Here is a 44,396-nt window from a genome sequence, read left to right as displayed (position 1 = left end):
CAACACGGTCCCTCCACCGGTACCGGGGGTCGCCCGGGCGGGGGACGGCTTCCCGGCCCGGCCCCGGTCCTCCCGGCTTCCGTGCCCGCTACTGCGCGGGTGTGATGAGACCGTAGTGGCCGTCGTAGCGGTGGTTTCAGACTGCCGGGTGCCGGGCGGCACCGTGGTCGGCCGGACGTCCCGCCGGCAGGGCTCCGGGGCCCTTCTCTCCGCTGCCGGGGGTGGCGCGGACGGTGGTCCCGGTGGTGCCCAGGACGGTGCCGAGGGCGTTGTCGAGCGGCCCGATGGCGGCCAGTCCTCCGGTCCGTTCGACGAATGCGGCGGCGGCCTCGGCCTTGGGCCGCATCGAGCCTTCGGGCAGGTCCAGTGCGCGCAGGCGCTCGGGGGTGGTGGTCACCAGCGGGCCGGGGTGGGCGGTGCCGTAGCGGGTGAACACGTGTGTGACGTCGGTGAGGATGACCAGGGCGTCGGCGTCGAGGTGCTCGGCGAGGAGGGCGGCGGTGAGGTCCTTGTCGACGACGGCCTCGACGCCCCGGAGCAGGCCGGTGTCGCGGTCGCGGGCGACCGGGACGCCCCCGCCGCCTCCGCAGATCACCACCGTTCCGCCTGCCAGCAGGCGGCGGACGACGGGTACTTCGAGCACCGCCCGTGGTTCGGGCGAGGGGACGACGCGGCGGCGGTGCGCACCGTCCTGCGCAGTGGTCCAGCCGCGCTCGCGCTCCAGGGTCCGGGCCTGCTGCACACCGAGTTGCCCGCCGATGAACTTGGTGGGGTGGGTGAACGCCGGGTCGCGCGGGTCGACCTCGGTGTGGGTGACGAGAGCGGCAACCTCCCGTCCGGGGAGCCGGTTCATCAGCTCCCGGGCGAGCAGGGTGCCGATCATGCCCTGGGTCTGGGCGCCGAGCACGTCCAGCGGGTACGGGGCGGTGAGCCCCGGGTCGGTCTCGCTCTCGACGGCGAGCAGGCCGATCTGCGGGCCGTTGCCGTGGGTGATCACCACCTCGTGCCCGGCGTCGACGAGCTCGGCGAGCGAGCGGGCCGCCTGGTGGACGTGGTGCAACTGGACTGCGGCGTCCGGGTGTTCGCCCCGCTGGAGCAGGGCGTTCCCGCCGAGGGCGGCGACGATGCGCACGGTCAGTCCCTCCCCAGGGTGGCGACCAGGATCGCCTTGATGGTGTGCATCCGGTTCTCGGCCTGGTCGAACACCAGCGAGGCCGGCGACTCGAAGACCTCGTCGGTGACTTCGAGCCCGTCCAGTCCGTGCCGGGCGGCGAGTTCGGCGCCGAGGTCGGTGCGGGTGTCGTGCAGGGCCGGCAGACAGTGCAGGAAGGCCGTGTCCGGGTTGCCGGTGGCGGCGAGGATCTTGGCGTTGACCTGGTACGGCAGCAGCTGCGCGATCCGGTCGGGCCAGTGGTCGTGGTCCTCGCCCATCGAGACCCACACGTCGGTGTAGAGGTAGTCGGCGCCGCGCACGGCCTCGGTCACGTCCTCGGTGACGGTCAGCCGGGCCCCGGTGTGCGGCGCGAGCGCCCGGCACGCGGCGACGCGCTCCGGCTCGGGCCACAGTGCGCGCGGCGCGGCGATCCGGACGTCCATGCCGAGCAGGCTTCCCATCGCCATCAGCGAGTTGGCGGTGTTGTTGCGGGCGTCGCCGAGGTAGCAGAAGGAGATCTCCTCCAGCGGCCGGCCGCTGTGCTCGCGCATCGTGAAGACGTCGCACAGGCTCTGGGTGGGGTGGCAGGCGTCGGTGAGGCCGTTGTAGACCGGCACTCCGGCGTGGCGGGCGAGTTCGGTGACGGTCCCCTGGTCGAAGCCGCGGTACTGGATGGCGTCGTACATCCGGCCGAGGACGCGGGCGGTGTCGGCGACACTCTCCTTGTGGCCGATGTGGGAGCTGTCCGGGCCGAGGTAGGTGGTGGTGGCGCCCTGGTCGGCGGCGGCGACCTCGAAGGCGCAGCGGGTGCGGGTGGAGTTCTTCTCGAAGATCAGGGCGAGGCGGCGGCCGGTGAGCCGGGGCGTCTCGGTGCCGGCCCGCTTCGCGGCCTTCAGCTCGGCGGCGAGGTCGAGCAGGTGGTGCATCTCGGCGGCGGTGAAGTCGAGCTCGTTCAGGTAGTGGCGGCCGTGCAGGTCCGTGGTCATGGCGGCTTCTCCTCGTGGGGGGGCGGTCAGTTGGCGGGGTCGCGCTGGACGGGGCAGCTCATGCAGCGCGGGCCGCCGCGGCCCCGGCCGAGCTCGGATCCGGCGATGGTGACGATCTCGATGCCCTGCTTGCGCAGGTGGGTGTTGGTGGTGGTGTTGCGCTCGTAGCCGACGACGACGCCGGGTTCGAGGGCGAGGAAGTTGCTGCCGTCGTCCCACTGTTCGCGCTCGGCGGCGCGCATGTCCTGCGCGGCCGAGAGGAAGCGCACCTTGTCCAGACCGAGGGCCTCGGCGAGCGAGGCGGCGAGATCGGTGTCGGGGCGGACGTCGAAGCCGGCCGGCTGTTCCGGGGCCGGCGTCAGGGTCCAGGAGCGCAGCCGGTCGGCGAGGCCCGGGTACACGGCGAAGGCGTCCCGGTCGATCATCGTCAGGACCGTGTCCAGGTGCATGAAGGCGCGGCTCTCGGGCAGCCGGACGGCGATCAGCCGGTGCGCGGTGCCGGTCAGGAACAGCTGCCGGGCGAGGGTCTCCACGGCCTGCGCGGTGGTGCGCTCACCCATCCCGACCATCACGACGCCCTCGGCGAGGACGTGGACGTCGCCGCCTTCCAGGGTGCTGCCCGGGGTCTGGACGGTGCCGTCGAGCAGCGGGGGCGCCGTCTCGGCGAACAGCGGGTGGAAGCGGTAGATCGCCGCGGTGTGCAGGGTCTCCCGGCGGCGGGCCGGGCGGGCCATCGGATTGAGGCTGTAACGCCCGCCGATCCAGGCGGAGTTGTCGCGCGGGAAGAGGTGGTTGGGAAGCGGCGGCAGGGCGAAGTCCTGCTCCCCCAGCGCGCTCCAGACCAGGCTGTGCGGGCTCTTCAGCGGCAGGTCGTCCTTGAGGACGCCGCCGATCAGGTACTCGGCGAGGGTCGGGCCGTCGAGGTCCTCGCACAGCGCCCGGACCGGGTCGACCAGGGCGGGCCCGACGGTGGCCTCGGTGACGATCTGTCCGAGCAGCCAGGCCCGGGCCGGTGGCAGGGCGAGGGTCTCGCCGAGCAGGTCGGCGTAGTGGTGGACGCGGACTCCGTGGTCGCGCAGCACCTGGGCGAAGGCGTCGTGCTCCTCGCGGGCGCGCTTGGCCCACAGGATGTCGTCGAACAGCAGATCGTCGACGTTGCGGGGGGTGAGCCGGGCGAGTTCCAGGCCGGGGCGGTGCAGGATGACCTGGCGCAGGCGGCCGGCTTCGGAGTCGACACGCAGGGTGTTCATCGATGGTGCTCCTTGTTCTCAGTGCTGGTGCCGCGGGCGCAGCGCGCGGAGGATGATCGTCGGCAGGCCGACGGGGTGGGACGTGCGGGCCGCCGGTGCGGGGTCGGCCGTGCCGGGGCCGCGGGGCGCTGCCGGGGCCGTGGCGTTCCCGCTGTGCTCCCGCTTGAGCCAGATGTAGACCGGAATGCCGAGCAGGACGGTGAACAGGCCGTAGTAGACGGTCTGGTAGCCGCTGCCCTGGATCGACCAGTAGGAGAACACCAGGGCGAGGACGGTGACGGTGGCGTCCCGGGCCAGCCGTCGCCGGTCGAGCTCGGCGCGGCCGCGCTGCGCCAGCCAGAGCAACTGGGCGGCCGCGGACACCAGGTAGGGGATGACGGCGGTGAGCACGCTCAGCAGCACGATCTCGGTGAAGACCTTGGTGAACTGCGTGTAGCTGACCACGGTGAGCAGCGACGCGAGCAGGGTGGCCGACACGATGCCGAAGACGGGCACCTGGCCGTGTCCCCGGACCTTGGCGAAGGCGGGCGGGAACAGTCCGTCCCGGGCTGCCGCGAGCGGCATCTCGGCGCAGATCAGCGTCCAGCCGTTGAGTGCCCCGAGGCCGGAGACGATCGCGGCGGCGGCGACCAGGTTCCCGGCCCAGGTGCCGCCGGCGATGGTGTTGAAGGCGTCGGTGAACGGTGCGGTGGAGCCGACGAGTCGGCCGTGCGGGACGGTGCCGAAGACGGCCAGGGTGCCGAGCAGGTAGATCGCGGCGCAGGCCAGGGTGCCGTAGACGGTCGCCCGGGGCACGTTGCGCTTCGGGTCCCGGACCCGGCCGGCGGCGACCGAGGCGGTCTCCAGGCCGATGTAGCTGAAGAGAGCGATGGCGCCCGCCGCCGAGATCGCGCCGATGGCCGAGCCCCCGCTCGCGTTGAAGGCCCCGAGGTTGCCGGACTTGACGAACAGCAGTCCGGCGGTCGCCATGAAGCCCAACGGCAGGAACTTGAGCACGGTGGTGACGACCTGGAACGCGCCGATGTTCCGTACGCCCGTCAGGTTGACGGCCGCGGGCAGCCAGAGCCCGGCCAGCGCGATCGTGATCGAGGCCCAGGTGTGGTGGCCCTTGTTCACGAACACTTCGACGTAGCCGACCCAGGCCACCACGATGGCCGCGTTGCCCGCCCAGGCGGTGATCCAGTAGGACCAGGCGGTCAGGAACCCGGCGAACTCGCCGAAGGCCTCCCGGGCGTAGACGTACGGACCGCCGCTGCCCGGCACCCGCTCGGACAGTCGCCCGAACACCACCGCCAGTGCGAGGGCGCCGACGGTCACGGCGACGAACGCCACCAGGGCGATCGGCCCGTAGGGAGCGAGCGCGGACGGCAGGGCGAACACCCCGGTCCCGATGATGCTGCCGACGACCAGCGCGGTCGCGGCGGGCAGCCCGAATCGTGTGTCGGTTCTCCGTTGCCCCGGGGCCGCGGCGGCGGCCGGTGGATCCGGGTGGTCGGGTGCGGACATGAGGGTGCTCCTCGATCGGGGTGGAAGGTGCGGGCGGCCTTGCCCACCGCTCGCCGAGGAAGATCCTGGGTCCGCCGGGAGGTTCCGTCCCAGGGGCCGACGGTCCCTGTCGCCCGTGCCCGCGGTCCCGGTCCGTCTCCCCGGTGGTCCCGGATCACCCCGGGACCACCGGGGTCCGGCGCCGGCCCGCCGCGGTCGACCCGTCGAGGTGGCGCACGCGGGCGCACGGCCCGCTCCCTGGGCCGGAACGAACACGATCGGAGCGAACAGGGCCGGAACGAACAGGGCCGGACGGCCCTGTCGAAACTGTCCCGGTCACGCCAGACTTCGCGTAGGTTTCACACAGCCTGCCACCGGGGCGGGCCCACGGGGTTGGAGCGGTGATGACGGAGAGTTCGGCGGCTGGGACGAACGGCTCGGTGAGGGTGTTCCTGCTGGACGACCACGAGGTGGTCCGCCGTGGCGTGCACGACCTGCTGGACGCCGAGCCGGACCTCCAGGTGATCGGCGAGGCCGCCACGGTCGAGCAGGCGCTCACCCGGGTCCCCGCGCTCCGGCCCGACGTCGCCGTCCTCGACATGCGGCTGCCGGACGGCGACGGCGTGACGGTCTGCCGCGAACTGCGCTCCCGCATGCCCGAACTGGCCTGTCTGATCCTCACCTCGTTCGACGACGAGGAGGCCCTCCTGGACGCCATCATGGCCGGGGCCGCCGGCTACGTCCTCAAGCAGATCAGCGGAACCGACCTGGTCTCCGCCGTGCGCACGGTCGCCTCCGGCCAGTCGATGCTCGACCCCGGCGCCGCCACCCGGCTGATGGCCCGCCTGCGCGGCGACGCCGTCACCGAGCAGCGCTCCGACCTGCCCCAGCTCACCGAACGGGAGCGGGAGGTCCTCGCCCTGGTCGGCGAGGGGCTCACCAACCGCCAGATCGGTCAGCGGCTCTATCTCGCCGAGAAGACCGTCAAGAACCACATCTCCCGCCTGCTGGCCAAACTCGGCGTGGAACGGCGCGTCCAGGCCGCCCTGATCGCCACCCAGACCCTGGGTCCCCACGGGCAGCCGACCGCCCGGCCCGGCCGCTGAACCGGCCGCCCCGGGGCACCGGTCGCCCCGGCCGGGTCCGGTCGGCATCCTCGCCGGGGACCAACGGCCCCTCCCCCGGTGCCCGATGCGGCGACACCATCGATGCCATGACACCTGACACCACGCCACTGGACGGGCGAGAGTGCCGACGGCTCCTCGCCGGCCTCTCGGTCGGCCGGGTCGTCTACACCGTCGGCGCCCTGCCCGCCGTCCGCCCCGCCCGCTACCGGCTCGGGGCCGACGGAAGCGTACTGCTGAGCACCGCCGCCGAGTCCGAGCTGGTCCGGGCGGTCTCCGGCGCGCTGGTGGCCTTCGAGGCCGGAGAACTCGACGCGGCGGACGGCGCCGGCTGGAGCGTGACGGTCCTCGGCCGCGCCGACGTCACACCCGACCGGACGCCGACCGGGCCGGCCGGGACGGTCACCGTCCGCATCCTTCCCGAACTGGTGAGCGGCCGCCTGTTCGCTCCGAACCAGGTGGTCCGACGCTGACCCGAGCACCGCCTCCGGCATGCGGCCGGCACGACGGGCGCGGTGCGCGAGGCCGGGTCAGTGTCCCAGGGGCGCCGACCAGGACAACCTGGTGCCGCCGGCCTCCGGAGAGGCCAGCTCGAAGGCGCCCCCCAGGGTCTCGGCCCGCTCCGCGAGATTGCGCAGCCCGCTGCGCCGCCCCTGTTCCGGGATGCCCACCCCGTCGTCCTGCACCGTGAGCACCACCCGCGACCCGGTCGCCTGCAGGACCACCTCGACCCGCCCGGCCCGCGCGTGCCGGGCCGCGTTGCTCAGCGCCTCCCCCAGGACCGCCACCACGTGGTCGGCCACCTCCGCGGGCACGTCCGTGTCGAGCAGGCCCTCCATGCTCAGCCTGGGCGGGAACCCGAGCGCCGCCTGCGCCTCCTCGGCCACCCGCACCACGCGCGACCGCAGGCCGTGGCCGCCCTTCTCCTCCCGCGCCCTCAGACCGAAGATCGTCGACCTGATGATCTTGATGGTCTCGTCCAGGTCCCCCACCGCGCGCAGCACCCGGTCGGAGGCGCCGGGATGGTCGATGACCCGGGCCGCGCTCTGCAGCGTCATCCCCGTCGCGAACAGTCGCTGGATGGCCAGGTCGTGCAGGTCTCGCGCGATCCGGTCCCGGTCCTCCAGCATCGCCAACTGCTCGACGTCGCGGCGGCGTTCCGCCAGCTCCAGGGCCAGCGCGGCCTGGTCGGCGAAGCCCAGCAGCGGGCCGATCTCCCGGTCGGTGAACTCGGGCCGGCCGGTCTCCCTGGCCAGCAGCAGCACACCGTCGATCTGTCCCTCCGCCCGGCCCAGGGGGACCGCGACCGCCGGTCCGAGCCCGGCGAACCGGCGCGGCTCGGCGGACAGCCGGGGGTCACCGGCCAGATCCGCGGTGGTCACCGACACCCCGGAGGCGCAGGCCGTCCCCGACAGCGACCCTTCCAGGGGAACCACCAGGCCCTCCCGGCCGTCCACGTCCCCGCCCAGTGCCAGCTCCACGCGGACCGTGTCGGTACCGGCCACCGGCACGGAGACGTCGGCCAGCTCGGCGCCGGTGATCTCCCTCGCCCGCTGCGCGATCAGCCCGATCACCTCGGACCGGGATCCGCCGGACAACAGGGCGCGGGTGATCTCGGCGCTCGCGCTCAGCCAGCGCTGCTGGCGCTGGGCCTCCTCGTACAGCCGGGCGTTGTCGATCGCCACCCCCGCGGCCACGGCCAGGGTGGAGATCACCGCCTCGTCCTCGGCGTCGAACTCCTCGCCGCCCCGTTTGTCGGTCAGGTAGAGGTTGCCGAAGACCTCCTCGCGCACGCGCACCGGCACGCCCAGGAAGGTCCGCATCACCGGGTGGTGCGCCGGGCAGCCCACCGACGACGGATGCTCGGAGAGATCGGCCAGCTGCAGCGGCGCCGGACGGTGGATCAGTTCCCCCAGCAGGCCCCGGCCGGTCGGGTAGGGGCCGATCCGGGCGATCTCCTCCTCCGACAGGCCCACCGTGAGGAACTGCGACAGCGTCTCCCCGTCCGGCCCGATCACGCCGAGCGCCGCGTACCGCGCGTCGACCAGGACGGCGGCGGCCTCCACGATCCGCCGCAGCACCTGTGTCAGGTCCAGCTCCCGGCCGACCGACAGCACCGCCTCCAGCAGGCTGTGCACCCGGTCCCGGGTGCCGCGGGCCGCGTCGATCCGCGACTGGAGCTCCTCCAACAGCTCGTCCAGCCGCAGTTGCGGCATCCGTGACCGCATCGTCTCGCCGCTCACGGGCCCCTCCTCATCGCCGAAGTCGCGGCCGATTCTCGCAGAGACCGCCGGATCCCGGGACCTTCGGCACCGAGGTGGGGCTGCTCGACCCCTGTGGCCGGCCACCGGCACAACGGGATTCTGGTCGCCGGACGGGACCGCGCCCACGGGTGTCGCGGTCCTCCATCGACCGGGGAGGTCAGAACGATGTCGCACAGCGTGGTGGTGGGGATCGACGGCTCGTCAGAAAGCGCGGCGGCGGCCGAGTGGGCCGCCCGGGAGGCCCACCGGAACGGGCTCGCGCTGCGGATGGTCCTCGTCGCCGGCGGCGAGGTGGACGCGCTCGACCGCGACCTCGGCGGCGGCAGTGCGCTGCCGGGCCCGGTGGTCGCGATCCGGGACCGGATCGCGGCCGAGCTGCCCGGCCTGGAGGTCTCCTGCGAGACCGTCCCCGGGAACCCGGCCTACGCGCTGGCCGCCACCGCCCGGCGGGCCGCGGTTCTGGTCCTGGGCTCGCGCGGGCTGGGCGGATTCGCCGACCTCCTGGTCGGTTCGGTCGGGTTGCGCGCCGCCGCCCACGCGCACGGCCCGGTGGTGCTGGTCCGCGCCGGATCGGACGCTGGGACCGGGACCGCCGGACCGGCTGCGGAGCCCGGGCCCGTCGTCGTGGGCGTCGAGGGCGACCGGCCGTGCGACGCGGTGCTCGCCTTCGCGTTCCGGCACGCGGCCGGCACCGGCGCCGCCCTGAAGGTGATGGAGAGCCGGGACACCTTCCGAGGCCCGTACACGACGGCGGCGCCGGTGGAGCAGCGGGAGATCGGGGAGTCCCTGGCGGTCGCCGAACAGGTGCGGCTGCAGGACGCCCTGACGCGCTGGCAGGACGAGTTCCCCGAGGTCCGCACCGAGGTCGAGGTGTGCGCCTGGAGCGCGAGCAGGATGCTCGTGGAGGCGTCCCGCACCGCCTCGCTGACCGTCCTCGGCCGGCGGGCCCCGAGGCATCCGGTGGTCGGACCGCGGCTGGGGCCGGTGGCCCAGTCGGTGCTCCACCACGCCCACGGCCCGGTCGCCGTCGTACCGCACGACTGAAGCGCTCACCGGGCCCCGGCCCCGGGACCGACCGCGCGCCGGGCCCGGGACCTTCGGCCGCAAGCGGGTCCCATTGGTCGGATCCCCCGGCGCGCCGCGCGAGGAAGTCTTGAGGAGAAGGCGCACGGCACCCGCCCGGCGCCCCGAGCACGGACGAGATCCGGAGAGGTGGTCCACCATGGCACGTCGCCCGCAACACGAGTCGAAGGCGGCTCCCGCGAGCAACAGCCTTCCCAGCCTCACGCCCCAGCCGCCCACCGCCGTCGACGCACTGGTCGCCTCCGCCCTGGAGGCCCTGCGGGAGTACGCCCCGTTCACCCAGGAACAGGTCGACCACATCGTCAGGAAGGCCTCGCTGGCGGCGCTGGCCGAGCACACCGGGCTCGCCGTGCTGGCCGTGGCGGAGACCGGGCGCGGGGTCTTCGAGGACAAGGCGGTGAAGAACGTCTTCGCGTGCGAGAACGTCACCCACGTGATGGCCCGGACCAGGACGGTCGGGGTGGTGCACCGCGACGAGATCGACGGCGTCGTGGAGATCGCCGAGCCGGTGGGGGTGGTCGCCGGCATCACCCCGGTGACCAATCCGACCTCCACCACGATCTTCAAGTGCCTGCTCGCCCTCAAGACCCGCAACCCGGTCGTGTTCGCCTTCCACCCGTCGGCTCAGCGCTGCTCGGCCGAGGCGGCCAGGATCGTCCGGGACGCGGCGGTGGCAGCCGGCGCCCCGGCGCACTGCATCCAGTGGATCGCGGAACCGTCGATGGATGCCACCCACGCCCTGATGAACCATCCGGACGTCGCCACCATCCTGGCCACCGGCGGCAACGCGATGGTGCGGGCCGCGTACTCCTGCGGCAAGCCGGCGCTGGGCGTCGGCGCGGGCAACGTCCCCGCGTACGTGGAGAGGAGCGCGGACCTGAAGCGGGCGGTGAACGACATCGTGCTGTCGAAGTCCTTCGACAACGGCATGATCTGCGCCTCCGAGCAGGCCGTCGTCCTGGACGCGGAGATCCGGGAGGCGGCACTCGCCGAGTTCCGGACGCTCAAGGCGCACCACGCGAGCGCCGACGAGAAGGTGCTGCTGGAGCGGTACCTGTTCGGGGCCGGGGAGGGGACGGCGTGCGCCGGCGACCGGTTGAACGCCGAGGTGGTGGGCCGCTCGGCGACGCAGGTCGCGGAGGCGGCGGGCTTCGAGGTGCCGGCCGACACCTCGGTGATCCTCGTCGACTGCGAGCGGGTCGGGCCCTCGGAGCCGCTGACCCGGGAGAAGCTCTGCCCGGTCCTGGCCGTCCTCACCGCCCGGTCCCGCGCGGAAGGCGTCGAACTGGCCTCCGCCATGGTGGAGTTCAACGGCCTCGGGCACTCGGCGGCGGTGCACACCGAGGACGCGGCGTTCGTCGAGGAGTTCGGGCACGCGGTCAAGGCCTGCCGGATCATCTGGAACGCGCCCAGCTCGCAGGGCGGCATCGGCGACGTCTACAACGCCTTCACGCCCTCGCTGACCCTGGGCTGCGGCAGCTACGGACACAACTCGGTCTCCGGGAACGTCTCGGCGCTGAACCTCGTCAACATCAAGCGGATCGGGCGGCGCAACACCAACATGCAGTGGTTCAAGGTTCCGCCGAAGATCTTCTTCGAGCGCAACTCGGTGAAGTACCTGGCGAGCATGCCCCGTGCGCACCGCATCGTCGTCGTGACCGACCGGACCATGGTGGACATCGGCCATCTGGAGCGGATCCGGGGCGTGCTCGACCGCCGCCAGGACCCGGTCGAGGTGAGGGTGATCGACGACGTCGAGCCCAATCCGAGCATCGACACCGTGCGCAAGGGCGCCGCCCTGATGCGCGAGTTCGAGCCGGACACCATCGTCGCGCTGGGCGGTGGCTCGCCGATGGACGCGGCCAAGGTGATGTGGCTGATGTACGAGCACCCGGAGGTCGAGTTCGCGGACCTGAAGGAGAAGTTCTTCGACATCCGCAAGCGCGCCTTCACCTTCCCCGACCTCGGTGAGAAGGCGAAGCTGGTGTGCATCCCGACCACCTCGGGCACCGGGAGCGAGGTCACCCCCTTCGCGGTGATCACCGACACCGCCACCGGCCAGAAGTACCCGCTCGCGGACTACGCGCTCACCCCGAGCGTGGCCATCGTGGACCCGGCGCTGACCACCGACCTGCCGAAGCACGTGACCGCGGACACCGGCTTCGACGCGCTCACCCACTGCATCGAGACCTACGTGTCCGTCTACGCCAACGACTTCACCGACGGACTCGCGCTCCAGGGCATCCGGCTGATCTTCGACAACCTGGAGCGCGCGGTGCTGAACGGGCCAGCCGACCCCTTCGCCCGCGAGCGGATGCACAACGCCGGCACGATCGCCGGAATGGCCTTCGGCTCCGCCTTCCTCGGCGCCGTACACGCCATGGCCCACACCCTCGGCGCGACCTTCCACCTCGCCCACGGCCGCACCAACGCCCTGCTGCTGCCGCACGTGATCCGCTGGAACGGCTCCGCCCCGGCCAAGGTCACCGGCTGGCCCAAGTACGGGAGCTACACCGCCCCCGAGCGCTACCAGGCGATCGCCCGGATGCTCGGCCTGCCGGCCGACACCCCCGAGCAGGGCGTCGAGTCCCTCGCCGCGGCGGTCGAGGACCTGCGGGACCGGGCCGGCATCCCGCGCTCCTTCAAGGCGGCCGGAGTCGACGAGGCCGCATTCCTGGCGGCCCTCCCCCAGCAGGCCATGAACGCCTACGAGGACCAGTGCGCCCCCGCCAACCCCCGGATGCCGATGCTCGCCGACCTGCAGCAGCTGATGCGCCGGGCCTACTACGGCGACCAGGCCTGAGAGGACACCGAGATGACCGCCTCGCAGCACGAGCGGACCGCCATCGCCTGGAACGGCTTCCGGAGCGGACCGTGGCGGGACACCGTCGACGTCCGCGACTTCATCCGGCACAACCACACCCCGTACGAGGGCGACGCCGCCTTCCTGGCCGGCCCGACCGAGCGGACCACCGAGGTGTGGCGGCAGATCACCGCCCGCTTCCCCGAGGAGCGCGCCCGAGGCGTGTACGACGTCGCGTACGACGTCCCGGCCGGCATCACCGCGCACGCGCCCGGATACATCGACCGGGAGAGGGAGCTGATCGTCGGCCTGCAGACCGACGCCCCGCTGAAGCGGGCGATCATGCCGTACGGCGGCTGGCGCATGGTGGCGGGCGCGCTGCGGACCTACGGCTACCCGGTCGACCCGGAGCTGGAGAAGGTCTTCACCCGGTACCGCAAGACCCACAACGATGGCGTGTTCGACGCCTACACGCCCGAGATCCTCGCGGCCCGCAAGGCCGGCGTCATCACCGGCCTTCCGGACGCCTACGGGCGCGGCCGGATCATCGGCGACTACCGCCGGGTCCCCCTCTACGGCGTGGACCGGCTGGTCGCGGCCAAGCGAGCCGAGAAGGCCGAGCTGGACGCCGCACCCACCGATCCGGCGCGGCTGGAGGAGACCATCCGCCAGCGCGAGGAACTCGCCGAACAGGTACGGGCCCTGGGGGAGCTCAAGGAGATGGCCTCGGCCTACGGGCACGACATCTCGGGCCCGGCCGCCACCGCCCGTGAGGCGGTCCAGTGGCTCTACTTCGCCTACCTGGCGGCGGTCAAGGAGCAGAACGGCGCGGCCATGTCGCTCGGCCGCACCTCGACCTTCCTCGACGTCTACCTCCAGCGCGACCTCGCGGCCGGGCTCCTCGACGAACAGCAGGCCCAGGAACTGGTGGACGACTTCGTCATCAAGCTGCGGATCGTCCGCTTCCTGCGCACCCCCGAGTACGACGAGCTGTTCTCCGGGGACCCGACCTGGGTCACCGAATCGATCGGCGGCATCGGCACCGACGGCCGCACCCTCGTCACCCGGACCTCCTTCCGCTACCTGCAGACCCTCTACAACCTGGGCCCGGCCCCCGAACCGAACATGACGGTCCTCTGGTCCCCGCACCTGCCCCGGGGTTTCAAGGAGTTCTGCGCCCGCGTATCCATCGACACCTCCTCGGTCCAGTACGAGTCCGACGAACTGACGCGCCCGCGCTTCGGCGACGACACCGCGATCGCCTGCTGCGTCTCCGCGATGGAGGTCGGAAAGCAGATGCAGTTCTTCGGCGCCCGGGTCAACCTCGCCAAGACCCTGCTCTACGCGATCAACGGCGGCCGGGACGAGCGGTCCGGCCTCCAGGTCGGCCCGGCCACGACCCCCGTCGGCGGGGACGTCCTCGACTACGACGAGGTGACGGCCCGCTTCGACGAGCAGTTGGACTGGCTCGCCGGGACGTACGTCCACGCACTCGACGTCATCCACTACATGCACGACAAGTACGCCTACGAGCGGATCGAGATGGCCCTGCACGACCGGGACGTCCGGCGCACCATGGCCTGCGGAATCGCCGGCCTCGCGGTCGCCGCCGACTCGCTGTCAGCCATCAAGTACGCCGAGGTCACCCCGGTGCGGGACGAGACCGGCCTGGTCACCGACTACCTGGTCGACGGCGACTACCCGGCGTACGGCAACAACGACGACCGGGCGGACGCCATCGCGGTCCGGCTGGTCGAGGACTTCATGGCGAAGGTGCGCAAGCACCCCGCCTATCGGGGCGCCGAGCACACCCAGTCCGTGCTCACCATCACCTCCAACGTCGTCTACGGCAAGAAGACCGGCAACACCCCGGACGGACGGCGAGCGGGCGAGCCGTTCTCACCCGGTGCCAACCCGATGAACGGGCGCGACGTCCACGGCTACGTGGCCGCGGCGCTGTCGGTCGCGAAGCTCCCGTACGAACACGCCGAGGACGGCATCTCCCTCACCAACACCGTCACCCCGGACGCGCTCGGCCGCACCCCCGAGGAGCGGGTCCGCAACCTGGTCGGGGTGCTGGACGGCTACACCAGCTGCCACGGCTTCCACATGAACGTCAACGTCCTCGACCGGGACACCCTCCTCGACGCCATGGCCCACCCGGAGAAGTACCCGCAGCTCACCATCCGGGTCAGCGGCTACGCGGTCAACTTCGTCCGGCTCACCCGCGAACAGCAGCTGGACGTGATCGGCCGCACCTTCCACGACGCGCTGTAGCCCCACTCGCTCGCGGTGCCGACGCCTCCCCGACCACCGGCGCCGGCACCGCGCCGCCCCGCAGAAGGAGCACACCCCCATGGCCGCCGCCCCGCAGCCGGTCACCGGCATGCTGCACTCCTGGGACCTGTCCACCGGAGTGGACGGCCCCGGCACCCGCTTCGTCACCTTCCTGGCCGGCTGCCCGCTGCGCTGCCTGTACTGTCACAACCCCGACACCCGCTCCATGCGCCACGGCCGCCCCTGCTCGGCCGAGGAGATCGTGCGCGAGGCCGCCAAGTACACCGACTTCATCCGTGCCTCCGGCGGCGGCGCCACCGTCAGCGGCGGCGAGCCGCTCCTCCAACCCGCCCTCACCGGCGAGCTGCTGCACCGGTTCAGGCACGAACTCGGACTGCACACCGCGTTGGACACCTCCGGCTTCCTCGGCGCCCGCGCCGACGACGCGCTGCTCGCCGACACCGACCTCGTCCTGCTCGACATCAAGTCCTGGGACCGCGCCCTCTACCGGCACCTGACGGGACAGCGGCTCGGCCCCACGCTCGACTTCGCCCGCCGCCTGGCCGACCTGGGCAAGGAGGTCTGGCTGCGGTTCGTTCTCGTGCCGAACCTGACCGACCCCACCTCGAACATCGGGGGCATCGCCACCTTCGCCGCCTCGCTCGGCAACGTCACCCGGGTCGACGTCCTGCCCTTCCACAGACTCGGCGCCGCCAAGTGGCGCGCCCTCGGGCTCGACTTCCCCCTCGCCGACACCCCGGTGCCCTCGCCGGAGCAGATCGCGGAGGCCCGGGCGATCTTCGCCGCACAGGGCCTGCACACCGTCTGAAACCCGGATGGGCACCCCGACAGGTCCCGGATCGCCGAACGGCTGCTCGACATGCTCGGCGGCTGCATCTGGCCGCTCGCCCTGGTCCCGGGCCGGCTGCGCGCCGCCGGGCACGTCGTCCCGCAGTCCTGGGCCGTGGACTCCTGGACACAACTACTCTCGCACCACGGCGGGTTGACCGACATCCGGGGCAACCTCGCCGTACTGGGCGCCTACGCGGCCGGGCTCCTCCTCCTCCTCGCCACCCTGGTGCTGCGCCGCCGCCTGACGGCGGACTCGGCCTGGACTCCGCCGGACCCGGTGAGCCGACTCCCGGACGAGTGGGCCCGCATCGGCACCCGACCCTCCGGCCCCGGCGAGCCGGGCAGACCGCAGTCGGGGCACACATAGAACCGGGTCACCTGCGGAACACCGCCCTCTTCCGGCCGCTCACCGAAGTCACCCGGGGACAGCGGCTGAGTGAGTGGCGTGACCGGTGGCGGAGTGACCGCCAGGAGTCGGCAGCCGCCTCGGGGTCGGCTACCGCGCGGCGGTCGTGGCGGCGCCCACGGCCGCATCGGCAGCGGTGACTGTCGCGCGCACGAGGGCGACGAGGCGGGCGGTGTTGGCCGGGGTGGCGTCGAAGCCGGCCAGGGTCACGCCGATGATGTGGCTGCCGTCCAGCACGCCGATGCCGATGTGCGTCTCGCCGTCCATGGTGACGGTGCCGCCGGTGGTTGCCGTGCCGAGGCTCGGTGTGGTCAGCGGTGTGAAGCCCGGGACGGCGCCGGCAGCCCGGGAGGCCTGCCGGAAGGCGGCCGTTGCGGCGGAGGCGCTGCCGTAGAGGTCGGCAGAGATCGTGACCTTCATCATTCCGGTCGGGTCGGCGAACACCACCGCGACGGTGGCCGTGGGCCGGCCGACGGCGGTGCTGTCCGGGCCGACGCTGACGACCTGGGTGACCTCGGGGAAGAACCGTTCGACGGCCTTGAGGGGCAGCGCCGTGTTCACCGGCAGCGACGCACCGGTGCTCTGCGTGACGACGACCGGCGACGGTGTCTGCGCCTGCGCCGGCACCGCGCTCACCCCGGCCGCCAGTGCACCGGCCGTCGCGAGCGACAGCACGGTGAATATTCCCTTTCGCATGATCATCTCCCGTCCTTCCGACTGCTCCCGGGCACCACCCCCTCCGGCCAGTCTCCTCGCCCGTCACGCCTGCGGCGATCCGAGCGGCCACCGCTCCCCGGGGCCCGGCGGCCTTCCCGGACGACCGGACGACCGGGCGGTCACTGCGGGTGGCGGAGGCGGACCGGTCCACGACGGTCCGGGCCCGGGTGCCGGCGAGGTCCACCGCCGACCTGGAGCTGTTTCCGCGTCAGGGCCCGCGACAACACCCCGGCCCGCTCCGGGGAGGGCAGCGCCAACCGGATGGTGCACTGGTGACGCCGCGCCTGCCCCGGCCACACCCGCGCCCGGCCCCGGCCGTGTGCCGGAGCTGTTCTCACACCGGTGGGCTTCCACGGAGTCGATGACCGCGCGGTGGGCGGCGCGCCGGGTCCGCGAAACAGCGACTCGCGGATCTTTCACGCCGGGTTCAGCGCAAGGTGGCGGCGAAGGCGAGCAACTGCCGGTTGACGGCGTCGGGTTGGTCGACGTGCGTGGTGTGGCCGATGTCGGGGATGACGGCGGCGGTGGCGCGGGGGTTGAGGGCGGCTGGCCTCGGCGTGGGTGCTGGGCCAGAACTGGCTGTCGGCGCCGGCCATGACGAGGACCGGGACCTGACCGCGGGTCGTTGCAGCCGGCCCGCAGCCCCGGCTGACCGTCCGGCTCAGCTTGTTGTTCAACCTCGGTGCGCTTGGTGTTCCTTGATCATCTTTGCTCACTTGGCGGTCTGATCCACGCCACAGGTCATGGCAGGAACGGTCCCGCCTCCGGCCCCCGCCCGCCGTGCGCCGGGACGCACCGCGCCTCCCGCCGCGCCTCCCGTCGGTCCTCGCGTCGGTCTTCCTGCTGCGGCAGCGGCGGGCCGGCGGGCGCAGCCGTCCTACGGACGTGCAGGACGGCGGCGCCCAGGGGCAGCGGCGCGTGGTCCACGAGGCGCAGCCCGGCGTCGGCGAACAGCCGGCCGTAGTCGTCGGCGTCGCGTTCCCGGCCCCCGGTGTTGCACATCATGTGGAGGTCCCACGCGGTGGCCAGCGACGTCGAGCCGTCCGCCGGCAGCAGGCGTTCGACGACCAGCAGGTCGGCGTGGGCGGGCATGGCGCGGGCGCAGTGGCGCAGGATCTCGCGGCAGCGCGCGTCGTCCCAGTCGTGCAGCACCCGGGACAGGAGGTAGACGTCGGCGCCCGGCGGGACGTCCGCGAAGTCACCGCTGCGGTAGTCGCACCGGTCTCCGCAGCCGGCCGCGTCGAGCCGGCGGCGCGCGGCCTCCACGGCGTGCGGGCGCTCCAGCAGGACGCCGCGCAGGTGCGGGTGCGCGGCGAGGACCAGCCCGAGGAGTTCACCGTTGCCGCCGGCGACGTCGACGACGGTCCGGGGGCGGGGCGCCCCGTCCGTGCCGGCGAGGACCGGGTGCGCGGGCAGCGGCTCGAACATCCGCGAACTCGCGGCCATGGACTGGTCGAACAGGTCGGCGAGCTCCGGGTCGCGGGCGAAGTGGTCGAAGTGGTTCTCGCCGAAGAGGTGGTCGAAGCCGACCTCGCCGGTGCGGACGGTGTGGCCCAGGGCCGCGAAGGAGCGGTAGAACGGGCCGCCGTACATCAGGGCCAGCGACCGCATCGAGCCGGGGGCGTCGCTGCGCAGCAGGGCGCCGAGCTCGGTGAGCCGGAAGCCGTCCCCGTCCCGGGCCGTCACGCCCACCATCGCGAGGTAGCGCAACAGCGTGGCCAGGCTGCCCGGGTCGGCGCCGACGGCCCGGGCGAGCGTGTGCGGTCCGGCCGGCGTGTGGGCGTCCAGGGCGTCGGGCAGCCGCAGTTGCGCGCACACGGCGAGGGCCTGCGTCGTCCACGCGCCGGTCAGCATCCGCAGGAGGTCCTCGGCCGGCCGGTGCGCCGGGTCGGTGCCGTCCGCGGCGTCCGGGCGGTCTGCATGCTCCCGGCCGTCCGCGTGCTCCCGGCCGTCCGCGCCCAGGTGGGCGGCGAGCACGGCGGGGTGGTTGCCCGCGGCGTGGAGCTCCACCCGCCGGTACCCGGCCGCGGTGTGCGCGGGAGCGGTGAAGTAGAGGACCGTCGCGTCCTCGTGCGGGTTGTGGCCGCCGCCGTCCGGTGCCGCGCCGTGCCGGGTCAGCAGCGAGCACAGGCCGCCCAGCACCAGGGCGTCCGGGCGGGCCACCTCGAAGGCGAGGTGCGCCTCCTCCCGGTGTGCGCGCTCGTACGCGGCGACGGCGGCCAGGTCCGAGCCCGGCGGCACGGGCAGGGCGAACACCTCGACGGTCCGCTCCCGGTGCGGCCCGGGTACCGGCGGGCGCACGATCCTGACGTCGAGCCCGGCTTCGTCGAGGCCGTGCCGACGGGCCAGGCGCCCCCGCACCACGGTGCTCGGGTAGGACGGCGTGTCCGGGTCCAGCCCGCAGGCGGCCAGGTGGGCGCGCAGCGTGGCGGCGTCGGGCGGGAAGACGAGCAGCGCGGCGTGCGCGAACCGGCAGTGGTCGGCCAGCGCCCGCAGCTCCGGACCGTCGAGGCCGGGCAGCAGAAGTCGGAGCAGGGTGGCGGTGTCCTGTTCCTCGACGAACGCGGCCGCCTCGCGCAGGCGGGCCGCGTCGTCCGGGACTGTCGCCTCGTCCGGGACTGTCGTCGCGTGGTCCAGGGGTGTCGCGTGGTCCGGGGGTGTCGCCGTCATCGCGGGGCATCACTTTCCGGTGGTCGGGTCACGCCGGTTCGGACCGCCATGACCCGGGGGTGAGGGTGCGGGGAGAGGGGTGCGGGGAGAGAGCGGGCGGAAGGTCACACGCCGACGTAGTTCTCGGCGAACCAGTCCTGATGGGCGCGCGAGGTGCGCAGCGAGTCCAGGCGCGAGCGGCGCAGCGATTCGTGGAAGAACGATTCGCCGTCCGTGCCGGGGGCGGCGTGCAGCAGCCGGATCATCCAGCGCGAGAACTCCTGTGCGCGCCAGATGTGGGCCAGGCAGCGTCGCGAGTACCGCTCCAGCGCCGTGGCGTCGCCGTGGGCGAGGTCGCCGACGAGGGCCTCGGCGAGGAGTTCGGCCTCCAGCACCGCAAGGTTGGCGCCCTTCGCGGCGGAGGGGCTGATCAGGCTCGCGGCGTCCCCGGCCAGCAGCAGCGAACCGTGGCGCAGCGGTTCGACGACGTCGGAGGAGAGGTCGACGACGGTGCGCCGGAGGATCCTGCCGCGGCGCAGCGGCCCGTGGTCGGCGGCGCGCATCCGCAGGTCGAGGCGGTCCCAGACCTGCTCGTCGGTCCAGGCGTCGGCCGGGGTGCCGCGCTCGCACTGCAGGTAGTAGCGGGTCACCTCGGGGGTGCGGGCCATGTGTCCGGCGAAGCCGCTCCGGTGGGTCGCGTAGCCGACGGCGTCGAGGCTCGGGGGCGCCTCGGCGAGCAGGCCGAGCCAGCTGACGCCGTGGTCGCACTGGTGGCGCAGGGCGGTCGGGGGCAGCGAGCGCCGGGCCGCGCCGTGCCGGCCGTCGCACCCGGCCACGTAGCGGGCCTGCCACCGGGCGGGGCGGCCGTGCGCGTCGCGCGCGGCGACGACGGGCCGGACGCCGTCGGCGTCGTGCACGGCCAGCGCCTCGGTGCCGAAGCTGATCCGGCCGCCGGCGTCCAGGTAGTGCGTCAGCAGGTCCGCGACGAGGTCCTGCTGGGGGTAGACGGTGTGCAGCTCACGGCGCCCGAGGGAGCCGTAGTCCAGGCGGAAGCGGCCGCCGTCGGTGCGGAACTCGCACACGCCGTGCGGGCGGCCGTGGCGGCGCAGGCCGTCGGCGAGGCCGTGGCGTTCGAGCGTGCGGACGGTGTTCGCCGCGAGGAAGCCGGCCCTGGCCCGGGCTCCCAGGGCGGCCCGGTCGGAGCGTTCGAGGACGACGCAGTCGATCCCGTGCGCATGGAGGAGGTTCCCGAGGGTCAGCCCGGCCGGTCCCGCGCCGAGGATGACCACGGCGGCTGACTCCTGGTCTGCTGAGCTGTTCTGACGTGTGGTCACAGAGAGTGGATCATAGGCCTCATCGGATACATAAATGGTCTGAAATAACCCGAATCAGCTAGTAGTGGGATGATCCGCCCTTCTTCTTGTCGCTCCGCCGGGCCGTCGGACCCGGGGCCCCGCCGACCAGGGCGGCCCCTCTCGTAGGGTGGCTCACCGAACCGAGGGGACGATCCACCATGACCAGCAGCACCCAACCGACCGCCGCACCGGCGACCGAAGCGCCGTCGACCGCCACATCGGCGACCGGAGCGCCGTCGACCGGAGCCCGCAACACGCCCGCCCGGGTCAGCTTCTGGTCCGCCGCCATGGGCGTCAGCCTGGTCGTGGCCGTCTTCGTGACCCCGATCTTCTGGCTGATGTACGGCGGTTTCTACACGTTCGGCGTGTTCGTGTGCGGGCTCGTCGCCATCCCGGCCGGGCACCTCGGCCGCCGCCGCGGCAAGCGCCTGGGCGGCCGCGACCGCGGGCTCGCCCTGCTCGCCATCCTCACCGGCTGGCTGCTGCTCCTCTGCGGCCTGCTGCTGGTGCTCGCCTACGCGGGCGTCGTGGCCGGCCTGGCGGTCCTGGTCGGCTCCGCGAGCTGAACGGCTGCCGTGCCGGCGACCGGTGGACCGGCGGCGGTGTACCGGCGACCGACGCGCCAACGGCTGCCGGTCCGACGCGCCAACCGGCCGCCGGACCACGGCGTGACCGCACCGGCGAGGTCACAATGAGGCATGCGACCAAGCCCCGGCCCGGCCGGTACGCCGGCGGTGACCCCCGACCCGGCCGCCCTGCGCGGCGAGCGCTGGTGGCCGGTGTCGACGGCGATCGCAGCCGCCGCGCTGCTCCACGTGGCGCTGCCCGCGGCGTACCGGCTGGACCCCGTGTGGGTGGTCCCCGTGGTCATGCTCACCCTGCTCGCGGTACTCATCATCGGGGACCCGGGGCGGATCGACCGTCAGAAGACCTGGCTCCGGGTGGTCACCGAAGCCATGATCGCCTTCATCACCGCGTCGAACCTGCACGCGGGCGTCCACCTCGTGGTGGACATCCTGACCAACAACAAGCTGTTCGCCAACAACGCCACCGGCCTGCTCGCCACCGGCGGAGTCACCTGGATCACGAACGTGATCGCCTTCGCACTCTGGTACTGGGACCTGGACCGCGGCGGCGCCGCCGCCCGCGCGCACCGGCCCCACACGAAGCCCGTGTTCGTCTTCCCCGAGATGCAGCACACCACCCACGCACCGGCCGACTGGGTGCCGCACTTCGCCGACTACCTGTCACTGTCCTTCTGGACCGCCACCGCGTTCAGCCCCACCGACGTCTCCGCGATCAAGAGGTGGGCCAAACTGCTGATGATGGTGGAGGCCGCGACCTCCCTCATCGTGGCCACCCTGGTGATCGCCCGCGCGATCAACATCCTGCAGTGACCCGGTCGGCCGGCCCGGCCGCCCACCCGTGTCCCCGCGGGCCCCTTCGGCCCGCGGCCTCCGGCGGTTCGATGCAGGGCCGCTGACCTGCTAATGTTCTTCCTGTCGCGAGGGAATGATTCCTCGCCAGGCGTCAGCGGTGCTACCAGAGCACGTCCTACTTTCAGTAGGAAGAGTCCGTGCAACCCGGGCCTGGCGCTCCACAGTTCGGACGAGGTCCGGCACCCACCCAGGTGTCGGACCTCGTTCGCGTTCACGGCCCGTACGGGCGAAAACCGGGAGGCAGAACGCACCCGGGATGCGCGACACTTCGCCGGGTGATCGTGATACAGCCCGTCCTGGAGGCGGTTCCTCGTAGCTTCGGCCTCTGGCCCGTCGCCGACATCCCGCCGTCCGGCTTTCTGCCCCTCAGCGGCCGGCTCTCGTCCGCCGAGGTCGGGACGGCGATGATGCTCATCGCGAGCTGCAACGACATCGACCCCGACGACGACCGCCCACCGCGTCCGGCGGGCGCACGCGACTCGTTCCTCCACGGACTCCTGACCTTCGGCAGTCCCTACGCGGCCGGAGGCCTGCGGGTCGCCGACACCTCCAGCGGCGTCGACTTCCTGCCGGGCTGTTGCGACGGACTGGAGGACTGGCGCGACTGGCAGCGGCTCGTGGACGACGGCGGCCTGCTCGGATTCGGCCACGAGCCCGTGTCACCGATCGCCGAGCGCTTCGGCGACACCATACGGCTCACCGTCAACGCCGAGCAGACCGGCAGCCCCGTCATGGAGCTGCCCGTCGCCGAACTCCGCCGCCTGCTCGCCGACGTCGAGCGCGATCTGGTCGACTTCCTCGCACTGGCGGCGCACTGGGCCTCCGAGTACCTGCCCGACCGGAGCGCCACCGTCACCGCCGCCCTCGCCCGACTCCTCGACCTTCCCGCCCCGGTTTCGCCGCCGACGCCGTAGGACCCGGCCTGCCGGAACCCCTCGGTGCCGTCCCGTTCGTCGACCCCACCCTCGGCAATCCGATGCCGAAGACCTCGCCGCCGATACCGCTTCGGACCGGAGCCGGAGGCCTGTTCATACCAGGGTGGCCCCGGGCTCTCCGGGGCCTCCCGGAGAAGGGCATCCCAGCCGCAGGCCCGGATCCCGGCTGGGCCGCCGACCGCGTGAGCGTGTTTCAGGCGTCACGGCGCACGGCGGGATCCTGCCGTCCGCCACGCGATCGGGTCACTCCTGGCCGCTCCGGGCTGTCCCGGGATCGATGTCGGTGCCGGGTCGCTGACCTGCTAGTATTCTTCTCGTCGCGAGGGAGAACGATTCCTCGCCAGGCGTCAGCGGTGCTACCAGAGCACGTCCTACTTTCAGTAGGAAGAGTCCGTGCAACCCGGGCCTGGCGCTCCACAGTTCGGACGAGGTCCGGCACCCACCAGGGTGCCGGGCCTCGTTCGCGTTCGCGGCCCGTACCCGCCGGTTACCGCCGACGCCGTAGGACTCGGCCCTCCCGGAACCCCTCGGTGCCGTCCGGCCCGTCGACCGCCACCATCGGGAATCCGGCACTCAAGGCCTCGCCGCCGATATCACTGCTGCGGCCCGGAGGCCCGTTCACACCGGGGCGGTCCCGGAGCCCTCCGGTGTCCGCACGAGGAGGTGCTCCCAGCCGCAGGCCCGGGCCTCGGCGGGGGTCGCCGGCCGCGTGAGCAGGTCGGCCGTCAGGAACGCGGGCTCCTGCCCGTTCTCGCCGGGAGGCGTCCAGCGGCCGGCCATGCACTCCTCGCACTCCAGCAGGAGCCGGCCGGTGTCGGTGTCGACGCTGATGACGACCAGCCCGTTGGAGCAGCACCAGCACCCGACACTGCTCACGAGCAGCTCGCCCATGGTCCTTACCTCCGTCCGCACGCCGGTGCCCGATCCTACCGACGGTCCGGTGGCCGTTCACCCGGCCGTCCGTCGGTCCGTCGGTCCGTCGGTCAGGGAGTCGGTGCCGGAGCCGGAACCGGGCACGTAGTGCGCGAGGTAGGCGACGAGTTCCGGATCGAGTTCGCCGGCCCGCGCCCTGTCGTGGATCGCGGCGGCAAGTCTCGCCTCGGTCAGGAACCGGTAGGCGAAGTGCTCGACGCTCGGCGCGGTCCAGAAGATCTCCCGGCCCGGTGTGACGATCTCGCCGTCGGGCCCGTAGCAGGGTTCCGGTTCCCGGGTGAAGTCCCGGGCGGAGCAGACGACGCCGGACTGCCCGTCGTGGTGCAGGTAGAGGTACCACAGGACGCAGCTCTGCTGGTCGCGGAAGAAGAGCACCATGCGGTCGGCCGGATCGACGGGGCTGGGCAGCGGGCCGGCCACGTCGGTCCAGCAGCCACCGCCCTCGCGGTCGAGGCAACGGTGCAGGTTGGCACGGGTGATCAACGCCAGGAAGTCTGCGGGGAGCGTGAGGCCGACTGCGGCGAGTTCGGCCGCGATCGGGTCCGTCACGGCGGTGCGGTGGTCGAGCGGGTCACCGGTGTCGCCGAACCAGGCGAAGTCGCCGACGAAGGACTCCTCGTCCAGCGGCGGGATCGTGTCGAGGGGGTAGGCCCGGAACCAGGCGAAGGTGCGTCCCTGCTTGTCGTACGGCCGGTAGGGGCCGATCCCGCACCCGGCCCAGAACGCCGGGAGGCGCACCGCGGCGGGGCCGTCGCCGATCCGACGGAATCCGTACTCGGCGGGCGCGTGCGCAGGGGGTCCGGGGGAAGCCGTGAGGACGCGCGTCCTCCGTCCGGGCCCGGTCGGCGTCGGGGGCAGCCGCACGTCCGGTCGGCCGAGTTCGTCCGCGGGCCGGACGTATCCGGGCTGGTCCTCGGGGCGGGGCCGGGGTGCGGCCGGGACGCTGACCCGGAAGCCTGCCCGTCGTTCCTCGGGCCACCGCGCATCGATGGCGAGGGCGGCGGCCGTGCAGTCCGGGCAGGCGTCGAGGAAGTCGCCCCACGTGCCGAACTGGGAGCCGGTCATGTCCGGCTTCTCGATCCCGCAGAGCGTCCGGTGGAGGAAGCCGTAGGCGTGCCGGTCGGCGTCCGGCAGCATGTCCGTCCAGGCCGCTTCCCACCGGATGTCCCAGGGGCTGTGATCGGGACGGTAGGCCTCGTGGTCCGGGGTCCCGATCAGGGTCACCGCGTGGCACCAGGTGCAGAGCCAGAACTCCCGGCACCACCGGGACGGCGGGCGGTCCCACGTCGTCATCTCGTGTTCGCAGACGTCACAGTGCACGGCGGGATCATGCCATCCGCCGCGCGGTGGGCCCGCTCCGGGCCGCCGTCCCGACGGTTCGGTGCGGGTCGCTGACCTGCTAATGTTCTTCCTGTCGCGAGGGAGAACGATTCCTCGCCAGGCGTCAGCGGTGCTACCAGAGCACGTCCTACTTTCAGTAGGAAGAGTCCGTGCAACCCGGGCCTGGCGCTCCACAGTTCGGACGAGGTCCGGCACCCACCCAGGTGCCGGACCTCGTTCGCGTTCACGGGCCGGACGGCGCGGACGGCGGCGGGGGCAGCAGGCACGGGGTGTTGACCCGGAAGAGCAGCAGGCCTCCGGTCGTGGTCTGGACCGTGATCAGGTACCGGCTCGACGCCTGGGAGGCGTCGACGACCGTGTCCACCTTTCCGTCGGCGGTCTCGCGGTAGCCGTCGATCGTGAAGCCCTGCTGTTCGAGCATCGTGCGGACCTTGCGGACGGCCTCCGGATGCCGGTCGAGCGCGGCGGAGCTGTAGACCGCGTACGACATCGTGTACCGGCCGTCCTCGGCGACCTCGTCGTTCCTGCCGACGCAGTCGTTGAAGAACGGCTCGGCGCTGCCGGGATCGAGGGCGACGCCGGCGGTCTGCGCCATGTAGGCGGTCATGTGGTCGGCCCAGTCCTGGGCGTCCTGGCGGGCCTTGACCGGGAGCGGCGCGGCGGGACGGGGCACGGACATGCATCCTCCGAGGGTCAGGGACAGGCCGAGCGCTGTCACGGCGGCGCCCGGGCGCCGGATTCCGGCGCGGCCTGCAGCGGGTCGCGGCAGTGGGAACGGCACGGTGAAGTTCCTTGCGGCCGGGGGAGAGTGACGACGGTAGGTGGCCGGGCCGGCTCCCGTGCTCACGGGGGAAGCAGTGGGCTGTCGTGCTCCTTGGGAACCGTGGTCGGCTTCGCTCCGACGATGATCCGGCCCTGGTTGGCGAGGCTTTCACTGCCGCCGTCCCAGTACCCGCTGTGCCCGGAGGTGTCGACCCGGAGGTTGTTCCCGCCGAACCGGTCGGTCATCGGGTCGGCGCCGAGGCTGAGTCCCGCGGCGAGTTCGATCGGGTCGTCCGTTGCCCTGCCGGTCCAGAAGTGGCCCGGTTCGACGTGGAGTTGGTCGGAGCGCCGGACGGTCATCCCGGGACTCGCGATGGCGACGACGTCGTCGGCTCCCAGTCCGTCCCCACCCGCGGCGGCCGCGCCGACGAGCGTCGTCCCGTAGCTGTGGCTGAGGACCGAGAGGTGGCCGTGGTGGTCGCCCTGGGCGACCCGGGTGCCCTGGGTGAACCGGCGCAGGGCCTCGGCGCCGTCCTCGGCCCGGGTGGTGCCGGCGACGGAGACGTTCGGCTCCTGGAGGACGGGGACCTCGGGGGCGTCGTACCCGAGCCACGAGATCACCGACACGTTCTGGCCGCTCCCCTTCGACGCCTGCTTCGCGGCCTCCCGCAGGTCGTCGACGCGGGCGAGCTGGCCCGGTGTGCTGTCGATCGTCGTCCCGGTGCCGGGCACCAGGACGGCGGTGTGGTCGGCTGTGTCGGGGTTCCCCATGGCGATGATCGCCCGGCCGTCGCCGCCGTACGCCCCGGCGTCGTAGCCGAGCAGGAACAGCTGCTTGTCCTCGGCCGCGGTGTCGTGCGCGTCGAGCTGTTCCTTGAGCTTCATCAGGGACTGTTCGCGGGCGTTGTACGCGCCGGACGTGGTGCCGCCTCCGCTCGCGCGGCCGGCCTTCAGCCCGTCGAGCTCCTGGTCGAGGGCCAGCCGGTTCGCCTCGTCCCGGGCCGCTGCGGGCAGTCCGTCGAGGCGGCCGATCCGGTCCGGGTAGAGCGCGAGGTAGCTGCTGCGCTGCTCAGGTGTCAGCGACGTCCACCAGTCGGCGGCCTTCCGCGGGTCGGTGTTGTCGGGAATGTACGGACCGACGAGCCCGAGGTCCTTCGCGACGTCCTTCACGTCGGCGGCGGTCTCGGCGGCGGAGCCGAACGCCCTCGGCCGGGTCAGGACATCGGCGTCGAGGCGGCCGAGGGCGAGGCTGCCCCGGTCGCTCGCCTCCTTCGCCGCGGCCAGCGCCTTGTCGATCCGGTCCTGGACGTCCCCGCGCAGGGTGGCCAGCGCTTTGCGCGCGGGGTCGGACCTGGCCTCGGGGTCGTTCTGTTCGCCCTTGCCCAGTGGCGGCAGGTTCACCGTCCCGTCGGCGCCGACGGTCAGGCCCCACTCCTCGGCGCGGTGCAGGGCGTTGTTCAGATCGGTCTGCGCCTGGTGGATCCGGTCGGCGACGGTGTCCAGGGTGAGCGCGACCGCGGCGGACTCGACCCGCACGATCTCCAGGATCTGCTCGGTCCGGCCGAGGGTGTGGAAGGCGTTCCGTGCGTCCTCGCCCTCCCACTTCGCCTGCCGCAGCGGGCCGTTCACCTGGCTGCGGTGCCTGTTGCCGGCGCACTGGGCGCCGTCGGACAGTCCGCGCCACTCCTTGGCGGCATCGTGCAGCCCGGCCGGGTCGAACCCGAGCAGCAGCTCGAACAGGGTGCTCACCGGCCCGGCTTCTCCCATGCTTCGCCGATCCGCTGTTTCTGCCAGACCTCGGCACTGGCGTTCTCGTTGTGCGCGTAGGCCTGCGCCGTGGCGGTGAGGTTGTCGGCCGTCCTGCTGAGCCGGTCGCCGACGCCCGCCAGCACCGGCGCCCAGTTGCCCGCCACCTGGCCGAGCCGGGCGGCCACCGACCAGCCAGCCAACTGCCCGGCGGCCGTCCGGCCGGCGGCGACGGCCGTCTGACAGGGCTTCGCGAAGTCCTCGCCGATGGACCGGGCCACCCCCGCGGACATGTGGATCTCACCCGGATCGACCTTGATTCGGCCCACTGCTGCACTCCCTCCCGGAATTCCCACGGTCGGCGGCAAGCCTATTCGGTCGTCGGTGGGGGTCCGTCCGTACGGATACTCATGTACACCGGAGTGGTAACCCCGCGTCAGCGATGAGGATTCGCGCGGATTCACGCCATAGACTGGAAGGCTTGTGAGATCCGGAATGTGCGGCTTCATCGACAGGCCGACAGTCATATGACCATTCGGGCAATGCATCAGACTTCCGGTCGGACAGACCATACTCCGGACACGAACATGAGGAGTTTCCGACCTCTTGTGATTCGTATGCGGACAACAGGATTCAGAGACGACCGACTCGCACGCCCCGCACATCGGACCGACCCGAGTCCGGACGCCAACCGGGGCCCGGATCCCTGCACCGATCGACCGCCGGAGCTGCGGGCGGCGGACGGGCGTCACGGGCGGCGCGGGCGGCGGACGGGTGTCGTGGGCAGCCGAGGGACACCGCGGGGGCGGCCGACGGACGCCGTGAGGGCGGCCGAATGGTTGGCACGCTGTGCGAATCACCCGCCCCGCGACCGGTCGCCCCCGGAGGCCGGGAACCCGGTGTCCACCGGGCCGCGTCCTCGTCGTCGGCCGGAGTGTCGTAGGGTGCCGCGCCGACGGACACGGCCGACGGCCGGGGACGGCGGGCACGACAGGAACGGGGAGCACGGAACGATGGACGACCGGACAGAGCAGAGCGGCAGACCCGGCGGGAGCGGCACGCCCTCCGCCGTTCCCCCTGGCACCGCCGAGGACGAGCCCACCCGGGACGAACCCGGCCGGGCCGAGGACGCCCAGGACGAACCCGCCCGGGCCGAGGACGCCCCTCCGGCGGACGACGTCCCGCCGATCCAGGACGACGTCCCGCCCGTCGTCCAGGACGCCCCGCCGGCCGAGGACACCGTGGCCCACCAGGCCGAGGACACCGCGTCGCACCGGCCCGAGGAGACCGCGACGGCGGCGTCCGGGTCCGCGCCCGCCTGGGAGATCCCGGACTACGTCCACGAACGCGAGCTCGGCGCCGGGGCCAGCGGCCGCGTCGTACTCGCGCACCACCGGGAGACCGGTACGCCGGTCGCCATCAAGTACCTCCACGACCGCATCGGCACGCCCGCGCTGCGCGCCGAGGCCGAGGTCCTCGCCCGGATCGACTCCCCTCACATCACCCGGCTCTACGAGTACGTGGAGGGCGAGCGGGGCTCGGCCATCGTGATGGAGCTGGTGGACGGCATCGCCCTGCGCGACCTGCTGCGCGCGGAGGGCGCCACCACGGCGCAGGCCGCCCTGGTGGTGCTGAAGGGCTCCCTGCTGGGCCTGGCCGCCGCCCACGAGGCCGGTGTGGTGCACCGCGACTACAAGCCCGCCAACGTGCTCGTCGACACGGCCGGCACCTCGAAGCTGGTCGACTTCGGCATCGCGGTGCCCAGCGGCGACGACCGCGACATCTCCGGCACCCCCGCGTACATGCCCCCCGAGCAGTGGGCGGGCCGCCCGGCGTCGCCGGCCGGGGACGTCTACGCCGCCACCGTCACGTTCTTCGAGTGCCTCACCGGCGCCCGCCCGTACGGTGGCGCCACGATCGCCGAACTCGCCGTCCAGCACGCCGAGGCGCCGATCCCCGCCGACCTGGCGCCCGACCTCGTCCGGCCACTGATCGTGGCGGGTCTGGCCAAGGACCCCGAGGCCCGTCCCGACAGCGCGGCCGCGTTCGTGCGCGAGCTGGAGGCGGTCGCAACGGCCGGCTACGGGCCGGGCTGGGAGGAACGCGGCCGGCTCGACCTGCTCGCGTTGCTCGCCCTGCTCGCGGCGTTGCTGCCCGGCGCCGGCGTGGCCGGCGGCGCCACCTCGCTGGCGCACACCTCCCTGGGCTCCCAGGGCTCCGGCGCGCTGGGGTCCCAGGGTGCGGCCCAGGGCTCCGGCGCGCTGGGCTCCCAGGGCGCCGCACCGGCTCCCGGCGCCGCTCCGGAAGTCCCGGCCGACGGTGTCCCGGCCGACGGGGCGCTGCGCCGGGTCCCGGCCCGCCGCGGCGTCCTCGCACGCAATCGCGGCAAGGCCCTCACCGGTGTCGCGGCGGGCGCCGTCGCGCTGGCCACACTGGCCGGCCTGGCCGCCGCGGGGGCCACCGACGGCGGTGCCCGGACGGCCGTCGGCGCCGCCTCCCCGGAGGCGACCACCAGCATCGGCCCGCAGCAGCCGACGGACGGCGGCACCTCCCCCGCCCCGAGCGGGGACGGCGTCACCGTGAGCCCGACGCCGTCCGCGTCCGACCCGACGGCCTCGCCCTCGACCACCGCGACCACCGCGGCCACCCCCAGTGGCGCCCCCACCGCTTCGCCGAGCGCCAAGGCGCCCACGGCAGCGGCGGTACCGACCCCGTCTTCCCCCGGCCGGCCGGCCGCCCCGTCCACCCCCGCCGCACCGGCCCCCACCACGGCCGCGCCGTCGGCCCCCGTCACCACTCCGCCGAGCCCGAGCCCGAGCCCCACGGTCGCCCCCGCCACCCTGACCGTCGGCTCGGTCAACCTGGACTCCATGACGTGCAGCGGCCGTTGGAGCCTGAGCGCCACGGCCACGGTGACGGCCCAGGGCGTCGGCAGCGGGACGCTGACGTTCAGCTGGTACCACAGCTCGGGCGGCCGGGCGATCACCGTCGCCACCGACACCGTGCCGGTCCAGAACGGCACCGCCACCGTCACCCGCGCGCACGACTTCGGGTCGGCCGACACCTTCAGCACCTGGGGCGTCCGGGTCAGCACCACCCCCGCGGCGGCCAAGCAGGGCAAGACGTCCGCCGAGACGGCCGCCTTCCTCTGCAACCCGCCCCGCTGACACCCGGCCGCCGTCCACACGTCGTCCGCCGTCGTCCGCTGTCGTCCGCCGTCGCCCCTTCCGTTCCCCTTTGGTCCCCGCCGTCCGGTCCCGTTCCCGTCCTGGAGAAGCCATGTCCACGCCCCGCCCCGACTCCGCGCCCGACCCGGGCGCGGACACGACCGTCGCTCTCGGCGCGCGCCCGGCCACCGGCGGCGGCAAGGGGGTCGCACCCGGCGCAGGCGCCGGTCCCGACGAGGCGACCGTCCGACTGCCGCGGGGCGCGGCAGCGGAGGCCACGGTCCGCCTCACCAAGGCCGAAGCCGAGGCCGAGGCCGGGGCCGGGGCCGGGGCCGGGGCCGAGGACACGGAGGCGGGGAGCGCCACCTTCCTGGACCCCCGCGTCTGGGGCAGCGCCCCGCAGAGCGGGGAGACCGTCACCCTCACCGAACCGACGGAGGCCGAGGGGACGGAGGAGACGCACTCGACCACCACGCGGGCCGAGCCCCGGGACGCCGAAGCAACGCCCGTCGCACCGGCACTCGCACTCGCACCCGCACCCGCACCCGCACCCGCCGAAACCTCAGTCCCCTCCGTTTCCGCCTCCGTTTCGGCCTCCGCCTCCGCCTCCGCTTCGGCCATCGCCTCTCCGGAGGAACGCCCCCTCGCCCCGGGGGAGTTGCGCCGCTTCGGCCCCGGCGTCCCCCCGATGGCCGCCGCCGCGTGGCACGGCCGGACGGTGCCGGAGGCCGGGCAGCCGCGGCGCCCCCGCCGGACGTGGCGGTGGCTGGTACCGGTGCTCCTCGTGCTCCTGGCCCTCGCGGGCTTCCTGTTCTGGCGCCAGCTGCGCACCCCCGCGCTGGCCGTCACCGGCGTGACCGTGACCGCCGACCCGGCGAGCCCCGGCTGTGCGGCCACCGCCGTGGTCACCGCCGCGGTGGAGACCAACGGCGGTGCCGGCACCCTGCGGTACCGCTGGCTGCGCAGCGACGGCACCACCTCGGACGAGACCGCCCAGGACGTCCGTTCCGGCACGCACCACACCGACCTGGTGCTGCGGTGGAGCTTCGAGGGCCAGGGCTCGCTCCAGGCCACCGCGACCCTGCAGCTCCTCACCCCGACCGCCCGCACCGCCGCCGCCTCCTTCACCTACCACTGCGGCGGCTGAACCCCTCCCCCGGCCCCGGGTGCCACGGCCCGCGGGAACGTGGTGCGCGCCGCCGTCCCGGGGTGCGGGACGACGGCGCGACGGGTGCCGGGGCTTCAGGTCACGGGGTGTAGCTGACCCAGCCCTTGGTGACGGTGGTGCCCGGCGGGCAGTACAGGAGGACGTTCAGGAAATCGGTGTGCGGGCCGTCGCTGTGCGAGTAGCCGTTCGAACAGTTGACGTTGACCCACCACTTGGTGGTGCCCCAAGCCGAGCACGAAATGCCGTAGTACCACTGGCCGTTGAGGAATCCGATGGTCGGGGTGCTGCAGTTGAGGCTCTCGACGCGGGCCGGCGACGCCGTCTGTGCCTGGGCGGCCGGGGCCGCGAGGACCCCGGCCGCCGCGAACCCGGCCAGCAGACAGGCGGCGGCCGAGAGCCTCTTGCTCCTGATGTTCCTGCGCACGATTGGTTCCGTCCTCGTTGTCGGTGGTGACGGTGCCGCTGTGACCCGCGGCCGGGACGCGCCACGGCGAATATAGGGAGGGATCGTGAAGTTCCGCATATGACAGCCGCAAAGTCGCCACGGCGGTCGTACGCTGCCGCTTCACCGGTGTCCGGACGGCGGGTGCGCCGCGTGGGGTGCACCGGGTCGCGAGGGTCACGGGAACCGCACCCGACCGGGAACTCATCGGCCGAAAGCCACCGCCGACCGCACCCGCACAGCCCCACCTTCACGGCCCCGCCCCACCCTTGACGGCCCCCACCCCCCGCGACCCCACCCCTCGCGACCCCGCGCCGACGTGGCGGGCCCGGCTCTGCCGGGGTTCGCCGGTGGGCTGGTGAGGCCGGGTGGGTGGGGGTCTGGTTCATGCCGTCGACGATCGCGCGCGCCGTGATCGCCTGGGTGAAGACGACCGTGCCGAAGGGGATGCCGAGGCACTCGGCAGCCTCGGCGTACGCCAGGCCCTCCCACAGGCACAGCACCAGGACCTCACGCTCTGAGCGGCGCAGCGAACCCGGCGCAGCGAACCCGGCGCGGCGATCGCGGCGGCGATCCGGCCCCTGCGGCCGATCCGCCGCACGTCACCGCCCGGGCCCGTCACGGGGCTTCGTGGGGATCGCCCGCAGTGCGAGGAGTCGTGTCACCCCCGAAGGACCCGGGAGACCTCGTGGCTACGCCGCAACCGGCCGCGGCGCCCGAGCGCTTCTCCGGGGTGCGAGGACGAGGCCGAGCAGGCAGCCGGTGACCAGGCCCGCGCCGTGGTTGTTGTGCAACAGGCACAGCACCATCCCTGCCGCGGGAACGAGGAGGACGTACCAGACGCCCTTGAACGGCAGACCCAGGGCGTTCCTGCTCGACAGGCAGGTGACGGCCAGGGCGCCCAACAGCGCGCAGACGGCCACCGAGTCGCCGCCGCCTCGCGTCGACCATCCGGCCAGGCTGACCACGTGGGACAGGACGCCGCCGACGAGGAAGACGGCGAGGGTCCGCCACCGCCCCAGGACCGACTCGGTGACGGCGCCGACCACGAGCAGGGCCGACAGGTTGATCGCGATCTGCGTGATGCCCGAGGACTGCACCAGCAGTGCGGTCCCGGCCCGCCACCACTGCCCGTCCGACAGGGCGCCCGGTTGGCGCATCAGATCCTCGACGACGGCGGGGACCGCGTACTGGACCACGGCCATCACCGCCATCACGGCAAACAGCGCAAGAGTGACCCAGGGCCGCCGCAGCAGGGCGGCACGGGCGACTGCGAGCATGTCGCGCGGCCCGGCTCCGGCACGCGCCGAGCGGCCGGCCCCGGCCCCTTCCCCGGTCCCCTCCCCGGCCCCGGCCCCGGCCCCGGAGCCTTCCGCTGGGCTGACCAGTACCAGCGTCCGCAGTCCCACGCTGACCACCACGGCAGCGCTTGCATACAACCCGATTTCATGCGGCGACAACGCCGACACCCCCCGTCCGACCGATGACGGGGCAACCCGCCCCGTCCGCGGGGCCCATCCTCGCAATCGGGCGGAGCCCCGCACCAGCACAAATGATCACTGCCGGACCATGACGGGTGTCACACCGGAACGGCCGCCCGTGATCGGGGCCGGCGACCGGGCGCGGCCCGGGATGTCCAGGGCCCGGCGGGCGCCGGTCCGTACCGGGCTCGACCCTGATCCGGCTGCGGACATCAGCGACCACCGGGGAGTGGGTGAACGCCTCGCAGACCAGGATCAACCAGTCCGTCTCCGAGTCGAGGCAGGTCGACGCCTCGACCGGGGCGTGGCCGGAGACGGTCGAGCGCCGGTAGCGGCGGCCGGGCGACGACGCACGCCGAGCTGTCGGGCCGCGGCCCGGCGGGGGGCGGCCCCGGCCCCGCCCCGTGCCGGGACGCGTGTATCCACCGTGTATCAGGCAGTGCTCGATCGGCCGTCGACTCGTTGCGCGGAGCCCGGCCCGGGACCACCCGGAGGGGGCGAAGGAGGGCGCGACCGGCGGTGACCCGGGCGGCGAAACCCGGCCCGACCTGCGTGTTCGCGGTCGTGGCGGCACCACCCGCGCGCTTCGTGCGGTGCGACCGCCGCCTCCGGTGGCTGCCGTAGGGTTCCTCTCGGGTCGCCGCCGGTGTGGCAGTGCCGGGGCGACCGGTGCCTCGTGATCGTGCGTACAGGAGTCGTGCCCGTGTCCTTGTCCCTCCCGGCTCCGGGCTCTCCCGGTTCCACGGGTTCTCCGCAGCCCGTGCACGTCCTGCTGGTGGAGGACGACGAGCTGATGCGCAGGTCGTTCGCCCTCGCGCTGGAGCGCTACGGCTACGAGGTGACGGCCGCGGCCGACGGACTGTCGGGACTGGAACGGTTCCGCGACGGGGGCTTCGACCTGCTGATCCTGGACGTGATGCTGCCCGGTCTGGACGGGATCGGCCTGTGCCGCAGGGTGCGGGAGACCAGCCTGCTGCCCGTCCTGATGATGTCCGCGCGCGGTGACGGGCTCGACGTCGTCGCCGGTCTGGAGGCCGGGGCCGACGACTACGTCGTCAAGCCGGTGGAGACGTACGTGCTGGTGGCCCGGATCCGCTCGCTGCTGCGCCGGGCGACGTACGCGGCCGCCCCGGAGCCCGGGTCCGCCGTGGACGGGCGACCGCCGGCGGAGGGCGAGGTGCTGGTGTTCGGGGACCTGAGCATCGACACCGCCGCCTTGGAGGTGGCCGTCGCGGGGAGCCCGGTCGCGCTGACCCCGACCGAACTGAAGCTGCTGCTGGAGTTCGCCGCCCGCCCCGGCGTCGTCCTGGAACGGCACGCCCTGCTGCGCGACGTCTGGGACTACGGCTGGGACGGCGACAGCCGGGTCGTCGACCTGTGCGTGCAACGGCTGCGCCGGAAGGTGGGCCGGGACCGGATCGAGACGGTCCGCGGCTTCGGCTACAAGTTCAGGCGCTGAGGCCGGTGCGGGCGTTGCGCGGAGGGCGGCCGGTGCGGGTCTCCGGCGGGCGGTGGTCGGCCCGAGCGTCGCTGCGCTGGAAGATCGCCGCGCTGGCCGCGGTGACCGCCTGCCTGGTCGTGGCCACCGTCGGCGTCCTGGTACACCTGTGGACCGCGGCCGACGTGCGCAGCCGGGCCGACGCGCGGGCCGTCAACTCGCTCTACTCGGCCATGGACGTCTACCGGCGGACGGGCGCGTTGGCGGACGGTGCCGAACTCGACCCGGCCGATCTGCCCGCCGCACTGCGCCACCCGGCCGACGGCGACCGCCACACGGCCTACGACGGGCGCGTCGAGGGCAATCTGGGGCCCAGCGTCTGGGCCGCCCAGCGGACCGGCGGCCCGGGCAGCCCCGTCCTCGCCCTGCAGATCAACATGAGCAACGACCTCCACACCCTGCGCCGACTCGACGTCACCATGGTGACGGCCTCGCTGGTCGCGCTCGCGGCGGCGACGCCCCTCGCGGTCTACGGGGCCGGACTGCTGGCCCGCAGGCTGCGCCGGGTCTCGCGGACCGCGGTGCGGATCTCCGACGGCGACCTCGACGCCCGGACTGGGCCCGTCCCGGGGCAGGACGAGGTGGCCGACATCGCCGCCGCCGTCGACCTCATGGCCGACAGTCTCAGCCGACGGCTGCGCACCGAGCGCCAGTTCACCGCGGACGTGGCGCACGAGCTGCGCACCCCGGTCGGCGGGCTGCTGGCCGCCGCCGACCTGATGCCGCCCGGCGAGACGGAGGACCTGATCCGCGCCCGGGTCCGCGACCTGCGCGCCCTGGTCGAGGACCTGCTGGAGGTCTCCCGCCTGGACGCCGGTGCCGAGGAACCCGTCCGCGCGCGCGTACCGCTCGGCGCCGTCGTCGCCGAGGCCGTGGCGCGCACCGGCCTCGCCACCGAGGTCACCGTCACCGGAGCCGCCGGGACCGCCGGGACCGCCGGGACCGCCGCGACCGACAGGGGTGACGGGACCGACAGGACCGACGGGGCGGAGGACACCGGGGCGGGCCCGAGCGGAGCGACCGTCGAGACGGATCCGCGCCGGCTGGAACGGATCCTCGGCAACCTCGTCGTCAACGCCCACCGGCACGGCGCCGCCCCGGTGCTGGTCACCGTCCGGGACCGCACCGTCGTCGTCCGCGACCACGGCCCCGGCTTCCCCACCGACCTGCTGCTCCACGGCCCGCGCCGCTTCCACACCGGCACCCGGGGCCACGGCCCGGGCCACGGCCTGGGCCTGACCATCGCCGAGGGACAGGCGGGCGTGCTCGGCGCCGAACTGCGCCTGGACAACGCCCCGGACGGCGGCGCCGTCGCCACACTGCACCTGCCGGGCTGACCCGACCGCCCCGACGCCCCGACGCCCCGACGCCCCGACGCCCGACCGCCCCGACCGATGGGCGGTGTACGGAACCGATACGCAGCGGCGCCGCCGTCGACACACGGCGGCCCCGGCCCCGATACGTTCCCCGGACACCCTTTGAGTGCGCTCTTCCGCACGTGCAAAGGAGTCCCCGTGACCACCCGTTCCGTCCCCCCGTACACACCGCACGGCACGCCCGGGATCGCGGCCGCCACCACCGACCTGACGAAGGTCTACGGCAGCGGCGACACCCGGGTCGTGGCCCTGGACCGGGTGAACGTCGCCTTCCGCGAGGCCGAGTTCACCGCGATCATGGGGCCCTCCGGCTGCGGCAAGTCCACCCTGCTGCACTGCGTCGCCGGACTGGACACCCCCACCTCCGGATCCGTGCGGGTGGGTACCACCGAGCTGGGCCCGCTGGCGGACCGGCAGCTCACCCGGCTGCGCCGTGACCGGATCGGGTTCGTCTTCCAGGCGTTCAACCTGTTGCCGACGCTGACTGCGCTGGAGAACATCACACTGCCGTCGGACATCGCCGGACGCCGCCCGGACCGGCAGTGGCTGGACCGGGTGATCTCCCTGGTGGGCCTCGGCGAGCGACTCGGACACCGTCCCGCGCAGCTGTCCGGCGGCCAGCAGCAGCGCGTGGCCGTGGCCCGCGCCCTCGCCTCCCGCCCCGCGATCGTCTTCGGCGACGAACCCACCGGGAACCTCGACTCCCGGGCCGGGGCCGACATCCTCGGCTTCCTGCGCGAATCGGTGCACGAGCTGGGCCAGACCGTGGTCATGGTCACCCACGACCCGGTCGCCGCCGGGTACGCCGACCGCGTGCTCTTCCTCGCCGACGGCCGTCAGGTCGACGAGATGGACCGGCCCACGCCGGACCGGGTCCTGGACCTGATGCGGCGTCTGCCCGCCGGAGCCCCGCGCACCGGCTGACCTGCCCCTCCCTCCCACCCCGGGAGCAGTTCCCGACCCCGGACCCGCGCCGCGTCCATCGCCCGTCGCCCGTCGCCCATCGCCCATCGCCCGTCGCCCGTCGCCCGTCGCCTTCGAGGCGGCCACCCCGCCACCCACCCGGAAGCCCCATGCTGAGAACTGCGCTGCGCACCCTCCTGGCCCACAAGTCCCGCCTGGCCATGACGGTCCTCGCCGTCGGCCTCGGTGTCGCGTTCGTCAGCGGCACCCTCGTCTTCGCGGACTCCACCGCCGCGGCCCACCGTGCCGCCGCGTCGAAGAACTTCGCCGGCATCGCGGTGACCGTGACCGCGACGTCGCCCCCGCCGGGGGCGCCCGCCGAACCGCAGGCGGACGTGCTCGACGACGCCCTGGTCCGGACGTTGGCCGCCGTGCCCGGCGTCGCCACCGTAAGGCCGTCCGTCGACGGCTCGGCCGTCCTGAACGCGGCCGACGGCACCCCGCTGCGGGCCGGCCGGGCCTGGGCGCACCCGGCCGCCGCCTACGTCCCCGGCCCGGACGGCAAGGACGGCCGCTTCCCGCTCGTCGAGGGCCGGGCCCCCGCCGGCGACGGTGAGATCGCCGTGGACCGCGGCACCGCCGACGCGGGACGCCTCCGCCTCGGGGACACGGTCACGCTGGCCACCGACGGCCCGGTGATGACCGCACGGCTCGTGGGCGTCGTCACCACCGACGACACCCGGGTGACCGCCGGCGGAACCCTCACCCTGTTCGACCGGGCGACCGCCCAGCGGCTGTTCGCGACCCCCGGCCACTACACCGGCCTCGACCTGACCGCCGTGCCCGGCACCGCTCCGGCCGACCTCGCCCGCCGGGTCACCGGCCTGCTCCCGACCGGCCGCGCCGAGGCCACCACCGGCACCGCCCTCGCCGCCGGACAGGCCGTCCTCGTCGACACCCTGACCCGGGGCTACGAGAAGGTGCCGATGGTCTTCGCCGGGGTCTCCCTGTTCATCGGCTCGTTCCTCGTCGTCAACACCTTCACCATGCTCGTGGCACGGCGCACCCGGGAGATCGCGCTGCTGCGAGCGATCGGCGCCTCCCGCCGCCAGGTGTCCCGGTCCGTCCTGCTGGAGGCCACCCTGGTCGGCGTGATCGCGTCAGCGGCAGGCTTCCTGGTCGGCCTCGGCATCGCCGAGGTCCTGCCCGCCCTCCTGGGCACCGACGGGAGCACCCTGCCCCGGGGGCCCCTGGTGGTCGGCCCGCGCTCCGTCGCGGCCGCGCTCGCCGTGGGCGTCGGCGTCACGGTGCTCGCCGCGTGGCTGCCCGCCCGCCGGGCCGCGAAGGTCGCGCCCGTCGAGGCGATGCGCACGGGCGGCCGGCCGCCCGCCGCCGGCCGGTCCCGGATCCGCGGCCTGGCCGGTCTGACCCTCCTCGTCGCCGGCGCGGGCCTGCTGATCCCGCTCACCGGCGCCGAGGACGCCTCCGAGGCGAACCTGCGGAACGCCATGGCCGGCTGCGCCCTCCTCGTCGCCGCCCTGATCGTGCTCGCGCCGCTGCTCGCCGTTCCGGTGATCCGGCTGACCGGACGGCTGACCGGACGGCTGACCGGCCGCCTCGGAATCACCGGGCGCCTCGCCCGGGAGAACGCGCTGCGCGACCCGCGCCGCACCGCGGCCACCGCCGCCACCCTGCTGGTCACCACCGCGCTGGTCGCCGGGCTCGCCGTCATCGGGCACTCCACCGGGCAGGCCCTCGACCGCCGGGCCGCGGCCGGGCTCGGCGCCGACTACGTGATCGGCACCCGCTCCACCACCACCGGCATCGACCCGGCCGCCGCACGGCGGGTGGCCGACACACCCGGCGTGCGGACCGCGAGCCCCGTCGCCGACGCCACCCTGTTCACCGGCGGCGGTGTCCGGACGATCTCCGGCGTCGACCCCGCGACCGTGGACGCCGTCATGAAGCTCCGCTTCGTCAGCGGCTCCGCCAAGGACCTCGGACCGGGCCGGATCGCCGTCTCCGGCACCGTCGCCCGCGAGACCGGTGTGACCACGGGCGGCCTGCTCGACGCCCGGATGGGCCGCGGCGGGCAGTTCACCCGGTACACCGTCGTGGGCGTCTACCAGGACAACCCCGTCGCCCACGACGCGCTGGGGGCCCGTGCCGAGGTGGCGGAACACGGCTTCCTGCCCGGCTCCGTTCAGCGCGTCCTCGTCCGCACCGACGGCGGCACGGTCTCGAAGAGCGTCGAGGACCGGCTACGGGCCGCCGTCGGCAACAACCCGCTGCTGGACGTGCGGGACCGGGCGCAGATCGTCCGCGAGGCCGCCGGCACCGTGGGCGACCTGCTCGACGTGATGTACGGCATGCTCGCCATCGGCGTGGTCATCGGCGCGCTCGGCATCGCGAACACCCTGGCCGTGTCCGTCGCCGAACGGACCCGCGAGATCGGCGCACTGCGCGCTCTCGGCATGGACCGCACCGGGATCCGGCGGATGATCAGCCTGGAGGCGGTGACCGTCGCCGCCTTCGGTACCCTCCTCGGTCTGGCCGGCGGCGTGTTCGGTGCCTGGGCGGTCGGCTCGCTCGCCAACGGCGCGATCGAGCAGTACTCCCTGGTGCTGCCCTGGGGGACACTCCTCCTCGTCTGCCTGCTGTCCCTGGCGACCGGCGCGCTCGCGGCCGCCGTCCCGGCCCGCCGGGCGGCCGCCCTCGGCCCGCTCGAAGCCGTCGCGCGGGCGTGACGGCTCGGGCACCCGGTCCGGCGCGGGGCGCCACCGCAGCCGGACGGGGGGCCGACCGAAGCGGTTCGGGGCGGCCACCGAGGAATCGTGCCCGGCCGGTACCTTTCGGTATTCGTGGCGATCTTGCCCTGCTTGAGTGGGAACACCTCCGCAGCACGTCGGAGGACGTCCACATCCCTCGATGACAGGAAGAATCATGACGTTCTGTAGCCAGACGACCACCCCCGCCCCCGTGTCGGAGCAGCAGGGCCCCGCGCGCCGTTCGCGGCTGCATGTCGCGCTGGCCGGTGCCGCCGCCCTCGCCGTCGTCGGCGGCGGTGCGGTGCTCGCCGCCGACCACATCGCCGGGTCGTCCGACTCCGCGCAGCAGTCGCACAGCCTCGCCCAGGGCTGGAAGGGCCGCTACTGAAACGGTCCTGACACGGCCTGCGTGACGCCGCCGGTCGTTCCACGGCTGCGGCGGGCGCTGCTGTGGGCGCCCTGTTCCCGGCAGTTCACGATCCCGCACCGGCGGCACGCTCCTGCCGGCGGTGTCCAGCGGGTCGGCGGTGTCCAGCGGGTCAGCGGTGCTGCGAGCCCCTTCGGGGCGCCCGCGCCACCGCGTCCGGCCCGGTGAAGGCGGGGTCCGCGACGGCTCGGCCGGGCCGCCCCCCATACTGGGGGACCCCTCCCGGCCCGTCAGGGCCGGCACGGGCCCACCGGGTGGTGCCGATCGATCCGACCGATCGGCACCACCCGGTCCCGTGTGAGGCGTCCGGAGAGTCCGCCCGCACCGCGGGGACCCACCCGCCGCCCGGCGCTCCCCCACCGAAAGGCCCGCGCATGCCACCGATTCCCGCCGCCGCCCCGGACATCCCCGCCCCGGACGCCCCCGCCCCGGACGCCCCCGCCCCGGACATCCCCGCCCCCGGCACCTCCGGGCCTCAGCCCACCCGGCAGCCCGCACGGCGGCCCACGCCCCGGCTCGGGCCGGCCTACCGCTTCGTGGCCGCCGTCGGCGGTCTGGCCTGCCGCCTGGCCGGCCGCCCGGACTGGCGGGGCACCGAGCACTTCCCCCGGCAGGGCGGCTACATCACGGCCGTCAACCACAACTCGGTCTTCGACCCGTTCGTCTACGGGTACTTCCAGTACCGCACCGGCCTGCCGCCCAGGTTCCTGATCAAGTCCTCGCTGTTCACGCGGCCGCTCGTCGGCCCGCTCCTGCGGGCGGCCGGGCAGATACCGGTGGAGCGTGCGAGCAGCCGGGCGGCGCAGGCCCTGGACGGGGCGCGCGAGGCGCTCGCGCGCGGCGAGTGCGTGGCGATCTACCCGGAGGGCACCCTCACCCGGGATCCCGACCTGTGGCCGGGGCCGGGAAAGACGGGCGCCGCCCGCCTGGCACTGATGACGCGGGCACCGGTCGTCCCGGTGGCGCAGTGGGGCGCCCACCGCGTCGTCCCGCCGTACGGCCTCGGCGGACGACGGGTCAGGCTCCGGCCCCGGCCCACCTTCGTGGTGGCGGTCGGCCCACCGGTCGACCTCTCCGACCTCTACGACCTCGAACCCACCGCCGCGGTCCTGCACGAAGCAAGCGCGCGGATCATGGCGGCGATCACCGCCGTCCTGGAGGACATCCGCGGCGAACGGCACCCCGGCCACCCGGGCGGGGCCGGTACACCGGCCGCACGCCCCCTCGCGTCCTGACCGGCGGGCCGTCGAGCCCCGGCACACGGGAGCCCCGTCCCGCCCGTGTGGGAGAGTACGGGCGATCACGAATCCTGGGGGTGGATCGGTGCGCGCACGTCATCGCGCGGCAGTGGGGGCCGTTCTGGCGGTTCTCGGGGTGTCGGCCTGCTCGGCCGACCCGTCGGCCCGGCCGGTGACCGTTGCGTCCTCCGCCTCTACCGCCTCCGCCTCCGGGGCCGGCGTGCCGGACCGGCTCCGGGACGGGCTGCTGACCACGGACCGGCTCCCCAAGGGCTTCCGACTCCTCACGTCGGACGCCAACTCGACGACGACCGGCGCCCCGTACACCCCGTCGCCGGTCCCGATCACCGCGATGCCGTGCTCCGACCTCGGTGTCCACACCTTCATGACGGCCCATGCCCCGCCCCTGGAGGACGTGGCGGTGGGGTTGGAACGCACGCCGGTCGGTGACGACGACTTCGGCTGGTTCGGCCAGGAGGTGCTCGACCGGTACGCGCCCGGGCAGGCGGCCGCCGTCATGGCCGCCGTTCGCGGCGCCGCCGAGCGCTGCCCCTCCTACGCCTCAGACCCCCTCCCGGACGGGACGCGGATCCAGGAGACGGCCTCCGTCACGGCGGCCGGGGTGCCGGCCGACGACGGTCTGCTGCTCCACATCACGTCGACCTTCCCCGAGGACGGGAAGCAGTTCTTCGGCGTGACCGCCTTCGTCCGCCTGGGCGAGGTGATCCTGATAGTGCAGCAGAGTTCCGAGGACCAGCCGTCGTCGGATTCGGAGACCGTGCTCGCCGCCGCCGTGAAGGCGTACCGCTCCGCCGCCGCCGGCGGCTGACGCCGGCCACCGTCCCGTACCGAAGCCCCTGCCGGGAATCGCCAAGCTCCTCAGGAGTCCCCCTCCCCCGCCAGGGTGAGCCGTTCCGTCCTCAGGACGGAGGCGCCGCAACCGCGTCGACCACGATCGTGGAGTCAGCAAGGAACTCAGCGAGGCAGTCGGCGCGACAGCCGGCACGGCAGCGGCCACCGGACCGGTGGGCGACGTCCGACTGTCCGCACCGATTCGGGCGCTCGGACCAGGAGGACTTCCCATGACGGTTCGCTCCATTGCGGCGAGGCTGCACGGCCGGACGGCGGCGGGTGTACCCCGTTGGGCGGTCCGGGCCGCGTACGCGACCTCCCTGACCGTGTTGCCCGCCGGCCTCTGGCGGATCCTGAGCGTCGACCTGCGGTTGCCACTGATGGAGGCCCCGAGCGACGGCCGCCCGCCGCCGGCCTGGTTCGGCGGAGAGTGGTGGTACGTCATCGCGCTGAGCCTGACCAGCGAAGCCCTGGCGTTCCTCGCGGTCGGCCTGGTCAGCGAGTGGGGCGAGGTCTGGCCCCGGTGGATCCCCGGCCTGGGCGGCCGCCGGGTGCCGGTCCTCGCCGCCGTCATCCCGGCCGGGCTCGGTGCGACGGTGAACACCCTGCTGTGGCCGTACGCACTGACCATGATCAGCATCGGGCGCAAGATCAACGGCGACGTCAACCCCGGTACGAACCCGCACGGCTGGCAGGCCGTCGTGTTCTACGGCTCGTACTGGCCGCTGGCCGCCTGGGGGCCGCTGCTCGGCGTCCTCACCGTGCACTACTACCGCCGTCGCCGCGCCAGCGGGACCAGCGGGACCACCGGGACCGCCGGGGCCACCAGGGCCACCGGGGTCACCGGGGTCACCGGGGTCGCCGGGGTCGCCGCCACGGCGGGCGGGAGTGCGCCGGCGGTCGCGACGTCACGGTGAGACGCCGGCCCGGGGCGGTGCCTCCAGGGCACCGCCCCGGGCGTCCGGGCCGCCCGGCACCCGGCCCAAGCTCTGCGGTTCCTCAAATCTCTTGCCGTATACGGAGCATGTCGGTCACCATCCAGCCATGGCACGATTCCTGGACCTGAATACCAAGCGCAACTCCGTCCTGCTGATCCGGGACTCGGACACGGTCGCGGCGGCCCTGAAGCAGGCACTGGCCGAGGCCTCGCCGGAGGAACGCCCGGGCCTGGAACGCGCCGTCGCCCTCGTCGAGTCCACCGCCGCCGCCACGGAGACCCGGCTGCGCGCCACCTGGGTCCGCTCCCGGCTGGCCGCCGCCGGCTTCACCGGCGACATCGGCTCGGTCCACGCACTGAAGGCGCTGCGCCAGGCGGAGCCGAGCCTCAGCCTGCTGTCGGCGGTGGAGCTGCAGAAGGACGCGATGGCCGAGCCCGCCTGACCGCCACCGCCACCGCCCCACAATCGGACGGCGGACGGTACCCCGGATGCCCGGGCCGCTGAGCGGTCCGGGCATCCGGGGGTTTCTCCGGCTACGAGCGGCCCACCGGGTCCGGCCGGTCCCGACCCGTCCCGAC

General features: G+C 73.8%; 36 protein-coding genes and 1 pseudogene. 21 read left to right on the top strand and 16 right to left on the bottom strand.

The features are described 5' to 3' along the window. Positions 1-136: 136 nt before the first annotated feature. Genes ACFV04_RS25075 through ACFV04_RS25060 form a run of 4 tightly spaced genes read right to left on the bottom strand, consistent with a single transcriptional unit; the run spans position 137 to position 4,895 of the window. A complete protein-coding gene (locus ACFV04_RS25075) occupies positions 137-1,132 on the bottom strand; it encodes a carbamate kinase (RefSeq protein WP_380532468.1) in 996 nt (331 codons plus the stop codon). 2 nt (positions 1,133-1,134) lie between these two features. Beyond that, positions 1,135-2,139 carry an ornithine carbamoyltransferase gene (gene argF / locus ACFV04_RS25070; RefSeq protein ID WP_380345805.1) on the bottom strand — a complete coding sequence of 335 codons (1,005 nt, stop codon included), beginning with the start codon at positions 2,137-2,139 and terminating at the stop codon, positions 1,135-1,137. Between the two features lie 26 nt (positions 2,140-2,165). Next, entirely contained in the window at positions 2,166-3,389 is a 1,224-nt protein-coding gene (locus tag ACFV04_RS25065; protein WP_380345807.1) for an arginine deiminase, read from the bottom strand. Between the two features lie 18 nt (positions 3,390-3,407). Beyond that, entirely contained in the window at positions 3,408-4,895 is a 1,488-nt protein-coding gene (locus ACFV04_RS25060) for an amino acid permease (RefSeq protein ID WP_380345809.1), read from the bottom strand. 383 nt (positions 4,896-5,278) lie between these two features. Here ACFV04_RS25060 and ACFV04_RS25055 point away from each other — a divergent pair, with 383 nt between their 5' ends. Both ACFV04_RS25055 and ACFV04_RS25050 read left to right on the top strand, forming a co-directional pair. After that, entirely contained in the window at positions 5,279-5,980 is a 702-nt protein-coding gene (locus tag ACFV04_RS25055) for a response regulator (RefSeq protein ID WP_380532463.1), read from the top strand. Between the two features lie 107 nt (positions 5,981-6,087). Then, positions 6,088-6,471 (top strand): pyridoxamine 5'-phosphate oxidase family protein, encoded by a 384-nt coding sequence (locus tag ACFV04_RS25050; RefSeq protein WP_380532460.1) that lies wholly within the window; start codon positions 6,088-6,090, stop codon positions 6,469-6,471. 57 nt (positions 6,472-6,528) lie between these two features. Here the strand turns inward: ACFV04_RS25050 and ACFV04_RS25045 are convergent, their stop codons facing one another. After that, complete coding sequence (locus ACFV04_RS25045; RefSeq protein WP_380532474.1) at positions 6,529-8,226, bottom strand: GAF domain-containing protein; 1,698 nt, start codon at positions 8,224-8,226, stop codon at positions 6,529-6,531. 201 nt (positions 8,227-8,427) lie between these two features. Between ACFV04_RS25045 and ACFV04_RS25040 the strand changes: the two genes are divergently transcribed. The 5 genes from ACFV04_RS25040 to ACFV04_RS25020 all read left to right on the top strand — a co-directional run bounded on the left by ACFV04_RS25040 (position 8,428) and on the right by ACFV04_RS25020 (position 15,644). After that, positions 8,428-9,306 carry a universal stress protein gene (locus ACFV04_RS25040; RefSeq protein ID WP_380532457.1) on the top strand — a complete coding sequence of 293 codons (879 nt, stop codon included), beginning with the start codon at positions 8,428-8,430 and terminating at the stop codon, positions 9,304-9,306. A 178-nt stretch (positions 9,307-9,484) separates the two neighbouring features. Then, complete coding sequence (adhE, locus tag ACFV04_RS25035) at positions 9,485-12,148, top strand: bifunctional acetaldehyde-CoA/alcohol dehydrogenase (RefSeq protein WP_380532454.1); 2,664 nt, start codon at positions 9,485-9,487, stop codon at positions 12,146-12,148. Between the two features lie 12 nt (positions 12,149-12,160). Beyond that, positions 12,161-14,425 (top strand): formate C-acetyltransferase, encoded by a 2,265-nt coding sequence (pflB, locus tag ACFV04_RS25030; RefSeq protein ID WP_380532451.1) that lies wholly within the window; start codon positions 12,161-12,163, stop codon positions 14,423-14,425. A gap of 79 nt (positions 14,426-14,504) precedes the next feature. Beyond that, positions 14,505-15,254, top strand: a complete 750-nt coding sequence (gene pflA / locus ACFV04_RS25025) for a pyruvate formate-lyase-activating protein (RefSeq protein WP_380345818.1) — start codon at positions 14,505-14,507, stop codon at positions 15,252-15,254. Positions 15,255-15,305: 51 nt separating this feature from the next. Continuing rightward, positions 15,306-15,644 (top strand): hypothetical protein, encoded by a 339-nt coding sequence (locus ACFV04_RS25020; protein ID WP_380532448.1) that lies wholly within the window; start codon positions 15,306-15,308, stop codon positions 15,642-15,644. Positions 15,645-15,773: 129 nt separating this feature from the next. Here the strand turns inward: ACFV04_RS25020 and ACFV04_RS25015 are convergent, their stop codons facing one another. The 3 genes from ACFV04_RS25015 to ACFV04_RS25005 all read right to left on the bottom strand — a co-directional run bounded on the left by ACFV04_RS25015 (position 15,774) and on the right by ACFV04_RS25005 (position 20,383). After that, the gene (locus ACFV04_RS25015; RefSeq protein WP_380532445.1) at positions 15,774-16,385 is read right to left on the bottom strand and encodes a hypothetical protein; all 612 of its coding nucleotides are present in this window, start codon (positions 16,383-16,385) and stop codon (positions 15,774-15,776) included. A 756-nt stretch (positions 16,386-17,141) separates the two neighbouring features. Continuing rightward, complete coding sequence (locus ACFV04_RS25010) at positions 17,142-19,070, bottom strand: methyltransferase (protein WP_380532442.1); 1,929 nt, start codon at positions 19,068-19,070, stop codon at positions 17,142-17,144. A gap of 104 nt (positions 19,071-19,174) precedes the next feature. Then, a complete protein-coding gene (locus tag ACFV04_RS25005) occupies positions 19,175-20,383 on the bottom strand; it encodes a 4-hydroxybenzoate 3-monooxygenase (protein ID WP_380532439.1) in 1,209 nt (402 codons plus the stop codon). 179 nt (positions 20,384-20,562) lie between these two features. Here ACFV04_RS25005 and ACFV04_RS25000 point away from each other — a divergent pair, with 179 nt between their 5' ends. The 3 genes from ACFV04_RS25000 to ACFV04_RS24990 all read left to right on the top strand — a co-directional run bounded on the left by ACFV04_RS25000 (position 20,563) and on the right by ACFV04_RS24990 (position 22,757). After that, entirely contained in the window at positions 20,563-20,970 is a 408-nt protein-coding gene (locus ACFV04_RS25000; RefSeq protein ID WP_380532436.1) for a hypothetical protein, read from the top strand. 132 nt (positions 20,971-21,102) lie between these two features. Beyond that, positions 21,103-21,801, top strand: a complete 699-nt coding sequence (locus ACFV04_RS24995) for a hypothetical protein (RefSeq protein ID WP_380345826.1) — start codon at positions 21,103-21,105, stop codon at positions 21,799-21,801. 317 nt (positions 21,802-22,118) lie between these two features. Then, entirely contained in the window at positions 22,119-22,757 is a 639-nt protein-coding gene (locus ACFV04_RS24990; RefSeq protein ID WP_380532433.1) for a hypothetical protein, read from the top strand. 639 nt (positions 22,758-23,396) lie between these two features. On the opposite strand, the gene ACFV04_RS24985 is transcribed toward ACFV04_RS24990, so the two are convergent. The 5 genes from ACFV04_RS24985 to ACFV04_RS24965 all read right to left on the bottom strand — a co-directional run bounded on the left by ACFV04_RS24985 (position 23,397) and on the right by ACFV04_RS24965 (position 27,889). Next, the gene (locus ACFV04_RS24985; RefSeq protein ID WP_380532430.1) at positions 23,397-23,669 is read right to left on the bottom strand and encodes a hypothetical protein; all 273 of its coding nucleotides are present in this window, start codon (positions 23,667-23,669) and stop codon (positions 23,397-23,399) included. A 57-nt stretch (positions 23,670-23,726) separates the two neighbouring features. Then, a complete protein-coding gene (locus tag ACFV04_RS24980) occupies positions 23,727-25,031 on the bottom strand; it encodes a hypothetical protein (protein WP_380532427.1) in 1,305 nt (434 codons plus the stop codon). A 244-nt stretch (positions 25,032-25,275) separates the two neighbouring features. Further along, the gene (locus ACFV04_RS24975; RefSeq protein WP_380532424.1) at positions 25,276-25,731 is read right to left on the bottom strand and encodes a hypothetical protein; all 456 of its coding nucleotides are present in this window, start codon (positions 25,729-25,731) and stop codon (positions 25,276-25,278) included. Positions 25,732-25,895: 164 nt separating this feature from the next. Continuing rightward, positions 25,896-27,563 (bottom strand): alpha/beta hydrolase, encoded by a 1,668-nt coding sequence (locus ACFV04_RS24970; protein ID WP_380532421.1) that lies wholly within the window; start codon positions 27,561-27,563, stop codon positions 25,896-25,898. Next, the gene (locus ACFV04_RS24965) at positions 27,560-27,889 is read right to left on the bottom strand and encodes a hypothetical protein (protein ID WP_360262500.1); all 330 of its coding nucleotides are present in this window, start codon (positions 27,887-27,889) and stop codon (positions 27,560-27,562) included. Before ACFV04_RS24965 ends, ACFV04_RS24970 begins: the two co-directional genes overlap by 4 nt. 684 nt (positions 27,890-28,573) lie before the next feature. Between ACFV04_RS24965 and ACFV04_RS24960 the strand changes: the two genes are divergently transcribed. Both ACFV04_RS24960 and ACFV04_RS24955 read left to right on the top strand, forming a co-directional pair. Next, positions 28,574-30,727 carry a protein kinase gene (locus ACFV04_RS24960; RefSeq protein ID WP_380532418.1) on the top strand — a complete coding sequence of 718 codons (2,154 nt, stop codon included), beginning with the start codon at positions 28,574-28,576 and terminating at the stop codon, positions 30,725-30,727. A gap of 112 nt (positions 30,728-30,839) precedes the next feature. After that, the gene (locus ACFV04_RS24955; RefSeq protein WP_380532415.1) at positions 30,840-31,874 is read left to right on the top strand and encodes a hypothetical protein; all 1,035 of its coding nucleotides are present in this window, start codon (positions 30,840-30,842) and stop codon (positions 31,872-31,874) included. Between the two features lie 100 nt (positions 31,875-31,974). Here ACFV04_RS24955 and ACFV04_RS24950 read toward each other — a convergent pair whose 3' ends face one another. From ACFV04_RS24950 to ACFV04_RS24940, 3 genes and pseudogenes are all read right to left on the bottom strand, one after another. Then, positions 31,975-32,319 carry a hypothetical protein gene (locus tag ACFV04_RS24950; RefSeq protein ID WP_360262497.1) on the bottom strand — a complete coding sequence of 115 codons (345 nt, stop codon included), beginning with the start codon at positions 32,317-32,319 and terminating at the stop codon, positions 31,975-31,977. 449 nt (positions 32,320-32,768) lie between these two features. Beyond that, positions 32,769-32,879: pseudogene (locus tag ACFV04_RS24945) on the bottom strand (RNA polymerase sigma factor); the annotation flags it as partial. 150 nt (positions 32,880-33,029) lie between these two features. Then, positions 33,030-33,617 carry a rhomboid family intramembrane serine protease gene (locus ACFV04_RS24940; RefSeq protein ID WP_380532412.1) on the bottom strand — a complete coding sequence of 196 codons (588 nt, stop codon included), beginning with the start codon at positions 33,615-33,617 and terminating at the stop codon, positions 33,030-33,032. Positions 33,618-34,611: 994 nt separating this feature from the next. Between ACFV04_RS24940 and cseB the strand changes: the two genes are divergently transcribed. From cseB to ACFV04_RS24895, 9 genes are all read left to right on the top strand, one after another. Further along, positions 34,612-35,277 (top strand): two-component system response regulator CseB, encoded by a 666-nt coding sequence (cseB, locus tag ACFV04_RS24935; RefSeq protein WP_380532471.1) that lies wholly within the window; start codon positions 34,612-34,614, stop codon positions 35,275-35,277. Between the two features lie 32 nt (positions 35,278-35,309). Continuing rightward, entirely contained in the window at positions 35,310-36,653 is a 1,344-nt protein-coding gene (locus tag ACFV04_RS24930; RefSeq protein ID WP_380349564.1) for an ATP-binding protein, read from the top strand. A gap of 177 nt (positions 36,654-36,830) precedes the next feature. Next, positions 36,831-37,616, top strand: coding sequence for an ABC transporter ATP-binding protein (locus tag ACFV04_RS24925; RefSeq protein WP_380532409.1), 786 nt, complete (start codon positions 36,831-36,833; stop codon positions 37,614-37,616). Between the two features lie 149 nt (positions 37,617-37,765). After that, positions 37,766-40,342: an ABC transporter permease gene (locus ACFV04_RS24920; protein ID WP_380532406.1), complete on the top strand. Its 2,577-nt coding sequence runs from the start codon at positions 37,766-37,768 to the stop codon at positions 40,340-40,342. Between the two features lie 196 nt (positions 40,343-40,538). After that, positions 40,539-40,751: a hypothetical protein gene (locus ACFV04_RS24915; RefSeq protein ID WP_380532403.1), complete on the top strand. Its 213-nt coding sequence runs from the start codon at positions 40,539-40,541 to the stop codon at positions 40,749-40,751. Positions 40,752-41,164: 413 nt separating this feature from the next. After that, complete coding sequence (locus ACFV04_RS24910) at positions 41,165-42,025, top strand: lysophospholipid acyltransferase family protein (RefSeq protein ID WP_380532400.1); 861 nt, start codon at positions 41,165-41,167, stop codon at positions 42,023-42,025. A gap of 223 nt (positions 42,026-42,248) precedes the next feature. After that, positions 42,249-42,857, top strand: a complete 609-nt coding sequence (locus ACFV04_RS24905) for a hypothetical protein (protein WP_380532397.1) — start codon at positions 42,249-42,251, stop codon at positions 42,855-42,857. A gap of 253 nt (positions 42,858-43,110) precedes the next feature. Beyond that, positions 43,111-43,797: a hypothetical protein gene (locus ACFV04_RS24900; RefSeq protein ID WP_380532394.1), complete on the top strand. Its 687-nt coding sequence runs from the start codon at positions 43,111-43,113 to the stop codon at positions 43,795-43,797. Between the two features lie 127 nt (positions 43,798-43,924). Next, complete coding sequence (locus tag ACFV04_RS24895; protein WP_380349583.1) at positions 43,925-44,260, top strand: hypothetical protein; 336 nt, start codon at positions 43,925-43,927, stop codon at positions 44,258-44,260. The last annotated feature ends 136 nt before the right edge of the window (positions 44,261-44,396 follow it).

The organism is Kitasatospora sp. NPDC059599 (assembly GCF_042735125.1).
Taxonomy (GTDB): domain Bacteria; phylum Actinomycetota; class Actinomycetes; order Streptomycetales; family Streptomycetaceae; genus Kitasatospora.
The sequence above is the reverse complement of the archived record's forward strand: the minus strand, read 5'-3'. Positions and strand labels throughout refer to the sequence as shown.

Bases quoted from the DNA above. Each gene is read 5' to 3' on its own strand.
- ACFV04_RS24975 (WP_380532424.1), bottom strand. From the start codon at position 25,731: ATGTCCGTGCCCCGTCCCGCCGCGCCGCTCCCGGTCAAGGCCCGCCAG.
- ACFV04_RS24985 (WP_380532430.1), bottom strand. From the start codon at position 23,669: ATGGGCGAGCTGCTCGTGAGCAGTGTCGGGTGCTGGTGCTGCTCCAAC.
- ACFV04_RS24895 (WP_380349583.1), top strand. From the start codon at position 43,925: ATGGCACGATTCCTGGACCTGAATACCAAGCGCAACTCCGTCCTGCTG.
- pflB (WP_380532451.1), top strand. From the start codon at position 12,161: ATGACCGCCTCGCAGCACGAGCGGACCGCCATCGCCTGGAACGGCTTC.
- pflA (WP_380345818.1), top strand. From the start codon at position 14,505: ATGGCCGCCGCCCCGCAGCCGGTCACCGGCATGCTGCACTCCTGGGAC.
- ACFV04_RS25015 (WP_380532445.1), bottom strand. From the start codon at position 16,385: ATGATCATGCGAAAGGGAATATTCACCGTGCTGTCGCTCGCGACGGCC.
- ACFV04_RS24910 (WP_380532400.1), top strand. From the start codon at position 41,165: ATGCCACCGATTCCCGCCGCCGCCCCGGACATCCCCGCCCCGGACGCC.
- adhE (WP_380532454.1), top strand. From the start codon at position 9,485: ATGGCACGTCGCCCGCAACACGAGTCGAAGGCGGCTCCCGCGAGCAAC.
- ACFV04_RS25065 (WP_380345807.1), bottom strand. From the start codon at position 3,389: ATGAACACCCTGCGTGTCGACTCCGAAGCCGGCCGCCTGCGCCAGGTC.
- ACFV04_RS24955 (WP_380532415.1), top strand. From the start codon at position 30,840: ATGTCCACGCCCCGCCCCGACTCCGCGCCCGACCCGGGCGCGGACACG.
- ACFV04_RS25040 (WP_380532457.1), top strand. From the start codon at position 8,428: ATGTCGCACAGCGTGGTGGTGGGGATCGACGGCTCGTCAGAAAGCGCG.
- ACFV04_RS25060 (WP_380345809.1), bottom strand. From the start codon at position 4,895: ATGTCCGCACCCGACCACCCGGATCCACCGGCCGCCGCCGCGGCCCCG.
- ACFV04_RS24940 (WP_380532412.1), bottom strand. From the start codon at position 33,617: ATGCTCGCAGTCGCCCGTGCCGCCCTGCTGCGGCGGCCCTGGGTCACT.
- ACFV04_RS24960 (WP_380532418.1), top strand. From the start codon at position 28,574: ATGGACGACCGGACAGAGCAGAGCGGCAGACCCGGCGGGAGCGGCACG.
- ACFV04_RS25045 (WP_380532474.1), bottom strand. From the start codon at position 8,226: ATGCGGTCACGGATGCCGCAACTGCGGCTGGACGAGCTGTTGGAGGAG.
- ACFV04_RS24920 (WP_380532406.1), top strand. From the start codon at position 37,766: ATGCTGAGAACTGCGCTGCGCACCCTCCTGGCCCACAAGTCCCGCCTG.
- ACFV04_RS25020 (WP_380532448.1), top strand. From the start codon at position 15,306: ATGCTCGGCGGCTGCATCTGGCCGCTCGCCCTGGTCCCGGGCCGGCTG.
- ACFV04_RS25010 (WP_380532442.1), bottom strand. From the start codon at position 19,070: ATGACGGCGACACCCCCGGACCACGCGACACCCCTGGACCACGCGACG.
- ACFV04_RS25050 (WP_380532460.1), top strand. From the start codon at position 6,088: ATGACACCTGACACCACGCCACTGGACGGGCGAGAGTGCCGACGGCTC.
- cseB (WP_380532471.1), top strand. From the start codon at position 34,612: ATGCGCAGGTCGTTCGCCCTCGCGCTGGAGCGCTACGGCTACGAGGTG.
- ACFV04_RS25000 (WP_380532436.1), top strand. From the start codon at position 20,563: ATGACCAGCAGCACCCAACCGACCGCCGCACCGGCGACCGAAGCGCCG.
- argF (WP_380345805.1), bottom strand. From the start codon at position 2,139: ATGACCACGGACCTGCACGGCCGCCACTACCTGAACGAGCTCGACTTC.
- ACFV04_RS25055 (WP_380532463.1), top strand. From the start codon at position 5,279: ATGACGGAGAGTTCGGCGGCTGGGACGAACGGCTCGGTGAGGGTGTTC.
- ACFV04_RS24915 (WP_380532403.1), top strand. From the start codon at position 40,539: ATGACGTTCTGTAGCCAGACGACCACCCCCGCCCCCGTGTCGGAGCAG.
- ACFV04_RS24995 (WP_380345826.1), top strand. From the start codon at position 21,103: ATGCGACCAAGCCCCGGCCCGGCCGGTACGCCGGCGGTGACCCCCGAC.
- ACFV04_RS24900 (WP_380532394.1), top strand. From the start codon at position 43,111: ATGACGGTTCGCTCCATTGCGGCGAGGCTGCACGGCCGGACGGCGGCG.